Consider the following 57,671-nt stretch of genomic DNA (forward strand, 5'->3'; position numbering starts at 1 on the left):
AAGTCAGGTTAGGCTCACCTCTGTGAGTACGTGCACGACCGCGTCCCGGGAGCTCGACGAGCCCCTCGCGGGCACCGCGGCCACCGCGAAGACCTGGCTGCTGCTGGAGCAGTCGGGACCCTGGGGTGCCAAAGCGCTCACCTCGAGCCATCTGGACCCCGCGCTGGGCCGTGCCCTCGAAGCCGCCGCGGAGGGCACCGGCGTACGGATCGCACTCATCCGGCGTCCGGGAAGGCACGCCGACCGCGGTGCCGATGCCGAGCGCCGGGTGTACGCGGCCCACACCATCCCCGGAAACACCTGGCTCCACGGCGCAACGGTGTCCGATCCGGAGCGCCTGCTCGACCTCGACTTCGCCGCGCTCGGCAGAGGCGAGCACCACACCTTCGACTCGGCTCTGCGGGGCCGCCCGCACTCGGCCGGCCCGCTCGCGCTCGTCTGCACCAACGGCAAGCGCGACCGCTGCTGCGCGCTCCTCGGCCGGCCCCTGGCAGCGGAACTCGCCGCCTCCGGCGTGGACGGCGCCTGGGAGGTCACCCACCTCGGCGGCCACCGTTTCTCGCCCACGCTGCTCGTTCTGCCCTTCGGATACGCGTACGGGCGCGCGGGGGCCCACCACGTCAAGGAGGTCCTCCGGGCCGTACGGGCAGGGCGCGTCGTGACCGAGCGGTGCCGGGGCAGTTCCGCCTGGGAGCGCCCGGCACAGGCGGCCGAGCTGGCGGTGCGCGAGGCGGCCGGGGAACACGCGGCCGACGCGCTGACCGTCATCCGGACGGACGGGACGGCGCCGAGGTGGGAGGTGACGGTCGCGCACAGCGACGGCCGCGTCTGGCGTGTCGTCGTCGCCCTGGGCGCGTCCGAGCCGCCCCGCCAGGAGAGCTGCGGCTCGGCGCTCGGCTCCCCGGCCCGCATGGACGTCGTGGCCGTACGTGAACTGCACCGGGCCGGTCTGCCGGTCCTGCACTGACCCGGACCGACGGCCCCGGCCCTCGGCCGGACCCGGGCCGCACCCTCGGATCACCGTTCGACCCGGCACCCGCGCGTGTCCTCCCACGAGATCCCCGCCACACCCCCTACGGCCTGCCCCGCCGCCCCCGTACCGTCTAGGCATGAGTTCCACTCCCCCTGCGCGACGCCTTCGCCTCGGTCTGCCGCGGCGCATGTTCTCGCAGGTGCTGCTGATGCAGGTGGTGATCGCCGCCGGAGTCGCCGTGCTCGCGACCGGGCTCTTCCTCGCGCCGCTGAGTGACCAGCTGGACGACCAGGCGATGCGCCGGGCGCTCGCGATCGCGCAGACCACGGCGGCCCAGCCGCAGATCGCGGACGATCTGCGGTCCACCCGTCCGTCGGCCGACGGACCCGTCCAGCGGGCGGCGGAGCGCATCCGGCAGGCCAGTGGCGCCGAGTACGTCGTCGTGATGAACATGCGGGGCGTGCGCTGGTCGCACACCGACCCCGCACAGATCGGGGACGTCGTCTCGACCGATCCCCGCCAGGCCCTGGCGGGCAAGAACGTCATGCAGATCGACACCGGCACCCTGGGCCGCTCCGCCCGCGGCAAGGTGCCGTTGCGCGACACCGCCGGCGACATCGTGGGTGCCGTCTCGGTCGGCATCGAGTACGACAGCGTGCGCGCCCGGCTGATCCACGCGATCCCCGAACTCCTCGCGTACGCGGGCGGGGCCATGGCCGTCGGCGCGCTGGCCGCGTATCTGATCTCCCGCAGAGTGCAGCGGCAGACCCGGGACCTCGCCTTCTCGGACATCTCGGCACTCCTCGCGGAACGTGAGGCCATGCTGCACGGCATCCGGGAGGGCGTGGTCGCCCTCGATCGCGGCGGCCGGGTACGGCTGCTGAACGACGAGGCGCAGCGCCTGCTGGGGCTCGACGCGGACGCCGTCGGGCGGCCGCTCGACGACACGCTCGGGCCGGGCCGTACCACCGACGTGCTGGCCGGCAGGGTCACCGGCACGGATCTCCTCACCGTCCGCGGTCAGCGCGTGCTGGTCGCCAACCGGATGCCCACCGACGACGGCGGCGCCGTCGCCACCCTGCGCGACCGCACCGAGCTCGAGCAGCTGGGCCGCGAGCTCGACTCGACGCGCGGACTCATCGACGCCCTGCGCGCCCAGGACCACGAACACGCCAACCGCATGCACACGCTCCTGGGACTGCTCGAACTGGAGATGTACGAGGACGCGGTGGAGTTCGTCGGCGAGGTGGTCGGCGACCACCGGGCCACCGCGGAGCAGGTCACCGAGAAGATCCACGATCCGTTGCTCGCCGCCCTGCTGGTGGGCAAGGCCACCGTCGCCGCCGAACGCGGAGTGGCCCTGTGGATATCGGACCGGACGTTCCTGCCGGACCTGCTGATCGATCCCAGAGGACTGGTCACCGTGGTCGGGAACCTCGTGGACAACGCGCTGGACGCCGTGGCGGGCACGCCCCACGCACGCGTGGAGGTCGAACTGCGCGTCGAGGGACGCACGGCCGTGCTGCGGGTGCGGGACACCGGCCCCGGCGTTCCGGCCGAGCGACGGCAGTTGATCTTCACGGACGGATGGTCCACGAAGAAGCCCCCGGCGCACGGCAAGCGCGGAATCGGCCTCTCCCTCGTGCGCCGGCTGGCCGAGAGGCAGGGTGGCAGCGCGCAGGTGGCGGAGGCGGTCGGCGGGGGCGCGGAGTTCACCGTCGTCCTACCGGAGGCCCTCACCGAACCCGGTCCCGCTCCGGGGTCGGGGCAGCTCCCGACGCCGGGCACGACCGCCGGACCGGGGCCCGGAATGCCTGCCGGAGCGGTGCCGGGGGCGGAGCCCGCACATGCCCGGGGTGCCGTCGGGCCGGGCGCGCCGGGGTCCTCTCCGGAGGCCGCCCCCGCCGAGGAGAGGTCGCGATGATCGAAGTACTGGTCGTGGACGACGACGTCCGCGTCGCACGCGTGCACGCCGCGTACGTACAGAAGGTGGCCGGCTTCCACGTGGCCGGAGAGGCGCACACCGCCGCCGAGGCGCTGCACCGGATGGAGCTGTTCCCGCGTCCGGATCTGGTCCTGATGGACCACTACCTGCCGGACGGCACCGGTCTCGCCGTCGTGCAGGAGATGCGGCGGCGCGGTCATCAGACCGACGTCATCATGGTGACCGCGGCGCGGGACGTCGCGACCGTGCAAGCGGCGATGCGGCAGGGCGCACTGCAGTATCTGGTCAAGCCGTTCACGTTCGCGGGGCTGCGCGCCAAGCTGGAGGCGTACGCGGAGCTGCGCCGCACTCTCGACGGCGGCGGCCTGGCCGAACAGGCCGAGGTGGACCGGATGTTCGGCGCCCTGTCCACGGGCGCCGAACCCGAGCTGCCCAAAGGGCACTCCCCCACCACCGCCGAACTCGTGCGCCGCGTCCTGGTGAACGCCGAGGGCCCCTTGTCCGCCCTGGAGATCGCGGAGCGGACCGGACTGAGCCGGCAGACCGCCCAGCGCTACCTGAAGCTCCTGGAACGCACGGGACGCACCAGACTGACCCTCAAGTACGGCGACGCGGGCCGCCCGGAACACCGGTACGCGTGGGTGACCCCGTAAGCAGCTGGACGAACTGCGCCCCAGCCACGGGACCCCCGCGCCTCCTTACGTGGATGGCCGCGCCCTCAGACCGCTCCGGCCCCGGTCAGCGACCGCACCTCGGTCTCGGCGTGCTTGGCTGCGTCCGGCGGCTCCGCCGAGGTGACCGTGCCCATCCAGCCCGCCAGGAAGCCCAGCGGAATCGAGACCAGTCCCGGGTTCTGCAACGGGAAGTACTGGAAGTCGACGCCCGGGAACAACGACTCGGGGCTTCCCGACACCACCGGCGACAGCGCGACGAGAAGCAGCGCCGGCACCAGACCGCCGTACACCGCCCAGACCGCGCCGCGTGTCGTGAAGTTCCGCCAGAACAGGGAGTACATCAGTACCGGCAGGTTCGCCGACGCGGCGACCGCGAACGCGAGGCCCACCAGGAACGCCACATTGAGGTCGCGGGCCAGCAGTCCGAGCGCGATCGCGACCACCCCGATACCGACCGCCGCGACGCGTGCCACGGCGACCTCGCTGCGCGGTTTCGCACGTCGTCGTCTGAGCGACGCGTACAGATCGTGGGCCACGGACGCCGAGGAGGCGAGGGTGATCCCCGCGACCACCGCGAGAATCGTGGCGAAGGCGATCGCGGCGACGATCGCGAACAGAACCGTCCCTCCCGTGGAGGACGCACCGCCGCCCAGATCGAGCGCCAGCAGCGGCATCGCCGTGTTCCCGCCGGCGTTCGACCCGCGTACCGCCTCGGGGCCGACGATCGCGGCTGCTCCGAAGCCCAGCACGATCGTCATCAGGTAGAAACCGCCGATGAGACCGACCGCCCAGACCACCGAGCGACGCGCCGCCCTCGCGGTCGGCACCGTGTAGAAACGGGACAGGATGTGCGGCAGCCCAGCCGTACCGAGCACCAGGGCGAGCCCCAGACTGATGAAGTCGAAGCGCGCGGTCCAGGTCTCCCCGTACTTCAGTCCCGGTACGAGAAACGCGTCACCGTGCCCGCTGCGCGCGGCCGCGGTACGCAGCAGCTGATCGAAGTCCCCGTGGAAGCGCACGAGCACGAGCACCGTCAGCGCGACCGCCCCGCCCAGCAGCATGACTGCCTTGACGATCTGGATCCACGTGGTCGCCCGCATCCCTCCCATCGACACATAGATCACCATGAGCGCGCCGACGCCGATCACCGTCCAGTTCCGCGCCGCTTCGCTGGTGCCTCCGAGGAGCAGGGCGACCAGGCTGCCCGCTCCGACCATCTGCGCCACCAGATACAGAACGGACACGGTCACCGACGAAGTTCCCGCCGCGATGCGCACCGGACGCTCACTCATGCGCGCCGCGACCACGTCGGCGAGAGTGAACCGGCCGCAGTTGCGCACCAGTTCGGCGACCAGGAAGAGCACCACGAGCCAGGCCACGAGAAAGCCCACGACATACAGCAGCCCGTCGTACCCGAAGAGCGCGATGAGTCCCGTCACGCCGAGGAAGGACGCGGCCGACATATAGTCACCTGAGATGGCAAAACCATTCTCCATGGGGGAGAACAGCCGCCCGCCCGCGTAGAACTCCTCGGCGGAACCATGCCGGTTACGGCTGACCCACGTCGTGATCCCGAGCGTCACCGCCACGAACACGCTGAACAGCAGCAGCGCCAGGGTCTGGTGGTGTCCGGTCACCGCTGCCCACCCCCGGCACTTCTCGTCAGCTCCTGGGTGTCCCAGCGCAGGTCGAGCGCGGCCCGGTCCCTGCGCAGCCGTGCGTGACGCGCATACGCCCAGGTGAGCAGGAAGGTGGTGAGGAACTGCCCGAGCCCCGCGAGCATCGCCACGTTCACCGCGCCCGCCACGGGTCGCGCCATCAGCCCGGGCGCGGTCGTCGCGGTGACCACGTAACCCACGTACCAGGTGAGGAAGACCGCGACACCCGGGATCACGAACCGCCGGTACCGGCTGCGTACTTCCTGGAAGGCCGCGCTCCGCTGCACCTGGAGGTAGACCTCGGCCGCACCGCCCGCCCTCCCCTCGTCCTCCCGGCGCGCGGACGGCTCGACGGGAGCGGGCGCGCCCGTACCGTCCATCTCGCCCCAGCCGGATGCCAGAGCGTCGTACCAGGGGTCGTCGTACCCGGCACTTCCGCCCTTCGCCGCCTGGACGGGGACACGCTCACGCCGCTCTTGGTCCTCGGTCGGGCCTTCAGGACCCTCTCCGCGCAGGCGGTGACGATCGTTCCTTGACTGCATGCCCAAGGATGGACAGAACGGGAAGATCCCGGCCTCTTGAATCCGTGGTCTTCACTCCATCAGGTGACTCAGGTCAGTGATGGCCGCACCAGCCCCTTCCCGTAGGCATAACGGACCGCCTGTGCACGGTCCTTGAGTCCCGTCTTGGCGAACATATTGTTGATGTGGGTCTTCACGGTGGCGGTGGACACATGCAGCTTGCGGGCGATCTCATGGTTGGAGAGGCCTTCGGCGATCAGGACCAGCACCTCCGCCTCGCGAGTGGTGAGCCCGCCGGGCGCCTCCGACGGCCCTGCCGGTGGTTCCGGCTCGGTCTGCGACAGCCGCTCCAGCAGGCGCCGTTGGATGCTGGGCGACAGCCCGGCATCCCCGGAGCACACGCTCTGCACCGCTCGCACGATCTCGTCGCCGCCCGCGTCCTTGGTGAGGTAGCCCCGGGCGCCGGCTCTGATCGCTGGGAACAGCGAGTCGTCGTCCGCGAACGTGGTGAGTACGACGACCTGGGTGCCGGGATACTCGGCCCTGATGCGCCGGGTCGCCTCGACTCCGTCACAGCGCGGCATCCGCAGGTCCATCAGGACCACATCCGGAGCCAGTTCGGCGACGAGCGCCACTGCCTCGTCACCGTCGGCCGCCGCTCCGACGACCTCGACTCCGGGCAGCAGCCCCAGCAGCATCACAATGCCCTCGCGCACCACGGTCTGGTCGTCCGCCACGACGACCCGCGCCGGCTTGTGCCCCGGGTCCTCCGTCATACGGGCACCTTCAGCGTCACCACGAATCCCTCCTCCTGCGGCCCGGCCTCCAGCGAACCGCCCAGCAACTCGGCACGCTCCCGCATGCCCAGCAGACCGTACCCGGCGCCGGAGCCGGTCATCTCTCCCGGCGGGCCGCCCGAATCCCGTACGTCCAGCCGCACTTCGTGGTCCCCGTATTCCAGGCACATGTGGACCTCGGCCCCCGGCGCGTGCTTCCGGACGTTCGTCAAGGCCTCTTGTGCGACCCTGCGCACCGCCTGTGACGCCTCCGCGGGCAGCAGCCGTCGCTCACCCGTCACCGTGACGTCCGCCGCGTCGGCCGTGGCGACGAGTTCGCTCAGGAAGTCCTCCAGCGGGGACATCTCACCGCGCAGCGCGGAAAGAGCCTGTCGTGTCTCGGCGAGGCCTTCCCTGGCCATCCCCCGGGCGGCCACCACTCGTTCGAGTATCCGGTCCTGGCCGGCGCCCCGTTCGATCAGGAGCCGGGCCGCCTCCAGGTGCACGAGCTGTGCGGAGAGGCTGTGCGCCAGCACGTCATGGATCTCCCGCGCGATCCTGGCCCGTTCCGCGAGGGCGGCCGACTCCGCCTCGGCCGCGCGCGCCGCCCGCTCCTGGGTGAGCAGCCGCTGGGCGCTGCCGCGCGCCTCGGCGTCGAGCCGCAGGACATAGCCGGCCAGGGCGAGGCCGCCGACCGTCGCCAGGGTCGTCGGCCGGCCGTCGCCGTTGATCAGCGCGTACCCGGTGAGCGCCACGGAGGTGGTGGGCAGTGCGGCCGCGAGAGGCAGCCGCTCGATGGCACTGACGGCACACGCACAGCACAGGACGAGGGCGGGAATCCGGAAACCCGTCCCCTGGGCCGCCGTCGCGACCACGAGCAACAGCGCGAACAGGCACAGCGAGGGAAGGAGGCGGTGTTCGAGTGTGCTGTGCAAGAAGCCCCAGGCGGCGAGGGCGCACAACACGACGCCCAGCGCTGCCGCGGCGATGCCCCAGCCCTGAAGCCGATCGTCCGAGAACGTCGTCCACAGAAGGGCGCCGAGGGCCAGCAGGCGGACGGCCCAGGCCAGCGCTCGCCGGGGCCTCGGCACGCCCTCCGGGGACAGAGCCTCGCGGGAGGGCCAGCGCGTCCACGCGTTCTCCGTCATACGGACTCCTTCCACGCGGCGCGCGGTACGCCGTCACCGTAGGGCGCACTCCTCGTGGCCACCACGGGCAGCGCGTCAGATCGCCGGAGCAGGGTCCCGGAGCGGACGAGCAGGGTGGCCGCGAGGGCGAGCAGCAGGGCGGAGGTGTCCTGCTGGACACCGAGCCAGACCCCGGCCCCGTACAGGCCGGCTCGCAGGCCGATGCCGATGGCCAAGACGGCGACCGTTGCCCTGGTGCCCTTGGTCCACACTGCGCCGTCCGGCGTTGCCCATATCCGTGAGGTCCAGGCCCAGCCCGCGCCCATGATCAGCCCGATCAGCACCTGCGCCCCCAGCAGCAACACCGTGGCGGCCCGATGGCGGGGGTCGATGATCCCCGGCTGGCGCAGAGCAAGGAGGGCCAGGGCGGCCGGGGCGATCCACCAGCGCCTGTCCGCGTCGATTCTGCTCGCACGGAACTGGCGCACGAACACCACGACGACAACGGCGACGATTACCAAGACGTTGGCAAACCCCGGCATCCGGGCCTCCGCGGGCGAAGAGAGCGAGTGCCGTCAGCGGGAGCTGTCGACGTCTTCGACGCTACGGAGATCGCGTCGGCGGCAGATCGGCCCCCGGGTGGATCAAGGGTGGATCTCCTACGGCTCGGACCTCCACCCACGGGTGGACACGCTGAGTAGTCCCACCTGGTCACTCGTATTGCCGGGCGTCGGATCCCGGGGCAGGCACCCGACCCGCCCCACGGGAGCAGAGACCCCGCCGGACAGCCCGGACAGCCCTCCTACGCGTCGATCCGCGACCGGTCCAACGTAGCCGCCGAGCTGGAGATGAACTCCTTGCGCGGCGCCACGTCGTTCCCCATCAGCAGGTCGAACACCTGCTCGGAGGCCTCGAGGTCGGAGATGTTGATCCGGCGCAGCGTGCGGTGGCGCGGGTCCATCGTCGTCTCGGCCAGCTGGTCGGCATCCATCTCACCGAGACCCTTGTACCGCTGGATCGAGTCCTTGTAGCGCACGTTCTTGCGCTGCAGCTCCAGCAGTGTCTCGCGCAGCTCACGGTCCGAGTACGTGTAGACGTACTTGTCCTGCCCCTTCTTGGGCTGGCTGAGTTCGATGCGGTGCAACGGGGGCACCGCGGCGAACACCCGCCCGGCCTCCACCATCGGCCGCATGTAGCGCTGGAACAGCGTCAGCAGCAGGCAGCGGATGTGCGCGCCGTCCACGTCGGCGTCGACGAGCAGGATGATCTTCCCGTAACGCGCCGCGTCGATGTCGAAGGTCCGCCCGGACCCCGCCCCTATGACCTGGATGATCGAACCGCACTCGGCGTTCTTGAGCATGTCCGTGACGGACGACTTCTGCACGTTGAGGATCTTGCCGCGAATGGGGAGCAGCGCCTGGAACTCGGAGTTCCGTGCCAGCTTCGCGGTGCCGAGCGCGGAGTCGCCCTCCACGATGAACAGCTCGCTGCGCTCCACGTCGTCACTGCGGCAGTCCGCGAGCTTGGCGGGCAGCGTGGAGGACTCCAGCGCCGTCTTGCGACGCTGCGCATCCTTGTGCTGGCGGGCCGCGATGCGCGTACGGGCGGCGGAGACGGCCTTCTCCAGGACGACCCGCGCCTGCGCGGCCGTGTCCCGCTTCGTGGACGTCAGGAACGCCTTGAGCTCCCTGGAGACCACGTTCGTCACGATGCGGCGGGCTGCCGAGGTGCCGAGCACCTCCTTGGTCTGCCCCTCGAACTGAGGTTCGGCGAGACGCACCGTGACGACGGCGGTGAGGCCCTCCAGGGCGTCGTCCTTGACGATGTCGTCCTCGGCGACGCGCAGCAGCTTCTTCGTCCGCAGTACTTCGTTGACCGTCTTGGCGACGGCCTGCTCGAAGCCGGCGACGTGGGTGCCGCCCTTGGGGGTGGCGATGATGTTCACGAACGACTTGAGCGTCGTGTCGTAGCCGGTACCCCAGCGCAGGGCGACGTCGACACCGAGATCACGGGTGACCTCGGTGGGCGTCATCTGACCGTGGTCGTCGAGGACCGGAACAGTCTCCTTGAAGCTGCCCTGCCCGGAGAAGCGCAGCACGTCGCAGACGGGCTTGTCGGCGGCCAGGTACTCACAGAACTCGCTGATGCCGCCGTCGAAGCGGAACGACTCTTCACCCTTGCTGCCACCCTCACCGAGCCCGAACTCGTCCCGGACGACGATGGTGAGGCCCGGCACGAGGAAGGCGGTCTGGCGAGCGCGCTGGTGCAGATTCTCCAGGGAGAGCTTGGCCTCCTTGAGGAAGATCTGGAGGTCGGCCCAATAACGCACGCGTGTGCCGTTGCGCGCCTTGGGGATCTTCTTCGTCTTGCGCAGGCCGCTGCCGGCATCGAACTTGGCGTCCGCTCCCATGCCGGCGAATGCGCCCGGCACACCGCGGCGGAAGCTGATGGCGTGCGTGTAGCCGTTGCGGTCGACCTCGACGTCCAGCCGGGCGGACAGCGCGTTCACCACCGAGGCACCCACACCGTGCAGACCGCCCGAGGCGGCGTACGAGCCCCCGCCGAACTTGCCGCCGGCGTGCAGCTTGGTCATGACGACCTCGACGCCCGAGAGGCCGGTCTTGGGCTCGACGTCCACGGGAATGCCACGGCCGTTGTCCCGCACCTCGACGGACGCGTCGTCGTGCAGGATCACCTCGATGTGGTCGCAGTAGCCTCCGAGGGCCTCGTCCACCGAGTTGTCGATGATCTCCCAGAGGCAGTGCATCAGGCCACGGCTGTCGGTCGAGCCGATGTACATGCCAGGGCGCTTGCGTACGGCCTCGAGTCCTTCGAGGACGAGCAGGTGCCGCGCGGTGTAGTTGGAACCGTCCCGGTCTGCTCCGGTCAGCAACGCTGTGGACGGCACGGACGTCTCGGCGGTCACGCGGTTCGCTCCTCGCTGAATTTCACATGGCACCCTTTTGGTAAGGGCCCGGCTTGGTTCGCCGCTCAGAGGGTACCGAGGCCTGGTAGAGCCGTTGTAGCGCCACCCTCGTCCGAACTTAGACTAGTCGAGAGTCGCATAGGTGTTCGATCCCTCGATGGAGTGAAGTACATATCACGTTCCCTTCCAGGCATGAACCATTTAGGCTCCGGGCACGTCCTCATGAACAACCGGCAAGCCAGCCGGAGGACCGACACTGACAGACAACGCGAACCCGTACGACGCGAACCACGTAATACGGCACATTCGCCGCCAACCGGCAGCAGACAGCCACCTCGGAAAGAAATTTTCAAGGAGAAGCCACGAGCGGGAACGTTTTCGGCCTGGTTGGATGTTGACCCTGGTACGACAGCTCGTCGAGCTAGAGAAGAGGCGACGTGACTACTGTTCTGACCCCCGCGAGCCCGCTGACGGCCGCTGACCGCTGCGACCGTTGCGGCGCCCAGGCATATCTGCGCGTCGTCCTCCTGAGCGGCGGAGAACTGCTCTTCTGCGCCCACCACGGTCGCAAGTTCGAGCCGGAACTCAAGAAGATCGCCGCTGAGATACAGGACGAGACGGAGCGGCTGACGACCGTTCCGGCGAGCGTCAACGAAGAGGAACGCTGACACTTCGCGTCGACGACGAGCGAGTGCCGGCATCAGGCCGGTCCACGGGCGGCCACCCCTCTAACAGGGGGTGGCCGCCCGTACTCGTACCGCATCGGGTGTTCGGCGCTCAGCGACCTGTGTCGAGCCTGCGGATCGCGTCCGACACCCGGGTGTAGACCCCGGGGCTCCCCGCGCGCCCGCAGCCGCTGCCCCACGACACCAGGCCGATCAGCCGCCCGTGGGCGACCAGCGGCCCCCCACTGTCCCCCTGGCAGGCGTCCCGGCCGCCCGTGAGCTCCCCGGCGCACAGCATGGAAGCGGCCCGGTACGTGCCGTCCGAGCTGCCCGGGTACGCCTCCGCGCAGTCCGCGTCGGGCAGCACCCTCACGCGTGCGGCCCGCAGGCTGCCCGCGTAGTCCCCGGCGCCCGTGGTGTCTCCCCAGCCATAGACCTCGGCGACCGTCCCGGGGGCGTACGAGGGGTCGCCCTTCGGCGCCGGACTGATGACGTAACTCTCGGCAAGCGGAGCGGCGAGCGTGATGACCCCGAAGTCGCCGGCCTTCGTCCGGGTGTCGTACGCGGGGTTCACCCAGGTGTCGCGCACCTGGATCTCCCGTCCGGAGCCGGAGGTCAGCTGCGCCCGGCCCGCGATGACCCTCAGGTCCCCCACCTGCTGCGCGGGCGCCCCGAGTACGTCCTCGCTCAGGCAGTGAGCGGCGGTCAGGACCGTCGACCTGCCGATCACCACACCCGCACAGAACTGCCCCGCCCGCGTACCCCCGAACCGGTCACGGCTGGCCAGCGCCACCGTCCACGGGCTCTGGGAAATCTCGACCGGATAGCCGCCGACGACGACGCTGTCGGCCGCCACCGGGGTTGGGGACGCCAGCGGTATCACGGCCGTCGTGGCCGCGAGGGCCAGGGTTCGGGCGAAGGGACGACGCATGCGCGCTCCTCACTCAGGGGTGGTCGTGGAAGACCCAGAGTGATCCAGCGGCGGTCGGCGCGCACGCCGCACATGCGTCGAGGGCCCGGCTCCCCCGCGGGAGCCGGGCCCTCGATGACGTACGGCCGGGGCCTAGTCGAGGTAGTCGCGCAGTACCTGAGAACGCGACGGGTGACGCAGCTTCGACATGGTCTTGGACTCGATCTGACGGATCCGCTCACGCGTCACGCCGTAGACCTTGCCGATCTCGTCGAGGGTCTTCGGCTGACCGTCGGTGAGACCGAAACGCATGGACACGACACCCGCCTCGCGCTCGGAGAGCGTGTCCAGGACGGAGTGCAGCTGCTCCTGCAGAAGCGTGAAGCTGACCGCGTCCGCCGGGACCACGGCCTCGGAGTCCTCGATGAGGTCACCGAACTCGCTGTCGCCGTCCTCACCCAGGGGGGTGTGCAGCGAGATGGGCTCACGACCGTACTTCTGGACCTCGATGACCTTCTCGGGGGTCATGTCGAGTTCCTTGGCCAGCTCCTCCGGGGTGGGCTCGCGGCCCAGGTCCTGGAGCATCTGGCGCTGCACGCGCGCGAGCTTGTTGATGACCTCGACCATGTGCACCGGGATACGGATGGTGCGGGCCTGGTCGGCCATCGCGCGGGTGATCGCCTGACGGATCCACCAGGTGGCGTACGTGGAGAACTTGTAGCCCTTGGTGTAGTCGAACTTCTCCACCGCGCGGATCAGACCGAGGTTGCCCTCCTGGATGAGGTCCAGGAAGAGCATGCCGCGGCCGGTGTAGCGCTTGGCCAGGGAGACCACCAGACGGAGGTTGGCCTCCAGGAGGTGGTTCTTGGCGCGGCGGCCGTCCTCGGCGATGATCTCCAGCTCGCGCTTGAGCTTGGGGGCGAGCTTGTCGGCGTTCGCCAGCTTGTCCTCGGCGAAGAGACCGGCCTCGATGCGCTTGGCGAGCTCCACCTCCTGCTCGGCGTTGAGCAGTGGGACCTTGCCGATCTGCTTGAGGTAGTCCTTGACGGGGTCGGCGGTGGCACCGGCGACGGCGACCTGCTGGGCCGGCGCGTCGTCCTCGTCGTCGTCGGAGAGGACGAAGCCCTTGCTCTCGCCGCCCTCCTCCTCCTCTTCACCGGGCTTGACGGCACCGGCGGTCTCCTCGACCGCCTCGTCGTCGACCAGCTCCGCGTCGTCCTTCTTGGAGGTGGTCTTCTTGGCCGCCGTCTTCTTGGCGACGCTCTTCTTCGCGACAGTCTTCTTGGCGGTCGCCTTCTTGGCGGCGACCTGCTTCACGGACGGGTCCTCAGCCGGATCGTCCGCTGCGGGCGTGGCCGGGGCAGCGGTGGCGGTGGTCTTCTTGGTCGTCACCGTCTTCGCCGCGACGGTCTTGGTCGCGGTGCGCTTCGCCGGACTCTTCGCTGCGACGCTCTTTCGGGTGCGCTTGGGCTCCGCGGCACTGACCATCAGCGTCACACCCTCTTCCTCGAGGATCTGGTTGAGGCTGCGCAGTACGTTCTTCCACTGAGTGGCCGGAATCTGGTCAGCTTCGAAGGCCCGACGCACGTCATCGCCGGCGATCTGCCCCTCAGCCTTTCCCCGCTCGATGAGCGCCATGACAGAGACGGACTCGGCGATCTCCGGCGGGAGCGTACGGGATGTGCTGGCCGACACGAACAACCTCTCGGAACGTTGGAAAACGGCTTCCGGCCCCGTCCGGTGCGGACAGGAGCCGACGACCGCCGACTGGGGATGGGTCGACGGCGCGGGCGGGGGCCGGGAAGTTGAACAGCGCCGTGAACGGCGTCCGTATTCCTTCCTCGGCAGTCACCTCTTAGGTCATCGCGTGGTTCCGAGGAGCGTTACGCCCAATCTGCGTGGCCCGAGTCACACCCCGTAAGCACGCAGAAGCGGTCGAATAGTGTCAGAGGTACTCATTCTGCAGGCTGTATGGCCCCTCGCACCACCGGACCCCGCCGATCCCGGAAGATCCAACGAGGTCCGGCGGAAAACGACGGGCCGTTCGCGCGTTGCGACTCGCGGGCAACCGTCCGCGGCCGCGCCGCCCTCGAAGCGCGTCAGTGCTCGCGCGGTGCGGGCACCACACGCTCCACCTCGGGGTGGACCGTGAGCAGCTGACGCATCGCGGCCTCGGCCGCCGCTCCGTCGCTCGCCGCGAGGGCGTCGACGATCCGGGCATGGCACGACAGCGACGCCTCGGTCGGCCGGTCGCAGCCGGTGACGGGGTTGCCGGCGACCTGGAGCGCCGCGGAGACGATCCCGGAGAGGTGCTCCAGCATGCGGTTGCCGGCGACCTGAATGAGGAGGGAGTGGAACTCCCCGTCGGCCCGGGAGAAGGTCAGCGCGTCGCCCTGCGCCATGGCGTGACCCATGATCTCGATCATGTCGCCGAGTCGCTGCTGCACCTCCTCGCGTCCGTGGCCGGCCGCCAGGCGTGCCGCGAGCGGTTCGATCGTCCAGCGCAGCTCGCTGAGCTCACGGCGCTGGTCGTCGCGCTGCGGCCCGTAAGCCCGCCACTCGATGATGTCCGGGTCGAGCAGATTCCAGTCGCTGACGGGACGCACGCGCGTGCCGACGTTGGGCCGCGCGCTCACCAGGCCCTTCGCCTCCAGGACGCGGAGCGACTCGCGGACGACGGTACGGGAGACCTCGAACCGCTGGCCGATTTCCTCGGGCACGAGCGGGCGGTCCGCGCCCAGATCGCCGGAGACGATCATCTGGCCCAGCTGCTGAACGAGTTGGCCGTGCAGTCCGCGGCCGCGGCTGCCGCCGGCACGCCGTCCCACGCGGCCCAGCTCCGGGTCCGAGTGCTCCCAGGCGGGAATGCCCACGCGGCCGGCCCCGGGGGCTTCGGCGTAGGGATAGCGGTCGAGATCGCCCGGGCCGGCCAGGCCGGAGTCTGCGGAGCGGGCGGCGGTCATCATGGTGTGCGCAAGGGTACTCACGGATCCTTTGTCGGCGCCCCGTTCAACTCCCTTGAGGTCTTTGGTGAAAAGCACACGAAAGGGTGATCGCTCACCCCGTCGCAATTGACGCCTTATCGGAAAGAAATGGGCGTTCCCCGGGGAGTTGTGTGCAGCGACGGACGAGAAGGGTGCGGATGGCCGTCATCGGACCCTGCCACGCACGGTCGTGAGCAGATATGCGCAGAGCAGGGCGGCCAGCGACAACGTCAGCGCGCCGCCCACAGGTTGTGCCACGGCCTTCGCTCCGGCGGCCAGAAGGCGCTCCCCGCCGAACGGCCACTGCGACAGCAGGTGCTCCCGCAGCCGCACGGAGAATCCCGCCGTCGTCCGCACATGCGGTCCCTCGACGGCCTTCTGTACGAGCGGTACGACGAGGACCGGCACGGTGAGCACGGCGGCGAGCCCCGCCGTCGTGGACCGGAAGATTCCCGCGGCCAGCACCCCCGCCCAGGCGCACGCCACCACGAAGGCAATCCAACTCACGCCGAGAGAGAACCATTCGGGGGGAACTCCGGTGAGTTCGCGGCCGTAGACGAGATGGAGCACCTCCTGATCGCAGGCCACGGTGAGGACGGCCAGCATCAGTGCCGTGACCCCGGCGACCAGGAGCTTGGCGAAGAGCAGGCCGAGCCTGCGGGGCACGGTGCCTCGGTCCGCCGCGAGGGCGGGATGACGGAACTCCTCACCGAAGGCGACCGCGCCGAGCAGCCCCGCGCCGAGCGCCGCGGGCGGCAGCGGGAGCTCCCTCGGCCATGCGGCGAGGAGACGCGCCTGCGGGGTGTGCCCGATCCTCGCCGCGAGGACGGACACGAGCACGGAGGTGACGAGTACGGCGGCCGCCGTGAGATAGCCGGTGGCGACTCCGGTGGCGCGACGCAGTTCGTAGCGCAGCGGGCGCAGTGGGCTGGGAGCCTGGCGGACGCTGATGGGCGTCGGCAGGAGGGACGGGGCCTCGTCCGGGCTCAGCGTCTCGGCCGGCGACATCTCCTCGGCCTCATCGGGGGCCGAGGGGGCGCGGGTTCCCATGTCCCCTACCTCGTCTGCGAGTTGGTGGACGAGGATGCCGTGGCGGAAGGCGGTCTCGCCGACGTCGGCGCATGCGCTGCCGTACACGGAGAGCCGGTTGCCGTCTTCGTGGACGACCTCGACGGAGCGCCGGGCGGCCCTCGCCTCCTTGGCGAGCAGGGTGCCGAGCCGGGCCGCGTGGGGGCTGCGGACAGCGACCCTGGGGCGCAGCCGGGTGCGGGCGAAGTCGGTGGCCTCCTGGTCGGCGAGCAGTCTTCCCTCCGCCAGCGTGACGACCCGGTCCGCGGCCGCCGCCGCCTCTTTGGGGTCGTCGGTGGTGAACAGCACGGTGCCGCCCTGTGCGGCGTGCGCGCGCAGTATCCCGTGCAGCCAGCGCCCTTCGCGCGGCGCGAGCCCGGTCGCGGGCTCGTCGAGCACGAGCGTGTGCGGATCGGCAAGGAGTGCGCATGCGAGGCCGAGGCGCCGGTCCATGCCGCGCGAGAGGGTGCCGAGGCGTTCGTCGCGCAGGCTGACGAGGCCCACGGCTTCGAGGACCTCGTCGGCGCGGCGCACGGGCACGCCCGCGGCGGCGCACAGCATGCGGAGTTGCCCACGGACGGTGCGAGCCGGGTGGCCGGGCACCTCGCCGAGGAGAACTCCCACTTCGCGACACGGATGGGCGATGCGGTGCAGCGGCCTGCCCCTGAAGTAGGTGATGCCGCGGCCCTGTTGGAGTTCGAGCATGAGCCTCAGCGCCGTCGTCTTGCCTGCGCCCGGCGCTCCGAGCAGTGCGGTGACATGGCCCGCGTGTGCCTCGAAGGAGACGTCGTCGAGGGCGGGCGGCAGCTCCTTGCGAGGGTTGCTGGTCAGTCCGATGGCCTGGATCACCTGAGGCAAGATAGCGCGATACTTGCTCTTTTTCGGGCATATTGGGGCAGGCTTCGGGTCGACATTCGCGCTGTTCCCGACTCTGGGGGTCGCAGTTGCCTCCGGCCGGTCCCTGCGCGGCCCTGGTCACCGCACGGTGTCAGACCTCGGGGCGCAGCATCGGCGGGTTGAGGAGTGTGGCACCCCCGGCGCGGAAGAGCTGTGCGGGGCGGCCCCCCTGCCGGGTGGTCGTACCGCCCGTGGGGACGAGGAAGCCCGGTGTGCCCGTGACCTTGCGATGGAAGTTGCGCGGGTCGAGCGCCACGCCCCACACCGCCTCGTACACCCGGCGCAGCTCTCCGACGGTGAACTCGGTCGGGCAGAAGGCAGTGGCCAGCGACGAGTACTCGATCTTGGAACGGGCGCGCTCCACACCGTCCGACAGGATCTGCGCGTGGTCGAACGCGAGCGGCGCGGCCTGCTCGCCGTCCCGGGCGTAGCCGCCCTGCTGCAACAGCTCTTCGACGGGTGCCCAGCGTGCACTGTTGGCGTCGCCCCCCGCCCTGGGGGCCGGCAGATCCGGAGCAAGGGCGAGATGGGCGACGCTGACCACCCGCATCCGCGGGTCGCGCTTGGGATCGCCGTAGGTCGCGAGTTGCTCCAGATGCGCGCCGTTGTCCTGCGCCGGGGCCGATGGGTCGTGAGCGCACAGTCCCGTCTCCTCGGCCAGCTCACGCGCCGCCGCCTGCGCCAGATCCTCGTCGGGCCGTACGAAGCCGCCAGGCAGCGCCCAGCGGCCCTGGAACGGCTGCTCGCCCCTCCTTACCGCCAGTGCGCACAGGGCATGGCGGCGCACGGTCAGCACGACCAGGTCCACGGTCACGGCGAAGGGCGGGAAGGCCGACGGGTCGTAGGGCATGCGGCGATCATAGTCGTCTGCCTGACGATAAACACTCCCTTCCTCGGTCGCATCCGTGGCTGATCCGCTTCCGCCCGGCACGTCGTCCGGGTCCCGGCCAGGCGCTCTCCCGCGGCCGCCTCACCCCGGCTCACGTCCTCAACTACGGCCGGTCGGCTTCCCAGGAGCGCCGCACGGTGGGCGTGCGCCTGCGTCTCGCAGCGCAGCGGTCCGCCGGGGTGCGGGTCGGGCAACAGATGCCGTTGCCGACGGTCGCCCGCAGCCACTGGAGGCAGCGCGCGGCGGCGGGCAGCAGTTCGTCGGTCCCCCGGTCCGGGAGACCCCAGCGGGCGGGCCTCCGCCAGGCTGCGCGGGGAACAGGAGGGTCGCCTCCGTGGCGGTGCAGCCCCGGCGGCACCTGGGGGCGGGCGTCCCGGCGGGGTCCCGGGATCATCCCGACTGCGCTCCGCGGCCGCCGAGTTGGGTGCGTGCGAAGGTCCTCAGGGTGCCGACGGCGCCGTGCGCCGAGTGCCGGCATCATCCGTGCCGAGACTAGCGCCCCGACAGGAGCCATGCCGCAGCGCCAGGGGGCTCCTGCGGCGAGGAACGCGTCGGATGGATGTGCGGGACCGCACATCAGCAGGGCCTCGAGATCCTCGACGCACGTGTCCAGAAGGGGCTGGGTCATGGGGTCGTCGACGGTGACGCCCGCCCTGGCCCTGCCCGGCCCTGACCCTGGCCCTGGCCAGAGGACTTTGCGGACCACGCGCCACCGTTCTGCCGAACCCGAACCCGAACCCGCAGCCGTCCAGCCGCACGCGCCGCTGCGGGGTCCAGGTGCCGCCGGGCGGCTGCTCCGGTTCCGGGCGCAGCAGGCGCGCGGAAGCGAGCACGTCGGGGGCGACGGGTTCGCGGTGGCTACCGCCGAGTGGCCGCCGAGGCTGGACCAGCGCAGACCGGAGGGCGTGAACGCCGGCGGCCGGGTGGGCGTGCGGTGGCCCGTGTGGGGGTCCGACGCGCTGGGACGGGGTGCCGTCGGACGGTCCGCTGGGGCGCGTCGACCGCGCTCCCCACCGTCCCCACGTGCGTTCAGCCCTCATGTGTCCTCCCCGAGCCCCCGACGGCCGGCCCGGCGGCCGACCTGCGGCAGGAACTTCGGGCCGTCACCCGCCCGAATCCCAGCATCATCTGCCGCAACGGCCTCGGCGCCCGCGGAGCGGTTGCCGACCGGGGAGCGAGCGCCGGACCGGGTGCCGTCGGGGCGACGGTGGCGAGCGGAGGCTGCCCCGGGGGCACGGTTGCTCGGATGCGTGCCCCCGCCCGCCGCCGAACGCACCCGGCGACGACGGCGGCGAACGGTCGCCGACGCCTGCATCGCCTCGGCGGGCCGCCCGGCACACAGCGGCTCCGCGAGGTCGGAGCAGTCCGGATTCTCCGCGGGTCCGGTGGATGTTGCGCCGTCGCCGCGCTCCGCGCGCAGACAGCGGCGGATCGACTCCGGGTCCAGGCCTTCGTTGCACGCCTGGTGCAGGAGGCGGGCGAAGAGGTAGTCGGAGTCGGCTCCGAGTGCCATGGCCAGCGCCTCTCGAGCTTCCAGTTCGTCACCGGACGACCATGCGACCCATCCGGCGAGGGTGAGGGGCGCGGCCGCGTGCTCGCCGTACGGGCCGACACAGCGGCGGGCCAGTGCGCGCCAGAGGCGCAGCGCGGGGCCCGCTTCAGCGCCTTCCATCCACTGCGCCGCACGGTCGCGGGTCGTGCGGTCCTGGATGCCCAGGATGAGAGTGGCCGCCTCGTCGTGTCCGAGAAGTCCGTCGTCCCGGAGGTCCGCCTCGAGCGTGCCGGACATCGCACGGGCGTCGGCAAGGCGCCCCATCACCTTCCGAGCCAGATCCAGGGTTTCCTCCGCGACCTCCGCGCGGCTCACGTCGTCCAGGATTCTGGGGACCAGGGCCATGCTCGCGGCGTCGAGAGCGGCTTCCTGCTCCAGGCACGCCCCGGTCTCCCACGGGGTGAGCCTGGCCCTGAACTCGCGCAGGCTGCCGCGCACTTGCAGTCCGGCGTAGGTCGCCGCGGCAGCGAGGACGGACGTACCCGGAAGCCCCATCGGCCGGCCCTCGGGCGGGCAGCATGCCTCGCTGGGGCAGCAGTACGACCAGAAACGGCCGTCCGAGATGCACAGGGCCTCGACGACCGGTACGTCGAAGCTGCCGCAGGCCGTGCGCAGCAGCTGGGCGAGTGGCCTCAGGCGTTCCATGACGTCCCGCCCCGTCTCGCCGCTGCGCGGCTCCTGGCAGAGGTAGGCGACCATGGTCTCCGGCCGGCCGCACCTGCGCTCGCTTCCCGTCACCAGTCCCCGGGCCAGCTGTCCTGCCACCGAGGGCCAGTCGTCCGTCTGGGCGGGGATGCCGAGCCGCGCCCGTCCGCCGAACCGACCGCTTCGCTCCCGGTCGTGGAGGGCGACGAGCACGATGCTGTCCTCGGGGCGGTAGCCGAGGAGATACGGCAGCGCGTCGGCAAGCTCCGCCGGTGTTCGCAGCGTGACCTGCTGCTGGCCGGAGAGGCCCGGGACCTCGGCGTGCCCGACGAACGCGAGCGGTTCCGAGGGATTCGCACCTCCAGCGACTGCGGCAGCGTCACCCGCGCCGCCTCCGGGCTCGCAGAGTTCCGGATCCCGTGCTTCATCGAGTACGCGAAACCGTGCTCCATCGCATCCCGGTTCTTCGACGGAGTCCCCCGGAGTCGGGTACTCCGTCGGGACACCCACGCTCGCGCCGTCCTCCGGCGTCCTCTCGCCCACGTCGTCCGCCGCGGCGCTCTCGTCGACGGACGCGGTCGGCTCGCTTGCGCCCACGCATGCCGGGGACGCACTCTCGACCTCCGCGGTGCATGATCCGAGGTCCGCAAGTCCGAGAGTCCTCTCGTCCCCGGCGTGAGCGCGCCCCTCCGGGCGCTCCGCCGACCCCGCATCCCGGTGATCGGTCCGTCCCGGGCCTGCGTGATCGATCCGACCCGGGTCCCCGCGGCGGTCCGCCCGCGCGTTGATGTCGTCTTCGCCGGAGGTGCCGGTCGTTTCGCTGTGATTCGTCATGCCGTGACCATCCCGCGAAACCGAAATCTCCGCTGCGGCCTGTGGATAACCACGAACATGGGCACGACAGGAGTTGTCCACAGTCTGGTCCGCTCGTTCGCGCTTTGTCCGACCCATCGGGTTGCATGGAGCCATGAGCAACGAAGACCAGCGCCCTCGGACCGACGAAGACCTGCGCACCGCGGCCGATGCCGTACTCGCCCGGCTGGTCGGTGCGCCGGCGGGCGAGGCCCGGCTCCGCGAGGACCAGTGGCGCGCCATCGAGGCCCTGGTCGCCGACAAGCGCAGAGCCCTGGTCGTGCAGCGCACCGGCTGGGGCAAGTCCGCGGTGTACTTCGTCGCGACCGCGTTGCTGCGGGAACGGGGCGCCGGGCCCACGGTCATCGTGTCCCCCCTGCTCGCGCTGATGCGCAACCAAGTGGAGGCGGCCGCCCGCGCCGGCATCCGCGCCCGCACCATCAACTCGTCCAACACGGAGGAGTGGGACACCATCCAGGCCGAGGTGGCGGCGAGCGAGGTCGACGTGCTGCTGGTGAGCCCGGAGCGGCTCAACAATCCCGACTTCCGCGACCAGGTGCTCCCGAAACTGTCCGCCGCGACCGGCCTCCTCGTGGTGGACGAGGCGCACTGCATCTCCGACTGGGGCCACGACTTCCGGCCGGACTACCGCAGGCTGCGCACGATGCTCGCCGACCTCCCGCCCGGCGTACCCGTGCTGGCCACCACGGCGACAGCCAACGCGCGCGTGACGGCCGACGTGGCCGAGCAGCTCGGTACGGGCGGCAGTACGGACGCGCTCGTGCTGCGAGGGCCATTGGACCGGGAGAGCCTGAGTCTCGGGGTGCTGCAGCTGCCGGACGCGGCGAACCGCATGGCCTGGCTGGCCGAGCACCTCGCTGACCTGCCCGGGTCGGGAATCATCTACACGCTCACGGTGGCGGCGGCGGAGGAGGTCACCGCGTTCCTGCGGCAGTGCGGGCACACGGTGACGTCGTACACGGGCAAGACGGAGAACGCGGACCGCCAGCAGGCCGAGGAGGATCTGCTCGCCAACCGTGTGAAGGCCCTCGTCGCGACTTCCGCCCTGGGCATGGGCTTCGACAAGCCGGACCTGGGTTTCGTGGTGCACCTCGGCTCACCCTCGTCCCCGATCGCGTACTACCAGCAGGTGGGGCGCGCCGGCCGAGGTGTGGAGCACGCCGAGGTGCTGCTCCTGCCGGGCAAGGAGGACCAGGCGATCTGGCAGTACTTCGCGTCGATCGCGTTCCCTCCGGAGGAGCAGGTCCGCCGCACTCTCGACGCGCTCGCCGGGGCCGGCAGGCCGTTGTCGCTGCCCGCACTGGAGCCTCTGGTGGAGCTGCGCCGCTCCCGCCTGGAGACGATGCTCAAGGTCCTCGACGTTGACGGGGCGGTGCGGCGGGTGCAGGGCGGCTGGATCTCCACGGGAGTTCCCTGGACGTACGACGGCGAGCGCTACGCCTGGGTCGCCAAACAGCGGGCCACCGAGCAGCAGGCGATGCGGGACTACGTCACGACGACGGGCTGCCGGATGGAGTTCCTGCGCCGGCAGCTGGACGACGAGGGCGCCACGCCGTGCGGGCGGTGCGACAACTGCGCGGGGCCCCGCTTCACCGACTCGGTCTCCGCCACCTCGCTGGAGGCCGCGCGTGGCGAGCTGGGTCGCGCGGGCGTCGAGGTCGAGCCCCGGAAGATGTGGCCCACCGGTCTGCCGGCGGTCGGCGTCGATCTGAAGGGCCGGATCCCCGCCGGGGAGCAGTTCTCGCCGGGGCGGGCGCTGGGCAGACTTTCGGACATCGGCTGGGGGAACCGGCTGCGGCCGATGCTCGCGCCCCAGGCTCCCGACGGGCCGGTGCCGGACGACGTCGCACAGGCCGTGGTCGGTGTCCTGGCCGACTGGGCGAAGGGACCCGGCGGATGGGCCTCGGGCCAGGCCGACGCGCAGCCACGCCCCGCCGGTGTCGTCACCATGGCCTCACGCACGCGTCCTCAGCTGATCCAGTCGCTCGGCGCGCGGATCGCCGAGATCGGCCGACTGCCGTTGCTCGGGTCCGTCGAGTACACGGGTGAGCTCTCGCAGGCCTCCCGGAGCAACAGCGCACAGCGGCTGAAGGCGCTCGACGGGGCGCTGACCGTGCCGCCCGAGCTCGCCGCGGCGCTCAGGGAGGCGGACGGACCGGTGCTGCTCGTGGACGACGCGACGGAGACGGGCTGGACGTTGGCGGTGGCCGCGCGACTCCTGCGACGAGCCGGAGCACAGGGGGTGTTGCCGCTGGTCCTCGCCGTGCAAGCGTGACCCGTGCGCCGCCGAGGAGGGCAGCGGGCAGGGATATAGGCGGCCTATCGCCGCAAAACCGCCTGTGGCCCCAATTGCTCGTTGCCGCAACCAAGTTCGCCAGGAAGAATTGAACTCCGTTCCCCGCACGGCTCGCCCGTGGTCCGGTAGGGCTCTGTTGCGGTGCGCGCTCCCCCAAGTCCGACCCTCGCCCGAAGTATGGGCGCGTAGCCGAAGGGAGGACCGTGACCTTCGGATTCGCTCCGTCCTCGGCGGCATCCATGTCGACGTCTGCCGACCTGTCCGCCGCTTCCGCCAATCCACTGACCCGAGTGCTCGAGCCGGCCGAATGGGCCGCCGCGGGGATCCCCCTGCTGCGTGACCCGCGCGAGGTCGTCAGCGGGCTGCACTCCCGGCACCGCCCCGGCGCGGCGACGGTGATCGTGGCCGTCCTCGACCCGGACGAACGACTGCGGGCAAGCGCCTCGTTCACACGCCGGCCCGCGCCGGCCGACGGGTGGCTCTTCCGCAACGTGCTGCTGGAGCAGCTGCGCCGGGTCATCCCGCACGACCTTCGCCGCCGCACCCCGATTCGTACGGCTGTCCTGATCTACTGCCGTGACGGCGACGCGCGCTGGACGGAGGAGGACGGGGCGTGGATGTGGGGGTTGCGGGACGCCTGCACGTTGCACGGCCTGCGGTGCGGGGCGTACATCACGCTGACGCGTGACGGCTGGCAGGTCCTCGGCGAGGGACGCGGCGGGCGCCGTCCCAGCGCGGACTCGGAGCCGGAGCCTTTCGCCACGGCCGACGCGCCGCCCCCGCCGCCGCGCACCGGGGGTGCCGCTTCGGAGCTGCTGCGACGAGCCGCCGCTCGCTGAGGAGTCCCTTCCAGCCACTGGGGTGCTGCCTCCACCCAGTTGCCTCCATCCGGTGAGGAGCCGCATCCGCCTGCGGGAGCACTGAACGCGCCCTGCGCGCGGCGGGCCGCCGGCGGACGGCAGACAGCAGACAGCAGACAGCAGACAGCAGACAGCAGACAGCAGGGTCTACGCGCAAGGTTTGCCGCGGGCACGGCGAAGGCACCCGGTGTGCGTCGGCGGGAGGGACCGGCCGAGCCGCACGCCGAGGACACCGGCATGCCCGGCCGGTTTCGGGACACCGGAAGACACCCACCGTGCGGATGCCGCCACCGCGGTATCCGAGGCATGTTCCCATCGGCGCCCTGGCCCGCACCCCTGCTTTCGTCCGGCCGCCCGCCCCCGGACGGAAGCAGGAAGGGCGGCCAGGGGCGGGCGCCGAACGGTTCCGGACGAGCGTCCGGAACAGGCTCAGACCCCGGCGCCCAGCACCGCGTTGATCTGCTGCGGGTCGCCGCAGACGATCAGCACGGCACCGGCCCGGCCGAGGGCCAGCGGCAGGGCGGAGGCTACGGCAGCGGCGGAACCGCCGTTGACGGCGACCACGACCACCGGTCGGGACGTGGCCCGGCCGGCGACGGAGGCGTCGGCGTAGAAGACGTCGTCGCCCGCGTCGTGCAGACCCCAGTAGGCGGTCTCGCCGAAGGAGAGTTCGTGCGCGGCCCACGGGTGCGGATCGCCGGTGGTGATCACCAGCACCTCACCCGGGGCGCGGCCCGACTCGAGCAGCAGGTCGACGGCTTCTTCCGCCGCGTCCAGCGCACCCTCGGCCGACGCCGGGACCAGCTGGATCTGCGGGTGGGAACCGGCCCGTGCGGCCGCCGGGGCCGAAGGCGCGGGCTTGGCCACGGCCGGTTCGCGCGACGTGCGTTGGACCGGCACGGGCCGGACAGGACCCGGACGGCCGGGACGCGGCGGAGCCGCGGGACGGGGGCCGGGTACGGGGCGGGGGGTCGGCGCGACGCGGCCACTGGCCGAGGTGGCGCGGGGACCCTGGGCACTCTCGTGAATCTGAGGCTCCTCGGGAGGGAGAGGCATGAGCTGATATTTATCAAACGCCGCTGCGACACGCGTCGGCGGGTGGCACATACGTGCGAGCGGGACCGTCAGAAATCGAAGCCGAGCTGGCCCTCGATCTCCGGAACGTTTCCGTCCGCCCAGGTGCGGGCCTTCTTGAGGTGCCGCCACCGGGGCAGCGCATCAAGATACGCCCACGTCAGCCGGTGGTACGGGGTGGGGCCCCGCTCCGCCAGCGCGGCCTTGTGCACCGGGGACGGATACCCGGCGTTGGCCGCAAAACCGAAGTCTGCATGGTCGGTGCCCAGTTCGGCCATCATTTTGTCGCGCTGCACCTTGGCGATCACCGAGGCCGCGGCGACGGCCACGCAGGACTGGTCACCCTTGATCAAGGTGCGAACCTGCCAGGGAGAGCCGAGGTAGTCGTGCTTCCCGTCGAGGATGACCGCGTCGGGGCGGACCGGCAGGGTCTCCAGGGCGCGGGTCGCCGCGAGCCGCAGCGCGGCCGTCATGCCCATGTCGTCGATCTCCTCCGGGGAGGCGTGACCGAGGGCGTACGACGTCACCCAGGTGCGCAGTTCCTCCGCGAGGGCGGTACGGCGCTTGAGCGTGAGGAGCTTGGAGTCGGTGAGGCCCTCGGGCGGCCGGCGCAGTCCGGTGATCGCCGCGCAGACGGTGACGGGCCCGGCCCAAGCACCGCGCCCCACCTCGTCGACACCGGCAATGACCTTCGCTCCGGTCGTGGCGCGGAGGGAGCGCTCGACGGTGTGGGTGGGAGGTACGTACGGCATGGCGCCCTTAGCGTACGCCGCTCGGAACCGGCGGCGACACCCAGGCCTTCCCCCGGCCCGTCTCCGGTGCGCAGAGGCGACGGGAGTCGCCTTGGTCACATGGCGTCCGGACGCAGCAGCGGCATCATGAGCTGATCGATCATCTCTTCCAGATCAGTCTGGCTCCATTCGCTGGCGCACACCTTCGATCGGTACATCATCATCGCCGGGATGGCGTCGAACACGTAGGCGTTCGCGGCGTCGGCTCGCACGTCGCCCCGCCCGATGCCACGGCGGATGACCTCTTGAAGCAGCCGCATGGTCGGCTCGACGACTCCGTCGAGGATCACGCCGTGGAAACGTTCGGCCTGAGGGGCGTCGCATTCGTGAAGGACCGAACGCAGCGCGAGGCCCGGGCGCGAGAACATCGCCTCACGCACCCGCCGACACAGCTCCAGCAGGTCCTCGCGGACACTGCCGAGGTCGGGCGCCTCCGCGAGGCGCGGCAGCCCGGCCGCCAGGGCGTCCGCGACGAGATCCTCCTTGGACGGCCACCGGCGGTAGACCGCCGCCTTCCCCGTCTGGGCTCCCGCGGCGACACCCTCCATGGTGAGGCCGCTCCAGCCGACCGTGCCGAGCTGTTCCAGGGCGGCTTCGAGGATCGCCCGTTCGAGCACGGCGCCGCGCCGACGTGGGGAGGCCGCCCGAGCGGGGGCGGCCGTGCCGTGTGAAGTGGCCATCAGTGTCTCTCCGTTGAGCATGAGGAATCAGGGATTCCGGTGGGGACGAGCGAGCACCTGGCGAAAAACGGCAGAGTCTTCAGTGAACGCTTGCGTTCACTGTTGGGGAGTCACTACCGTTGCTCGCGACAGTGAACGCGAGCGTTCACTAACGTACTTGTGGGGGACCCATGGTGACGACCTCTCAGTTGATACCCGAAAGAAAACCCGGAGCGGCCCGCCGGCAGGGACATCCCGGCATCGCACTCGCAGTCATCGCGGCCTGCCAACTCATGGTGGTACTCGACGCGACGATTGTGAACATCGCGCTCCCGCACATTCAAGACGCACTCGAATTCAGCACGACCGACCTGACCTGGGTGGTCAGCGCCTACACCCTCACCTTCGGCGGGCTGCTGCTCCTCGGCGGCCGGGCCGGCGACATCCTCGGCCGGCGCCGGGTCTTCATGACCGGAATCCTGCTGTTCACGGCCGCCTCACTGCTGGGCGGCCTGGCCCAGGAGCCGTGGCAGCTGATGGCGGCGCGCGCGCTCCAGGGAGTGGGTGGCGCGATCGCGTCGCCCACCTCACTGGCGCTGATCACCACCACCTTCCCGGAAGGCCCGGAGCGCAACCGGGCGTTCGGGGTGTTCGCCGCGGTCTCCGCGGGCGGCGGCGCCGTCGGTCTCCTCGCGGGCGGCATGCTCACGGAGTGGCTCGACTGGCGCTGGGTGCTCTTCGTGAACGTGCCCATCGGCCTGCTGATCGCCGCGCTCGCACCGATGTACATCAACGAATCCGAACGCCACCCGGGCCGCTTCGACGTCGCGGGAGCACTCACCTCGACGCTCGGCATGGCGTCTCTGGTCTACGGCTTCATCCGCGCTGCGGAGGAGGGCTGGCGGGACAGCCTCACCGTCGGGTCCTTCGGCGCCGCGGTGGTCCTGCTGCTGGCCTTCGGGTTCGTCGAGATGCGGGCCAAGGAGCCGATCACTCCGCTGCGGATGTTCGTCGACCGGAACCGCTCGGGCACGTACGTGATCATGCTCAGCCTGGCCGCTGCCATGTTCGGCATGTTCTTCTACATCGTGCTCTTCGTGCAGAACGTGCTGGGGTACAGCCCGATCTCGGCAGGCGTCGCCTTCCTCCCCGTGACCGTCGCGATCGTCACAGGCGCGGGACTGTCGCAGCGGTTCCTGCCCGTGCTCGGCCCCAAGCCGTTCATGGTCGTGGGCTCGGCGCTCGTCGCCCTCGGGCTGGGCTGGCTGACCTTCATCAGCCCGGACAGCTCGTACGCCGGGGGGATCCTCGGCCCCATGCTGCTCTTCGGCTTCGGTATGGGGCTGAACTTCGTGACCCTGACGCTCACCGCGGTCTCCGGTGTCTCCTCGCACGAGGCGGGCGCGGCGTCGGGCCTGCTCAACGCCACGCAGCAGGTCGGCGGTTCGCTCGGCCTCTCCATCCTCACCACGGTCTTCGGTTCGGCCGGCCGGGACGAGGCGGAGAAGCAGCTGCCGAACTTCCTCGCCGAGGCCTCGGCCGAGCAGAAGGCCGAGTTCGCCAAGACCCACCAGCTGCCCTCCCCGTGGGGCCACGAGGTGCTCGCCGAGGGCATCGCGGCCGCCTTCGTCCCGGCCGCCGCGATGGCCGTGCTCGCGCTGATCGTCGCGTCGCTCGTGATCAAGGTCCGCAAGAGTGACCTGGACGCACTGGCCGGGACGGCGGGGCCGGCCGGAGGCTGAACAACATGCCGAGGAGGCCGGGCCGCGCCCGGAGACCGACGGCCAGGACGTCGGCCCGACCTTCTGCGGCAGCGGTGCTCCGCGAACCACCGGGAACCCGCGGGACCTCAGCGGTACGCGCTCTCGTCCCCGAGACCGCTGCACACGGTCCAGTCCGCGCTTTTCGACAGCGGTCGCCCGGCGAGAATGTCCCGGGCGCGCGCCTCACCCCAGCTGGTCGCGTACCAGGACTCGTCGCTGTCGGCCAGGTCGTCGGCGACGAGCCGCAGCGCGCAACTGCGCAGCGGCTCCTCCAGCTTGTCCAGTGCCGGTACGGCGTCGGCGGACAGGCTGCGCGCGTAGTCGAGGTCGATCCTGCCCGTGTCCTCGTACCGCTGGACGTTGCGCTCGGCGATCATCGCGTCCGGTGACAGCAGTCCGAACGCGAGCACTCCGGCGGCGGCGCTGGCGGCGACGACGCGGGGCAGCCGGCGCGCTCCCCACACCCCGGCCGCCATGATGAGCGCGATGACGAGCCCGAGCCAGAGCTCCATCGCCACCACCGAGACCCGCAGGCGCGTCAGCCCGTACGCCTCCACATACATGTCCATACGCCGCACCGCCGACGCCACGACAACGAGCGCCAGCGCACACAGAGTTCCCAGGACACCGCGCACCAGCGTGCGGTCACGGGCGCCGCCCCGGGGCGCCCAGCGCAGGGCGAGGACGATGACGAGCAGCGTCAGCAGGGTGACCGTCAGCAGCTGCCAGAACCCCTGTCGCGCGTACTCGGCGTAGGTCTGTCCCGTCTGCTCCAGTACGGCGTCGTATCCGCCGAAGAGCACCGCCAGCTGGACGGCGTTGAAGGCGGCGAAGAGCACGACGAGCACGGTCAGCGGGAGCGCCCACTCGACGCGGCCGCGGGCGCGGCCCTCGGGTATCCGGGCGCGGTCCCAGTGGACGGGCGCCGCCGCCGTATGAGCGGCCGCGAGGCCGAGGACCAGTCCGAACACCAGGAGCAGGAGATGCCAGGGGCCGCCGGAGACGGACGCGTCCGGCAACAGGCCGCCGAGCAGGTCCGCGAAGGCCGCGTCGGCCCCCGCGAACAGCGCGCCGAAGACCAGCAACAGGACCGCGGTCACCGCCAGGGCGCGCAGGGCGGGACCGACGCGCCCCCGGGCGCCGCCCGCGCGTTCACGCAGTCCCCGCCAGCCCCAGACGGGACCGGTGACGACCGAGTTGAACACCCCCAGCGGGCTGAGCAGCACGGCGAGCCAGCTCCGGCCGCCGTTCAGGGCGAGCGAGCCCGTCCCGACCGCGGCGGCGACGGCCAGGAAGGACGGCCAGTCGGCGTCGCGCAGTGCCGGTACCGCCAGCAGGGCCAGTCCGCCGATGCCCCATCCGAGTGTCCACGCGCGCGTGCGTCGTCCCGCGGCCTGGGCGGCGAAGTAGCCGGCAAGGGCGGCCGGGAGCGCGACGAGCAGAAGGTTGAGCGCCAGGCCGTCGCCCAGGAGCAGCATGCTCAGCAGTCCGGTGGCGAGCACCGCCCACAGGGTGGCCGTACGGATGGGTGCCGGGGTTTCGACCCGGAGCCCGGCGAGCCAGGACACGGGAGGGGGCGACGGGGCGGCCCAGTCGCCGCTCTCCGTCTCTTCGTCGGCGCGCTCATCGTCGGCGCGCCCGTCATCCTCCGCGCCGTCGTCGGCGCTATCGCCGTCCTCCGCCCCGCCGTCGAGACGATCAACGTCCTCGTCGTCGGAGCGATCAACGTCCTCGTCCCTGTCCGTGTCCGTGTGCTCGCCGTCCTCATCGGCACCGGCTTGCCCGGCGTGCGCGTGACCGTCGGCGGCCGTGCCGGGTGCGTCACCGTCCGCGTGTGCGTCACCGTCCGCGTGACCGTCGGCGGGCGTGCCGGGTGCGTCGTCGTGCTCCTCGCGGTCGGTGCCCTCGCCGACCGCGGCATCGTCCGGGACTGCGTCGCCCGGGACGGCGCCGCCCCGCGCCCCGGTCTTCGGCACGGTGTCGCTGGACGCCCCCTCCGCTCCGGTCCGGACAGCGGCATCACCCCGCGCGCCGGACCCCGGAACGGCCTCGCCGTTTCCTGCCCGCTGGACTCCCCCGGACCTCTCCGGCTCCGGTGCCGTTTCTCCTGGCTCGGACGTGGACGGTGTGTCGGACACGGGACCCCCTCCCAGCCGGTCCACGCACAGCCCGGCGCGCGCCGAAGCGGCGGCAGGGCTGGGGACCGATGTCTCGTCGGCGCGCGCCCGGCATGATCAACAAGCAGCGTGGCGGCCCACGTTATCCAGGGGTGGCGGGCCCGAGCCGGGGGTTGCCGTGCTGTAGCAAGCCTGTGACAGACGAGGCGTGTGTGACGGAAGGAGGGCGGTGGGACACGTGAGGCCCGCCGAGTGGGAGCCGCTGCAAGGCGCCGGACCGCGGCAGCTCAGGCGCCGGGTCCGGTCCGCCGGCTCACGCCGCTCACGCCGGGACCGCCACCCACTCCGGCAGCGGCTCCGTCCGCTCCAGCCACGTGTGCGGCGGGGCACCGGTCTTCCCCGAGGCGACGACACCGCCCACGATGGCGCAGGTGGTGTCCATGTCGCCGCCCACCTGGGCGGTCGACCAGAACGCCTCCTCGTAACCACCGAGGGCCCGGGCCGCCGACCAGAGCGCGAACGGCACCGTGTCGTGCGCCGTCGTACGCCGTCCGCAGCCCAGCACGGCGGCGACCGTCGCGGTGTCGCCGTAGTCGAGCATGTCCCGGGCGCGCCGCAGGCCCGCACCGACCGCGCTGCGCGGTACGAGCGCGATGACGCCGTCCAGCAGCGCCTCGGCTGCGGGCGGGCCCGCCGGGTCGGCCGCCAGGGCGGCGGCCGCGGCGACGGCCATGGCGCCGACGACGGCCTCGCGGTGCTGATGCGTGGGGTAGGCCGAGATCTCGGCCTGGTGCGTCGCCTGCTCCGGGTCGTCCGCGTACCAGGCGCCGAGGGGAGCGATCCGCATCGCTGCGCCGTTCCCCCAGGAGCCCTGTCCCTTGAAGAGCGCGGAGGACAGCTCGCGCCAGTCGCCGCCGTCACGGATCTGCCGCAGCAGGCGGTCGACAGCGGGCCCGTAACCCCGCTCGACGTCGTGGTGCTCGGCGAAGGAGAGAGCCAGCTCGTCCTGGTCGATGCGCTGGCGCGCGGCCAGCACGGCCACCACGGAGGAGGCCATCGCGGTGTCGTCGGTCCACCGCCACGGGCCGGTCGGCAGCTCGCGGCCCTTGAGCAGCGGGAGGTTCGCGGGCAGGAAGAACTGCGAGCCCAGCGCGTCTCCCACCGCGAGTCCGCGCAGGCTGGACAGGGCGCGGGCCACGCGCCCGTCGGGAGAGGAGTCAGCGGTCATCGCCCTGCCACTCTATCCGGTGACTCCGTACGATTCCGGATCACGCCAGCGTTCGAAAGGCCGGTCAAGTGTGTACCTGCCGTCGTCCCCGAGAACGAGCATCCGCATCTCCGCGTTCCCGGGATTCGACAGCGACTCGAATTCCGCGACCGTCCAGTGGAACCAGCGCATGCAGAACAGCCGCATGGCGAGGCCGTGCGTGACCAGGAGCACGTTCGGCGGGTGGTCCGGGGCCTCGAAGCTCCGGTAGAGGCTCTCCAGGAAGTTGCCGACCCGGTCGTACACGTCGGCGCCGGACTCCCCCTGGGCGAAGCGGTAGAAGAAGTGGCCGTACGCGTCCCGGTACGCCTTCTGCAGACGTACGTCGTCCCGGTCCTGCCAGTTGCCCCAGTCCTGCTCGCGCAGCCGGGGCTCCTCGCGCACCCGCACCAGCTCAGGGTCGAGATGGAAGGCCCGGAACGTCTCGTGCGTACGGCGGTACGGGGAGACGTAAACGCTTACGCGGTCACGTCCGAAGAGCTCGCGAAGCTGCTTGCCCCGCTCCTCCGCCTGCCGCCACCCGGCGTCGGTGAGCGCCAGAGCATGGTCGGGCTCGCGTTCGTACACGGTGTCGTCGGCGTTGCCCGCCGACTCGCCGTGCCGGACAAGAACGATGCGCCGCGGTCGTGCCATGCCGAAACCCTAGATCGGCCGACGCCCGATCGAGCACTCGTACGGGCTCCATACGGCGTAGATCACACAATTCGCCTCGCCAGAGGGGTCCGGGACGCTCTTCCACCCCGGGCGCGCCCTCCCGCCTCAGACGATCCAGGACGGTTCCAGCTGGACTATGTCACCGGTGAGGGCGGCCACGTCCGCCTCGGTCTGGGCTCGCAGGGCGAGACGCTCGACCCGCTCGTCCCGGTACTTTCCGTGCTCGGCCGCCGACTGCCACATGGAGAGGATCAGGAACTCGTGTCCCGGGGCCTCACCGAACAGCCCACGGATCATGCCCGGCGAGCCCGCCATGGCGGGGTTCCACACCTTCTCCTGCATGAGGGCGAAGTGCTCGGCACGCTCCTCGTGGACCCGGCAGTGCGCCACCCGCACCAGGTCGGCGTCCGTGAACCTCGGCTCGAAGCCGGTCTTCACGTCGAAACGGTGGTCGAACAACTTCGTCTGGAGGTCCTTGTAGGTGCCCGACTGCGCGGCCGCGAGCCGGTCGTGGGAGCGGGCCATGAAGGAGTCGTAGAAGGCGCGGCTCTCCCAGAAGGCGAAGAGGTGCGCCACACCCGGCCGTCCCCGGCTCCAGCCCCCGCCCTGCCCCCGGAAACCAGGCTCGCCCAGAAGCCCCGCCCACTTTCGCTGCCCCCGCTCGAAACCGCGGCGGTCCACCACGGTGCAGCGAATCCACTTGACCAGCACCGCGCCATCGTAAGGCCAAGGGACGTGGCGCCGGTCACGCTCCGGCGGAGTGCACCCGGGCGAGCGCCCCCGCGCTCGTGACACGATGTGCAACCAGCCCTTGGATCAGCACAGTTGGGGCAGGCGGACAGTCGGACACGGGGAGGGAAGATCATGGTGAACGGTCTCAGCAAGGGCATCAACAAGGTCGAATTGTCGGTGAAGTGGGACCCGAGTCCCGCCGGCGAGCCGAACACCGATCTCGACATCGTCGCCGGGACCTACCTGGCGCACGACCCGCACGGAAGTGCCGACTACGTCGTGCACTTCGACAGCCGCTCCCCGGACGGCACCATCTACCTCGACCGGGACAGCAAGGACGGCAAGGGCTTCGGCTGGGACGAAGTGATGACCCTGGAGCTGAACCGGCTCGACGACCGCTACACGCGCGTGGTCGTGGGCGTCGTCATCCAGCAGCGTTCCGGCCGCAGGACGTTCGGCGAGGTCATGAACCCCGGCCTGCGCATGCGCGAGGGGTACACCGTCCTGGCCGAGGACGACTTCAGCGGTGTGCCGCAGGCGACGGCGGCGACCGTGGGGGAGTTCGTGCGCGACAGCTCCGGGGAGTGGACCTTCCACCCCGGAATCGACGGCTACGACACGGACCCCGGGGAGTTCACGAGGCTCATGGGCAACCGCCGCGACGCCTGATCCCGCCGCTGCGGGGAGAAGCGGGTCGCCGCGAAGGCCCGGGAGTTCCCGGCACCGTGACCGGTTGGGCCGGCCGCGCCCGGCGGCCGGCCCCGGGACGCGAGCGGGGAGCCGGCGACTCGCCGGCTCCCCGCTCACACCGTGTACTTCAGGCCTGACGGCCGCGACGGCCGCTTCCGGTCAGCTGCAACCGCTGGTCGAGCCGCAGCCCTCGCAGATGTAGCAGGACCCGGCCCGCTGCATCTTCGTACCGCAGGAGAAGCACAGGGGGGCGTCCGCCTGGATGCCCAGCTGCATCTCCACCAGTTCGGCACTGGTGTGCGCCTGCTGCGGGACGGGCTTCACCGCCTCGGCCTCGGCCTTCGGAGTGGCGACGGCCTTCAGTTCCTGCGCGCGGGGCGCGGACTGGGCCAGGCCCTCGACGTCCATCTCCTCGTCGGTCGGCTCGTACGAACCGGTCTCCAGGTGACGCTGACGCTCCTCGGCCGAGTGGATGCCGAGCGCGGAGCGCGTCTCGAAGGGGAGGAAGTCGAGCGCGAGACGACGGAAGATGTAGTCGACGATCGACTGCGCCATCCGCACGTCCGGGTCGTCGGTCATACCGGCCGGCTCGAAGCGCATGTTCGTGAACTTCGAGACGTACGTCTCCAGCGGCACCCCGTACTGCAGACCCACCGAGACGGCGATGGAGAAGGCGTCCATCATGCCCGCGAGGGTCGAGCCCTGCTTGGACATCTTCAGGAAGACCTCGCCGAGACCGTCGTCCGGGTAGGAGTTCGCGGTCATGTAGCCCTCGGCGCCGCCCACCGTGAAGGAGGTGGTGATGCCGGGCCGGCCCTTGGGGAGGCGCTTGCGGACCGGACGGTACTCGACGACCTTCTCGATCGCGGTACGGATGGTCTCCTCGGCCGTCGCGGTGACCTCGACCTTCTCCTTCTCCTTGGTCTTCGCGGAGAGGGGCTGGCCGACCTTGCAGTTGTCGCGGTAGATGGCGAGCGCCTTGACGCCCATCTTCCACGCCTCGAAGTAGACCTCCTCGACGTCCTCGACGGTCGCCGTCTCCGGCAGGTTGACCGTCTTGGAGAGCGCGCCGGAGATCCACGGCTGGATCGCGGCCATCATGCGGACGTGGCCCATCGCGGAGATGGAGCGCTCGCCCATGGCGCAGTCGAAGACCTCGTAGTGCTCCTGCTTGAGGCTCGGCGCGTCGATCACATTGCCGTTCTCGGCGATGTGGGCGACGATCGCCTCGATCTGCTCCTCCTGGTAACCCAGGCGGCGCAGGGCCTGCGGGACGGTGCCGTTGACGATCTGCATCGAACCGCCGCCGACCAGCTTCTTGAACTTGACCAGGGCGAGGTCGGGCTCGAGGCCGGTGGTGTCGCAGGACATCGCGAGACCGATGGTGCCGGTGGGGGCGATGACGGAGGCCTGCGCGTTGCGGAAGCCGTTCTTCTCGCCGAGGTGGAGGACGTCCTGCCAGGCCTCCGTGGCGGCGGCCCAGATCGGCGTGTCCAGGTCGTCCACGCGGACGGCCACGGCGTTGGCGTCGGAGTGCTGCTTCATGACGCGCTGGTGCGGCTGGGCGTTGCGGGCGTAGCCGTCGTACGGGCCGACGACCGCGGCGAGTTCGGCGGACCGCCGGTACGACGTACCCGTCATCAGCGAGGTGATGGCGCCGGCGAGGGCGCGGCCGCCGTCGGAGTCGTACGCGTGGCCGGTCGCCATGAGGAGGGCGCCGAGGTTGGCGTAGCCGATGCCCAGCTGGCGGAAGGCGCGGGTGTTCTCACCGATCTTCTGGGTCGGGAAGTCCGCGAAGCAGATGGAGATGTCCATCGCGGTGATGACCAGCTCGACGACCTTCGCGAAGCGCTCGACGTCGAAGGACTGGTGGCCCTTGCTGTCGTCCTTCAGGAACTTCATCAGGTTCAGCGAGGCGAGGTTGCAGGACGTGTTGTCCAGGTGCATGTACTCGCTGCACGGGTTCGAGCCGTTGATACGGCCGGACTCCGGGCACGTGTGCCAGTGGTTGATCGTGTCGTCGTACTGGATGCCAGGGTCGGCGCAGGCCCAGGCGGCCTCGGCCATCTTGCGGAAGAGCGACTTGGCGTCGACCTCCTCGATGACCTCGCCGGTCATGCGCGACGTCAGACCGAACTTGTCGCCCGCCTCGACGGCCTTCATGAACGCGTCGTTCACCCGGACCGAGTTGTTGGCGTTCTGGTACTGGACGGACGTGATGTCGTCGCCGCCCAGGTCCATGTCGAAGCCCGCGTCACGCAGGGCGCGGATCTTCTCCTCCTCCTTCACCTTGGTCTCGATGAAGTCCTCGATGTCGGGGTGGTCGACGTCCAGGATGACCATCTTGGCGGCGCGGCGCGTGGCGCCACCCGACTTGATCGTTCCCGCGGAGGCGTCGGCGCCGCGCATGAAGGAGACGGGACCCGAGGCGTTGCCGCCGGAGGAGAGCAGCTCCTTGGAGGAGCGGATCCGGGAGAGGTTCAGGCCGGCACCGGAGCCGCCCTTGAAGATCATGCCCTCTTCCTTGTACCAGTCGAGGATCGACTCCATGGAGTCGTCGACGGACAGGATGAAGCAGGCGGAGACCTGCTGGGGCTGCGGCGTACCGACGTTGAACCAGACCGGCGAGTTGAAGCTGAAGATCTGGTGCAGGAGGGCGTACGCCAGCTCGTGCTCGAAGATCTCGGCGTCGGCGGGGGAGGCGAAGTACCGGTGGTCCTCGCCGGCCTTCCGGTACGTCTTCACGATCCGGTCGATGAGCTGCCTGAGGCTCACCTCACGCTGCGGGGTGCCCACAGCGCCGCGGAAGTACTTGCTGGTGACGATGTTGACCGCGTTCACCGACCAGAAGTCGGGGAACTCGACGCCACGCTGCTCGAAGTTGACCGAGCCGTCGCGCCAGTTGGTCATGACGACGTCACGGCTGGCCCACTCGACCTCGTCGTACGGGTGCACGCCGGGGGTGGTGTGGATGCGCTCGACACGCAGTCCCTTGCTCGCCTTGGTGCCCTTGGCGCGGGAACTCCGTGCCGGACCGCTCGCCGTCTCTGTCATGCCGCCTCCCTGTTTCAGGCTAAAACGCCCTGAAGTGCCACGTTCTTCCCATGGCACGTTGTGTGTCTGGTACTGCGCGAGCCGCGTCGGCGGTCCGCGCAGCAGGTCTTCGTCTGCCGCCGGTCGACCGGGGCCGGACGTCTCGTCCGGGTCCGGCCCGCCGGTCAGTCGGCGGCGTTCGCGGGCACGGGGACCTGGACGGTCCCTCCGGACCCGCGGTCGGTCACCTGGCGCTCCGCGTCCGCGACGTCACCGTCCGCGGCGGGGCGCTGCTTGCCTTCCCTGAGTTCCACGATGGCGGCCTCGAAGTCCTCGAGCGAGTCGAACGCCCGGTACACGGACGCGAACCGCAGATAGGCGACGAGGTCGAGCTCCCGCAGCGGGCCGAGTATGGCCAGCCCCACGTCATGGGTGGTCAGTTCGGCGCTTCCGGTGGCGCGCACCGCCTCCTCGACCCGCTGGCCGAGCTGGGCGAGTGCGTCCTCGGTGACAGGCCGCCCCTGGCACGCCTTGCGCACGCCGTTGATGACCTTGGTGCGGCTGAAGGGCTCGGTGACGCCGGACCGCTTGACCACCATCAGCGAACACGTCTCCACCGTCGTGAAACGGCGGGAGCAGTCGGGGCACTGGCGGCGCCTGCGGATCGACGTGCCGTCGTCGGTCGTACGACTGTCGACGACACGGCTGTCGGGGTGCCTGCAGAAGGGGCAGTGCATGGCTCCAACCCTCCCTCACGGCACGACTCATGGACCTCAGAGACCTCTCGGGCCCCTCGAAGCAGCCCCCAGCATAGGCGATGCCCTGGGGTCGGAAGACCCGGGGGACCACAACTTCTGGGATGCCGCCGCAATCGAACCACTACATGTGGTGGCAGGCGTGTAAATCCACACGAGGCGCGCGTGTCGCACACGTATCGGCGGGGTGCCGCGCGGGCCATACCGGGACGCGGGCCTGACGCGACACCGTGAGCGACGCACGGAAGGGGCCGGTCCCCGGCCCGGGGTGCACCTGATGGCAGACTGGGCGGCGCCCCGGCGGCTGCCGGCGCGCTGAACGCCCGGCGGTGAAGGGTACAGCAATCCGCCGTTTTGTCCGCGGGACGCAGCGTCAGCCATACACCTGGACACGTGATCGCGTCAGCGAATTCCCGCTTTTTCACTCGAACGTGTGTTTGGCGCAACCTTTCGAAAGCCACTACCGTTGTCCAGCAGGGAGACCATCGAGAGGGGCCGACGTGACCACCACCGCAGACAGTGCCACCATCACTGCCCAGGACCGCTCCCAGAGCCGACTCGAGCCGGTGCATGCGATGAACGAAGCCATGAATCATGAGGGACCCAAGCGGTCCCTGCCCGGCCGACCTCCAGGCATCCGGGCGGACAGTTCCGGGCTCACGGACCGACAGCGCCGGGTGATCGAGGTCATCAGGGATTCCGTGCAGCGGCGGGGTTACCCGCCGTCGATGCGGGAGATCGGTCAGGCGGTCGGTCTGTCCAGCACGTCGTCCGTCGCCCATCAGCTGATGGCGCTGGAGCGCAAGGGTTTCCTGCGCCGGGACCCGCACCGCCCTCGCGCGTACGAGGTCCGCGGCTCCGACCAGTCCTCCGTGCAGCCCACGGACACCGCGGGCAAGCCCGCCGCGTCGTACGTCCCGCTCGTCGGACGCATCGCCGCCGGTGGCCCGATCCTCGCCGAGGAATCGGTCGAGGACGTGTTCCCTCTCCCCCGGCAGCTGGTGGGCGACGGTGAGCTGTTCGTCCTGAAGGTCGTCGGTGACTCGATGATCGAGGCGGCCATCTGTGACGGGGACTGGGTGACGGTCCGTCGTCAGCCGGTCGCGGAGAACGGCGACATCGTGGCCGCCATGCTCGACGGCGAGGCCACGGTCAAGCGGTTCAAGCGCGAGGACGGCCACGTGTGGCTGCTGCCGCACAACTCCGCGTACCAGCCGATCCCCGGTGACGAAGCGACCATCCTGGGCAAGGTGGTCGCCGTACTGCGGCGGGTGTGACACCCCCGCGGTGGGCGCCCTCACTCCGCGCCCGCCCCCGACCGGACCCCGGGACCACCTGCGCCGGTTCCGGGGTCCTGCTCTGCCCGGGCACCGGGCCGGCTGCGCGCTACGGGCCCGTCCTTCCCCCGAGGGTCGGGCCCGCGGCCATGTCTAGGCGTCCTCCGTCGTGCGCGCCGCGTCCTGTGCCTCGCCGGAGGCTCCCGCCGCCGCGCGTGAGGCGTCCTCCGTCCTGCGTGCCGCCTCGTCGATCGCGGCCAGCGACCTGCGGACCTGATTGCGGTCCGTCGTGTACCAGAAATCGGGCAGCGAGGCCTTGAGATAGCTGCCGTAACGCGCCGTCGCGAGCCGCTGGTCCAGTACGGCGACCACCCCCCGGTCCCCGGACGCCCGTACGAGACGACCGGCGCCCTGGGCCATCAGGAGAGCCGCGTGGGTGGCGGCCACGGCCATGAAGCCGTTGCCTCCCGCCTCCTCGACCGCTTTTTGACGGGCGCTCATCAGCGGGTCGTCGGGACGCGGGAACGGGATCTTGTCCATGACGACCAGCTGACAGCTCGGCCCCGGCACGTCGACGCCCTGCCAGAGGGACAGCGTGCCGAACAGGCACGTCCGGGGGTCCGCGGCGAAGTTCTTGATCAGCTCTCCGAGCGTCTCCTCACCCTGCAGCAGGATGGGGAACTCGGGAATGCGCGTGCGCAGTTCCTCCGCAGCCAGCTGGGCGGCCCGCATGGAGGAGAACAGGCCGAGCGTCCGGCCGCCGGCCGACTGGATCAACTCGGTCAGCTCGTCCAGCATGTCGCCGCGGTCGCCGTCGCGCGCGGGGCGGGACAGGTGTTTGGCGACGTAGAGGATGCCCTGCCTGGGGTAGTCGAAGGGGGATCCGACGTCGATGCCCTTCCACTGCGGCAGGTCCTCGTCCTCGGCGCCCTCCGGGCCGAGGCCCAGCGAGGCCCCGACGCCATTGAAGTCGCCGCCCAGCTTCAGCGTCGCGGAGGTGAGGACGACCGACCGGTCCGCGAAGAGCTTCTCCCGGAGCAGGCCCGACACCGACATGGGCGCGACCCGCAGCGAGGCACCGAAACGGTCGTGCCGCTCGTACCAGACGACGTCCCACTCGGAGCCGTTCGTGATGCGCTCCGCCACGTCGTGCACGGCCTCCACCGAGGCGAGGGCCTGCTTGCGCACCGCGTCCTCGTCCTGGACGGACTTGTCGCGGGTGGCGCCGATCCCCGAGATCACCGTACGAGCGGCGTCGCGGAGCGCCATCAGGGCATAGCCGAGATCCTCGGGGATCTCCTCCAGCCGGCCGGGCAGGGCCAGCTCCATGAGCCGCTCGAAGCCCTCGGCGGCGGTCTGGAGCTGGTCGGCGGCCTTCTCGTTCACCAGCTTCGCGGCACGGCGCACGGCGCGGTTGACCTGGCCCGGGGTGAGCTCGCCGGTCGCGACACCGGTGACCCGGGAGACCAGCTCGTGCGCCTCGTCCACGATCAGGACCTCGTGCTGCGGGAGCACCGGAGCGCCCTCGATGGCGTCGATCGCGAGCAGCGCGTGGTTGGTGACGACGACGTCCGCGAGCTTGGCGCGCTCCCGCGCCATCTCGGCGAAGCACTCCGCGCCGTACGCGCACTTCGTGGCGCCCAGGCACTCACGGGACGAGACGGAGATCTGCGCCCAGGCACGGTCGGAGACGCCGGGCGTCAGATTGTCACGGTCCCCGGTCTCCGTCTCGTCGGACCAGTCGCGCAGCCGCACCAGGTCCTGTCCGAGTTTGCTGGTGGGTGCTGCCGCCTCGAACTGGTCGAAGAGGCCCTCCTCCTCGTCCTGCGGCATGCCCTCGTGCAGACGGTGGAGGCACAGGTAGTTCGACCGGCCCTTGAGCATCGCGAAGGACGGACGGCGGCGCAGCAGCGGATGCAGCGAGTCGACGGTCCGCGGGAGGTCCCGCTCGGCGAGCTGCCGCTGGAGCGCCAGGGTGGCCGTCGCCACGACGACGCGCTCCCCGTGCGCGAGCGCGGGCACCAGGTAGCCGAGCGATTTACCGGTGCCGGTGCCGGCCTGGACCAGCAGGTGGGATCCGTCGTCGATCGCTTCCGCGACGGCTTCGGCCATGGTCACCTGGCCGGGACGCTCCGTACCGCCGACGGCGGTGACGGCAGCGTGCAGGAGTTCGGGGAGTGAGGGCTTCGTCATAGCGCGACCACCCTACGGGGCGGGACTGACAACCGGGCGATCACGCCGAGGGCGAGGGGCGTGATCAGGACGGATGCGGGGGCGCACGGTGGCGTCACAGCACATCGCGCAGGCCCCGGTCCCTGACCAGGAGGGCGGCGCGCTTGCCGGGCAGGTCCACCTCGGCGGAGAACCGGAAGCCGGCGCTCAGGAACGCCGAGACGGACGGAGTGTTCCGCAGATCGGGTTCGGCGACGACGCGCCCGCACGACGGGCGCTTCTCGCACACGAGGTCGGCGACGGCGCGGAGCAGGGCGGAACCGAGACCTCGCCCGCGTCCGGCGACACCGCCGATGAGGAGGTGGATGCCGGTGTCGTGCGGGCGGGCCGGGTAGTGGCGTGCGAGCGCGTCGAGGTCGGCCCGGTAGATCTCCCAGTAGCTCATCGGGGTGCCGTCCAGCACGCCGAGGCAGGGCACGCTGCGTCCGTCCCCGGCGAGCTGTCCCCGCAGATGCCGCTCGGTCACCGTTTCGGGCCCGGCGAGTTCCCAGAACGCGGCGACGGCGGGATCGTTCATCCACCGGGCGACGAGCGGGAGATCGCGCCGGAGCCGGACGGGGACGAGCTGGAAGACACCTACGGGCGTGGCTGTGGGCCCCCAGGTACCGACGTGGTCGAGCAGGTCGTCACCCGCCGGGGCGGCATCCGCCGGGTCCCCCTCCTCACTGCCGGCTTCCTCGGCGAGGAGGGCGATGAGTTCGTCGGGCAGGCGCAGGTCCAGGGTGTCCTGGCCTTCCGAGTCCGGGCCGGCAGCCCGGTCGGCGTCGGTGTCGGGGGCGGTCGCGGCGTCGGCGCTCGCATCGGTGGAAGGCACGGCGACGCTCCTCTCAGGAGACGGGGTGGGTCACTTCCCGCAGGGACGAAATGGGTTGGTGAGGGTGACGTAGACGGACTGGGTGTCGACCGGGCCGACGAGTTCGTCGAGGCCGTGCAGCCGGGTCAGCAGGTTGGCCTTGCAGCGCAGGACGGAGGAGTCCAGCAGGTACGCGGGCAGGGACGAACGCAACCGGTCGGGACCGGTGGCCACGTCCGCGAGGAAGCGGCGGAACGCGGCGAGCAACAGCTCCTCGCCGGCGAGGCGTTGGGAGCCGAAGGCGCCGACGAGACCGAGCACGTTGTTGATGGCGAGGTAGTAGGCGAAGCGCTCGTCGGTGACCTCGTCGGAGACGAACGTGTCGCTGTGCTCGCCGATGCCCGGCAGCCGGGCGTCGAGTTCCGCCCGCCGTGAGGTGCGGAAGTAGTAGCCCTGGTTGTCGCGGTAGCGGCCGCCCGCGGGCCAGCCCTCGGGGTCCAGCAGGAGCAGGGTGTTCTGCTGGTGTGCCTCCAGGGCGATCCCGGCCTCGCTGTCCAGCCACAGCACCGGGCGCACGACCTGTTCCAGGTAGCGCAGGAACCACTCGGCGGACACGGCACCCCGGGAGCGCCCGGTACGGCCGGCGAGGCGGGTGACGACCTCGGCGAGCCGGGAGCTCATGACGGGGTGCGGAGGACCGTCGGCCCGGGCGTGGGGCCGGAGCGAGACGAACCCGGCCACGCAGGAGACGTCGTCCGTCGGTCCGAAGGGGTTGTGGCGGATCACTACGTCGAGGCCCTGCACGGGCCTGCCGTCGAGGCCGTCGACGGCGAGCCATGCCGGATCGCGGACGATGCCGAACCCCGGGTGGGCGGCCTGCCACTGCTTGGACAGACCGGCACGCAGCAGGCGGTGGGCCTCGACGCCGCGGTGGAGTTCCTTGCGGAGGTTCTCACGCCGGGAGTTGGTGATGCGCAGGCCCAGCGAGGTCTTGAGCATCGCGGGGGCGCCGGAGCGGTAGAGGGTGCGGACGGATGAGGTGGGATGCCACGGAGCACCGTACGGGCCGAGGTCGCGGAGCAGCCCGGCGGTGAACAGGGACTCGGTGTCCGGGCGGTGCCGGATCTCGTGAAACTGCCAGGGATGCAGCGGCAGGGCCGTGTATCCGTCGGGCAGCGCCAGTCCGGCACCGGCGAGTCGCGCGGTCAACTGCCCGGCGGCGACGGGGCGACCGCGTTCCGTCCACGCCGAGTCGGCCGCTAGCACGGAGGGCGCGACCGCCAGCCAGTGCAGGGGGAAGGCACCGCGCAACTCGGGCGAGTATCGCCGGGCGTCCGCGTCGGAGAGTCCCTCGCGGCTCTTGGGCGTCGGATGCAGGGGGTGTCCGAGGAGCAACGCCTGCTCGGCGGCGAGGAAGCGGTCGGGTCCGTCACCGGGGCGCTCGCGGCGCTCGCCGATGAAGGCGGCGGTCCGGCGGACCGAATCTGCGACCCGTCCGACCAGGTCGTTCACGTCGCTGATTCCGCCCGGCCGCGCGGTACCCGGCGAGGCGGCTCCGGGCGCGCTTCCCGCGGGGCCGGAGGCGTCGACGGCGTGGGTGGCTGTCGGCCCGGCCGTGGTTCCGCGCGGCCCGGCTCCCGCGTCAGCCGTCTCCCGGGCCAGCAGGGCCGCCACGGTGACGGCGTCGGCGGGAGGTGCCCCTTGCGGGGTGCCCTCGACGTGGGGAAGCCCGAAGCGGTGCCAGCCGGCGGGGGACCAGTGGTGCACCGGAGCGAGGAGGGCGGCGCCGGTTGCCGGGAGGGGGATGCGGAGGATGCCGTCGTCGGGAGCCCGGAGGTCGTTCTCGCGCACCCAGCAGCGCAGCAGGTTCTCGACGGCCGCCGCCTGGGCCGCGGTATGCGGGTCCGGATGGTCGAGCAGGTCCGTGGCCCCGTGCGTCGGCGGCCGCCGGGCCGCCGATGTCCCGTCCTTCTGCCTCGGGACCGAGGCGGCGTCCGGCACGGGCGGGACCTTACCGCCACGGGGCTCGCGCTCCACGGCGTCCGGCACGGGCGCGGCCTGACCGCCACGGGGCTCGCGCTCGGGCCCGAGCGGAAGGTCGTCGGATGCGGGGGTGGGGTTCACAGGCGTTCCTTGCGGGGTCCGGGGTGGCGCGGGGCTTGTTCGTCGGGGCTTGTTCGTTAGGGGTTGTCCGTCGGGGTGTACGTCGGGGCCGGGGTGTGGGCGTGCGCGGGGATGTGCGGGGCTGGGTGATCTGGCTGCGAGGGCGTCGTCGGGGCGGGCCGAGTCGGGCGTGGCGGACGCCCGGTCTCCGGTCGTCGACCGGCGGCGGGCGGTCCACGCTCGGTCGACGGAGGCGCGCGGCGGTCCCGCGTCATCGGTCACCACCGGGGGACGGGATGCCAACCGCATTCGCCGCCGACTGTCCGACCGACCGCCGTCGGCCACCGACCGCCGCTGACGGAAAACCCGAGTCCCGCCCCCGCCCCGGTACGTCCCCGGCACAGCCCCGCGCGACCTCACCGCCGCCTCCGCACCCGCTCCGGAGCCCTACCCGGCTCCCGCGGCAGGCCCCCGCACGGCAGACGCCCGACCGCCCGGCCCCCGCTCGTCCGGTCTCGCGTCCGGAACCCCCCGCGCCACCGCCGCCACCGCGTCCGCCAGCCGCTCCAGTACGGCGTTCGCCTGTTCGTCGGTGATCGTCAGAGGTGGGAGCAGGCGGACGACGCTGTCCCGGGGGCCGCCGAGTTCGACGATCAGACCGCGCCGCAGGCACTCCCGCTGGACCGCGGAGGCCAGGTCGGGTGCGGCGGGCGGCGGGTCCGTGCCGGCGCCGTCCGGGTGCACCAGCTCCAGGCCGATCATCAGTCCCCGGCCGCGTACGTCCCCGATGCAGGCGAACTCCGCGGACAGTGAGCGGAGTTGTACGAGCATGCGCGCCCCCAGCGCGGCGGCACGCTCGGCGAGGCGGTTCTCGCGCACGTGGCGGAGGGTCGCCGTGCCCGCGGCCATGGCGAGCTGGTTCCCGCGCAACATGCCCGCGTGGGCGCGGGATTCCCACACGTCGAGTTCGTCGCGGTAGACGACGACGGCCAGCGGGAGGCTGCCGCCGATGGCCTTGGACAGGACCATCACGTCGGGCGTGACGCCACTGTGCTCGACGGCCCAGAAGGCGCCGGTGCGGCCGATCCCCGTCCGGACCTCGTCGGCGATCAGCGGGATGGACCGGGCGCGGGTGATCTCCCGCATGCGCCGCATCCAGTCGTCCGGCGCGGGGATCACCCCGCCCTCGGCCTGGACCGGTTCGAGGATCATGCCGGCCGGGTGCGGCACACCCGACTTGACGTCGTCCAGGACCGACTCGGTCCAGCGGGCCGCGAGCTCGGCCCCGCGGTCACCGCCGACCCCGAAGGGACAGCGGTAGTCCTGCGGATACGGCAGCCGCGCCGCCCGCACTTCGGACGCGCCCCGGGACGCTTCGAGTGCCCCCGCGGTCATCCCGTGGCAGGCGCCGGTGAAGGCCAGCATCGCGGTGCGCCCGGTCGCGGCACGCACCAGCCTGAACGCGGCCTCGACGGCGTCCGTGCCGGCCGGGCCGCAGAACTGCACCCGGGCCCCCTCGGCGAACGCGGGCGGCAGCGTGCGGAGCAGCTCGGTCGTGAAGGCGTCCTTGACGGGGGTGGCGAGGTCGAGGGCGTGCAGCGGCGCCCCCGAGTCGAGGACGCTCCTGATCGCATCGAGGACCACCGGGTGGTTGTGCCCGAGAGCCAGGGCACCGGCACCGGAGAGACAGTCGAGATACCGGCGTCCGTCGGCACCCTCGATCGTCAGCCCCCGCGCGCGGACGGGCACGATCGGCAGGGCGCGCGCGTAGGTGCGCGCCGCGGACTCGCGCGCCGACTGACGGCGCGGAATTCCCGCGTGCGCCGCGTACGCCTCCCCCGACCCGCTCTCCTCCCGTACGCTCGTGGGCTCACGCCCCATCACCGCAGACTCCGTCACGGCCACGACTACAGGTCCTCCCGCTGCTCAGAGGCGAGTTGGCGGGGGTTTCCGAACGCAGGCGGCAGGTCCCCCGTACCTACCAACGACGAGGCAGGCACGGGGAAGCGGGTGAGGTGAAGATCCTTGCCGTGACGGAACCGTTGCCGTCCGGTCGGAACTCCCCCACAGCGACCGCATAGTGTGTGGTGCCGTTCAGAAGTGCGGGCGGGTCACCGGCCCGGCCGCCCGATCGGCACCGCCCGGCCCCTGCCGAAGGGGTCCGGACCGGCGGCTCCGTACGCAACTGCACAGGTACGGCCGCCGCCGAGGCAGCGCAGACATTTCTCACGTCCAGGGGGAGTTCACACCATGCGATCCATACGCCCGCCCTTCACCGCTCGCCGAGGGGGGAGCACGCGCCGCGGAACCTCCCCCGTCCTCGTCGCCGTCGGCCTCACGGCGACGCTGGCGCTCACCGCCACCGCGTGCGGCTCGGGCGACGAGCAGACGAACGCCGAGGCGTCCGCCTCCGCGACCGGCAGCAGCGACGGCAAGATCAAGATCCCGCAGGACGTCAAGGACAAGCTCAAGGAGCACGGCTTCGACATCGACAAGTGGAAGGACGGCGCTTGGAAGAACTGGGACAGGGACGACTGGCTGCGCGAGGCGGATGAATTCGTCAACCCCATCATCAAGGATCTGTGGGACCCGGACCGGATGCGTGACGCGGACGACCCGGACCAGGACAAGGGCGTCGACGAGAACGACATCTCCGGCGACCAGGGCGTCACCGACGCGACCCCGGCTCCCGTGCCCGCCCGGTCGGTGCAGGCCGCCTACCACGAGCGTGTGCCCGAGGCCGGCAAGGTGTTCTTCGACTCCCCCGAGGGCACGATGGTGTGCTCGGCGACCGTGGTGAAGGACCCGGCCCACCCGGGCAAGTCGAACATGGTGTGGACGGCGGGTCACTGCGTGCACGCGGGCAAGAAGGGCGGCTGGTACCGCAACATCGCCTTCGTACCGGCCTACAACAACGCCGGCAAGGACGCGTCCCAGTTGCAGAACGCCGCCAAGACGGAGATCGCTCCCTACGGCGTGTGGTGGAGCGACTGGGCGCAGACCTCGGACCAGTGGATCGAGCAGGGTGGTGCCACGGGCGGCGAGGGCGCGCCGTACGACTTCGCCGTGCTGCATGTGACCCCGGAGAAGGGCAGCGACGGCAAGTCCCTGGAGGAGACGGTCGGTTCGGCCCTGCCGGTGGACTTCAACGCGCCGGCCGTACCGGAGGTGGCGAGCATCACCGCGACCGGCTACCCGGCGGCGGCGCCCTACGACGGGCAGAAGCTGTTCCAGTGCACGGACGAGCCGGGGCGGCTGTCGATCGTGAAGTCCGACCCGACGATGTACCGCATCGGCTGCACCATGACCGGCGGTTCGTCCGGCGGCGGCTGGGTGGCGAAGGGGGCGGACGGCAAGCTCGCGCTGGTCTCCAACACCTCGATCGGTCCGGTGAGTTCGGGCTGGTTGGCGGGCCCGCACCTGGGGGCCGAGGCCAAGGGTGTGTACGACTCGGTCAGCGGGAAGTTCGCCGGGCAGTGACCCGCCCGGTCTGACGGGGTGCGGGCGGACGGGGCGCGGGCGGATGACAGGGCGCGGACGGACGGTGGCGCGGCGCGGACCGACGGTGGCGGGGTGGCACAGGGGACGGCGCACGGACGGCGCGCGAGGAAACCTTCACCACCCCACCGCCGTTCACCCGCAACCACCCGGGCATAGTGGGGTGCCGCGTCCGAGCGGGTCCGCCGAGAGCCGGCTCCGCATCTGACCAGCACATGACATGACGCTTCAACGGGGGTTCCCACCACATGCGTTCCATACGTACGTCCGTCGCACCCCGGCGTGGCAGACCCGGCGTTCTCATGGCCGCGGGGATCGTCGCGGCCCTGTCGCTCACCGCAACCGCCTGCGGCTCGGGCGACGACAGGGCGAGCGACAAGCCCACGGCCGGCACGTCCCAGGGGGCGGGCGAGGACGAGGCCCGGATTCCCGGCGACCTCGCCGACCGGCTCAAGGAGCACGGCATCGACGTCGACCGGTGGAAGGACGGTGGCTGGAAGAACTGGGACAAGGACAAGTGGCTCAGCGACGCCAAGGACTTCGTCAACCCGGTGATCAAGGGGCTGTGGAAGCCGGAGCGGATGAAGTCCGCCGAGGACCCGGACAAGACGATCGCGGTGAAGGACGCGTCCGCCGACCAGGGCGTAAGCGACCCCGCCCCGGAGCCGGTCCGGGCCGAGCCGGAGAAGACGCCGTACCACCGGAACGCGGCCCCGGTCGGCAAGGTCTTCTTCGACTCGCCCAAGGGGTCGATGGTCTGCTCCGGCACGGTCGTCAAGGACGTCAACCACCCCGGCCGGTCCAACCTGGTGTGGACCGCCGGCCACTGTGTGCACGCGGGCGGCAGCGGCGGCTGGTACCGCAACATCGCCTTCGTCCCGTCCTACAACGACCTGGACAAGTCCGAGGCGCAGCTGAGCGGTGCCACCTCCGCGGAGATGGCACCGTACGGCCAGTGGTGGGCCGACTGGGCCTCGACCTCCCGCGAGTGGATCTCCGGCGGTGACGAGACGGGCGGTGCCGGCGCCCCGTACGACTACGCCGTGCTGCACGTGAAGCCGGAGCGGGGCGCCAAGTCCCTGGAGGAGACGGTCGGCAACGCGCTGGACGTGGACTTCTCCGCGCCCTCCGCGCGGAGTGCCGGCGCCATGGGTGCCTGGGGCTACCCCGCCGCGCCGCCGTACAACGGTCTGAGCATGTTCAAGTGCGTCGACCGGCCGGGGCGGCTCTCGCTCAGCCCGGGGCTGCCGACGATGTACCGCATCGGCTGCACGATGACGGGCGGCTCGTCCGGCGGCGGCTGGTTCCGTGTCGTCGGCGGCAGGACCAAGCTGGTGTCGAACACGTCGATCGGTCCGTCCGACCACACCTGGCTCGCCGGACCGCAGCTCGGTGCGGGCGCCGAGACGCTCTACCGGAGCATGAGCAAGAAGTACGGCGGCCTGTAGGCACGGCAGCGCTCGCCACGGCACACGGCGAAGACCCGCCCCCTGCGAGGGGAGCGGGCCTTCGGCCGTCGTACGGTCCGGCTCACCGCCGGTCCTGCGCCCTTGCGCCTGCGGTGCGGCGCGGGCGCAGGACTGCGCCCGCGGTGCGGCGGCCGGGATCAGGCGAGCGGCGCCGGGACGTACGGCGCGAGATCCGCCGCCAGTTCCTCGTGCACCCGCGCCTTGAGCAGCGTGCCCTCCGGGGTGTGCTCCTCGGAGATGACGTCGCCCTCGTCGTGCGCCCGGGCGATCAGCTGGCCCTGCGTGTACGGCACGAGCGCCTCGATCTCGACCGAGGGACGCGGCAGCTCGTGGTCGATGAGCGCGCGCAGCTCGGCGATGCCCCGGCCGGTGCGGGCGGAGATCGCGATGGACCGCTTCTCGATCCGCATCAGCCGCTGAAGGACCAGCGGGTCGGCGGCGTCCGCCTTGTTGATCACCACGATCTCGGGCACCTTCGTGGCACCCACGTCGCGGATGACCTCACGCACGGCGGCCAGCTGCTCCTCCGGAGCCGGATGCGAACCGTCCACCACGTGAAGGATCAGGTCGGAGTCGCCGACCTCCTCCATCGTGGAGCGGAACGCCTCGACCAGGTGGTGCGGCAGGTGCCGGACGAAACCGACCGTGTCGGCCAGCGTGTACAGCCGGCCGCTCGGGGTCTCGGCCCGGCGCACGGTCGGGTCGAGGGTCGCGAACAGCGCGTTCTCGACGAGCACGCCCGCGCCCGTGAGGCGGTTGAGCAGCGAGGACTTGCCCGCGTTGGTGTAGCCCGCGATGGCGACCGAGGGCACCTTGTGGCGCCGGCGCTCCTGGCGCTTGATCTCGCGGCCGGTCTTCATGTCCGCGATCTCACGGCGCATCTTCGCCATCTTCTCGCGGATCCGCCGCCGGTCCGTCTCGATCTTGGTCTCACCGGGACCACGGGTGGCGAGACCGCCGCCCTTGCCGCCGCCCATCTGACGGGACAGCGACTGACCCCAGCCGCGCAGTCGCGGCAGCATGTACTGCATCTGCGCGAGCGCGACCTGCGCCTTGCCCTCTCGGGACTTGGCGTGCTGGGCGAAGATGTCCAGGATCAGGGCGGTCCGGTCGATCACCTTGACCTTGACGACGTCCTCGAGGTGGATCAGCTGGCCGGGGCTCAGCTCACCGTCGCAGATCACGGTGTCGGCGCCGGTCTCCAGGACGATGTCCCGCAGCTCGTTGGCCTTCCCGGATCCGATGTACGTGGCCGCGTCGGGCTTGTCGCGGCGCTGCACGACGCCGTCGAGCACGAGCGCTCCCGCGGTCTCCGCGAGGGCGGCCAGCTCGGCCAGCGAATTCTCCGCGTCGGTCATGCTGCCCGTGGTCCACACCCCGACGAGTACGACGCGCTCCAGGCGGAGCTGCCGGTACTCGACCTCGGTGACGTCCTCGAGCTCGGTGGACAGACCCGCGACGCGGCGCAGGGCGGCCCGCTCGGAGCGGTCGAACTGCTCGCCGTCCCGCTCTCCGTCGATCTCGTGGCTCCAGGCGACGTCCTCTTCCATCAGGGCATCGGCCCGAAGACCTTCGGGGTAGTTCTGCGCCGCGACGCTCTGCGCGTCCTGGGAAGGGGAAGAAGAGGAGGTCATTGGATCCTTACGTCGATGGGAATGCGGTGCGGCGACGGACGTCGCCCGTCATGGTGGACAACGCCCGGGGGCTCCGGGAGATTCCCGGCGCCCCCGCAGGGGCCCCGGGAGGCCGTGCCGCCGACCAGGAAGATGGTCGCACGGCACGCCCCGTCTCGTCACGCGAGTTACCCCTTGCCTCCGCGCGCCTTGGGGGCGTCGCTCTTCCAGTCCGGGTGCCCCGGCATGGGCGGAGTCCTCTCGTCGTGGAGCCACGCCTGGAAGAACCCGGTCAGATCCCGCCCGGACAGGAGTGACGCGAGGTCCACGAAGTCGGCCGTCGTCGCCGTGCCGTCCTGGTGGAGGGCCACCCAGGTCCGCTCCAGGCGTTCGAAGGCCGGGCGCCCGATCTCCTGCCTGAGCGCGTACAGCACCAGCGCGGCGCCGTCGTAGACGTTGGGCCGGAAGATGCTGATCTTCTGCCCCGGATCGGGCGCCTTGGGCGCGGCGGGCGGCCCGCCCGCGGCCCGCCAGGAGTCGGAGGCGCGGTAGGCCGCCTTCATCCGAGTCTCCATGGGCCGGCCGGCCTTCTCCTGCGAGTACAGGGCCTCGTACCAGGTGGCGTGCCCCTCGTTGAGCCACAGGTCGGACCAGGTGCGCGGGCTGACGCTGTCGCCGAACCACTGGTGGGACAGCTCGTGGACCATGACCGACTCGACGAGCCACTTCGGGTACGCGGGTTCGGTGAAGATGTCCTTCTCGAACAGGGAGAGGGTCTGGGTCTCCAGCTCGAAACCGGTCTGCGCCTCGGCCATCAGCAGCCCGTACGTCTCGAAGGGGTACCGGCCGACCTTCTGCTCCATCCAGGCGATCTGGCCCGGTGTCTTCGCGAGCCACGGCTCCAGGCGGTCCCGGTCCTTGGTGGGCACGACATCGCGGACGGGAAGCCCGTGCGGGCCGCCGCGGTGCACCACCGTGGATCGCCCGATGGACACCTGGGCCAGTTCGGTGGCCATGGGGTGCTCGGTGCGGTACGTCCAGGTGGTGGCGCCGGCCCGCCGGTCGGTTCCCGCGGGCAGCCCGTTGGCGACCACCGTGTACCCCTCGGGCGCGGTCACGCGGATGGTGAACATCGCCTTGTCGAAGGGGTGGTCGTTGCACGGGAAGACCAGGTGGGCGGCGTCGGCCTGGTTGGCCATGGCGAGGCCGTCCCTGGTCCGCACCCAGCCGCCGTCCCGGCCCGCGGCGGACACCGGATCGCTGGTGTGCCGCACGGTGATCCGCAGGGCGGTGCCGGCCGGTACCGGTGCCTGCGGGCTGACCACCAGATCCTCGCCCGCGCTCGTGAACGTCGCCGGTAGGCCGTTCACCTCGACCTCCCGCACGGTGCCGTGCGCGAAGTCGAGGTTGATCCGCTCCAGCGGGCTCGTGGTCCGGGCGGCGACGGTGGTGACGGCGGAGAGCGGCTTGTCGTTCGCGCCGGCGTAGGTGAAGTCGAGGTCGTACGACGTGACGTCGTAGCCGGGGTTGCCCAGGTGCGGGAAGAGGCGGTCGCCGACGCCGAGCGGGACGGCCGGTGAGGGGGCGCTCGCGGCGACGAGGCAGACGGACACGGCGGAGGCGAGCAGCGCCGTCGTGACGCGTCGCCTTCCGGGGCGGGGGGTGAGCAGCATGAACCACCGCTACCAGCGCGCACCCCTTCCGCGGTGACGGCGCGCACCGGGCCCACCCGAACGGGTACCCGCCGGGTGCCCTCGGGCGGTCACCGCGCGGCGGCCGCCTGGTGCTGCGCGCGGTTGACGTCGAAGACGCCGGGCACGTCGCGCATGGCCCGCATCAGGGCGGGGAGGTGTGCGGCGTCCGGGAGTTGGAGGGTGTACGTGTGCCGTACCCGCTGCTGGCTCGGCGGTTCGACGGTGGCCGAGACGATCGCGACGCCCTCCAGGGCGATGGCTTCGGTGAGGTCGGCCAGCAGATGGGGCCGCCCGAAGGATTCGGCGACGAGCGTGACGCGGCACTCGGTGGTGTCGCCCCAGCGCACGCCGACCTCCGCGCGCCCCACGCCCTTCATGCGCTCCACGGCGGGGCATTCGAGCCGGTGGACGGTCACCACTCCCCCGCGTACGGCGAAGCCGGTCACCTCGTCGGGCGGTACGGGCGTGCAGCAGCCGGCGAGGCGTACGGACGCGCCGGGCTGGTCGACGACGGCGTTGGCGGTGCCCGGCCGCGCGGGGGGCCCTTCGGCGGCGGGCCTCGGGGCCGCGGAGGGCGCCTCGGGGGCCTGCGTGGCGCGCGGTGCGGGGTGAGTGGCGATCCAGCGCTGGATGGCGATGCGGGCGGCGGGCGTGTGCGCGTGCTCCAGCCACTCCCGGGAGGGCTCGGAGGCGGCGTCCTGGCCCATGAGCAGCTGCACGGTGTCACCGTCCCGCAGGACGGTGCTCAGCGTCGCCAGACGGCCGTTGACGCGCGCGCCGATGCAGGCGTGCGCGTCCTCGCCGTACTGGGCGTAGGCGGCGTCCACGCAACTGGCGCCGTCGGGCAGGCCCAGCGAGCCGCCGTCGGCCCGGAAGACGGTGATCTCGCGGTCCTGGGCGAGGTCCTCGCGCAGGGTGGACCAGAAGGTGTCGGTGTCGGTGGCGGCCTCCTGCCAGTCGAGGAGGCGGGAGAGCCAGCCGGGTCGGGTGGGGTCGGCGCGTTCGCCGTCGAAGGAGCGCTCCCCGGCGGCGTCCGTCTGCTCGTCGGCGGGAGTGGCGTAGGGGTTGCCCAGGGCGATGACTCCGGCCTCGGCCACCTTGTGCATCTGGTGGGTGCGGATGAGGACTTCCGCGATCTCGCCGTCCCCGCGGGCGACCGCCGTGTGCAGCGACTGGTACAGGTTGAACTTCGGTACGGCGATGAAGTCCTTGAACTCCGAGACCACCGGGGTGAGGCAGGTGTGCAGCTCGCCGAGGACGCCGTAGCAGTCAGCGTCCTCGTTGACGAGCACCAGGAGCCGCCCGAAGTCGGAGCCGCGCATCCGCCCGCGCTTGCGCGACACCCGGTGCACGGAGACGAAGTGCCGTGGCCGGATGACGACTTCGGCCGGGATCCCCGCCTCGCGCAGGACGGTGCGCACCTCCTCGGCGATCTCCCCGAGCGGGTCGTCGCCGTGGGCCGTGTTGTCGTCGATCAGTTCTCTGGTGTGCTCGTACTCCTCGGGGTGCAGGATCGAGAAGACCAGGTCCTCCAGCTCGGTCTTGAGCGCCTGTACGCCGAGCCGTTCGGCGAGCGGGATGAGCACGTCCCGGGTCACCTTGGCGATGCGTTCCTGTTTCTCGGGGCGCATGACGCCCAGGGTGCGCATGTTGTGCAGCCGGTCGGCGAGTTTGATCGACATCACCCGGACGTCGTTGCCGGTGGCGACGAGCATCTTGCGGAACGTCTCGGGCTCGGCTGCGGCCCCGTAGTCGACCTTCTCCAGTTTGGTGACGCCGTCGACGAGGTAGCAGACCTCCTCGCCGAACTCGGCGCGCACCTGATTGAGCGTCACGTCCGTGTCCTCGACGGTGTCGTGGAGCAGGGAGGCGGTCAACGTCGTGGTCTCCGCGCCCAGTTCGGCGAGGATGAGGGTGACCGCGAGCGGGTGCGTGATGTAGGGCTCGCCGCTCTTGCGCATCTGGCCGCGGTGCGAGGACTCGGCGAGCACGTACGCCCGGCGCAGCGGTTCCAGGTCGGCGTCGGGGTGGTGGGCGCGGTGGGCCTCGGCCACGTGGCCGATCGCGTCGGGCAGCCGGTCCCGGGAAGCGGGTCCGAGCAGCGCGGCCCGGCCCAGGCGGCGCAGGTCGATCCGCGGACGGCCCTTCCTGCGGTGTGCCGGGGCCACCTCCCGCCCGAGCGGGAGCGCGGGCTCGGGGGACGGCTGCACTGGGCCTGGCGTCGCGGGATCCGTCGCCTCCGCACTCATGGGCACCTCCGGCTGCGTAGACCGGTGGACGGGGTGCCCCAGGGCGTACACGGCTCAGGGGCCGATGTCGTTCCCCCGTCCGGGCCGGTGCTTGATGCTACCGAGCCCACCACGCCCGGCTGACCGCCTCCCGCCCAGCGTGAAACGGATCACCCATTCGAGCGAAGGTTTGCGGGTTTACGGTTCGGATCTTCGCGAAGCGGGACGGCACGGCCGGTCAGGCGCGCCCGGCGCCGAACCACTCCGCGTCGATCTCTCCCTCGGCGACGATCACCGCGGGGCCCGTCATCTCGATCTCGCCGTCCGGGCGCTCGGTGATCACGAGCGTGCCGCCTGGCACGTCCACGGTGTACGTCACCGGGGTGCCGGTCCCGGCCGGGTCGGCGCCGTCCCGGCGGGCGGCGGCGACGGCCACGGCGCAGGCGCCCGTGCCGCAGGACCGGGTCTCGCCCGCGCCGCGCTCGTGCACGCGGACGGCGACGTGCCGGGGGCCGCGGTCGGCGACGAACTCCACGTTCACCCCGTCCGGGTAGGCGGACGCCGGGCTGAAGGACGGCGGGGTGAACAGGTCGCCGGCGTGTGCGAGATCGTCCACGAAGGCGACCGCGTGCGGGTTGCCCATGTTCACGTGGCGCGCGGGCCAGCTGCGCTCGCCGACGCTCACGGTGACGTCGCCCGCGGGGAACACGGCCCTGCCCATGCCGACGGTGATGTCACCCGCGGCGGAGCCTCCGGGGGCACCGGCCTTGGCGATGTGGACGCTCTTCACGCCCCCGCGCGTGGCGACCGCGAGGTCCCCCTCGGTCACCAGTCCGGCCCGCTGGAGGTAGCGGGCGAACACGCGCACGCCGTTCCCGCACATCTCGGCGACGGATCCGTCGCCGTTGCGGTAGTCCATGAACCACTCCGCCTCGGCCGCCATCTCCCGGGCCTCGGGGTGCGCGGCGGACCGGACGACGTGCAGCAGACCGTCTCCGCCGATGCCCGCGCGGCGGTCGCACAGGGCGGCGACAGCGGCCGGGGGCAGGTCGAGGGCGTTCTCCGGGTCCGGGAGGATCACGAAGTCGTTCTCGGTCCCGTGACCTTTGAGGAAGGCGATCCGCGTGCTCATCCCTCGATCGTACGGGGTGCGAACGACAGCGGCCGGCGTCGGTCCACGGGGCGGAACCGTCCCGGTCAGCGCAATCGGGCCACGCGCCACACGGCGAGCACCGCCACCGCGGCGACGACGACCACGTACGCGATGACCACGCGCCAGTCGGGCCGCCGTCCGGAGCCGCGCTGCGGCAGGCCGGGCCAGGTGTGGCCGACGCGGCGGGCGGCCATCATGCCCCAGCCGGCGGAGCAGGCGCAGATCAGCAGGCCGAGCATGGCGACCACGGCGCCGCCGTCACCGAACTCGAAGGCGAGCGGGAACGCGAACATCAGCGAGCCGACGGCCGCCAGCGCCACGATGGGCGCGAGCTGCCAGATCCGCAGCCGGCGCTGCGGGCGCAGCTCGACCACCTCGACCTCGGCCTGGGCGGACAGCTCGTCCGGGGTCGGGCCGTCGGCGGTCACCCCGTCGGGGGTGTCCTCGGGCCCGTCGGCGCTCAGACGCTCCGCGTCCGGGTCGGTGCTCAGGCTCACTCCGTCCGGAGCGATGCCCGGACGGGGTCCGTCCGGATCGGCGTCGTGCTCAGCGTCACGTGCGGTGTCACGAGGGCCGGCCTCCATCGCCACGCGCCCTCCCAACTCGGACTTCACTGGTCGATCGAAGCTCGATGATGGCACGGCGCCGGAGGCCGGGATGACGGCCTGAGCGTCCCGATGCCATGACGTGATCAGGCTGTGACCGGTCGTTCGAGCAACGCCAGTGCGAGCCCGGGGAGTTCTGTGAGATCCGCCGCAGCCCCACTGAGCCAGTGCACCCGGGGGTCGCGTCTGAACCAGGAATCCTGGCGGCGCGCGAAGCGTTTGGTGGCGCGCACGGTCTCCGCACGTGCCGCGTCCTCGGTGCACTCCCCCGCGAGCATGGCGAGTACCTGCTGGTAGCCGAGCGCCCGGGACGCCGTACGCCCCTCGCGCAACCCCTGCGCCTGAAGTGCGCGCACCTCGTCGACGAGCCCCGCGTCCCACATCCGGTCCACCCGGCGGGCGATGCGCTCGTCGAGTTCGGGACGGGCGACGTCGACGCCGATCTGGACGGTGTCGTAGACGGAGTCGTGGCCGGGCAGGTTGGCGGTGAAGGGCTTGCCGGTGATCTCGATGACCTCGAGGGCGCGGACGATCCGGCGGCCGTTGCTGGGCAGGATCGCCTGGGCGGCGCCGGGATCGGCGACGGCCAGCCGGGCGTGCAGCGCGCCGGAGCCGCGGAGCGTCAGTTCCTCCTCCAGCCGGGCGCGCACGTCGGGGTCGGTGCCGGGGAACTCCAGGTGGTCGACCGCTCCGCGGACGTAGAGCCCGGAGCCGCCCACGAGGATCGGCCAGCGGCCCTCGGCGAGCAGCGCGTCGATGCGGGCGCGGGCGAGCCGCTGGTACTCGGCGACGCTCGCGGTGACCGTCACGTCCCAGATGTCCAGGAGGTGGTGCGGGACGCCACCGCGCTCCTCGCGCGTCAGCTTGGCGGTGCCGATGTCCATCCCTCGGTAGAGCTGCATGGAGTCGGCGTTGACGACCTCACCGCCGAGGCGGTGGGCCAGGAAGACGCCGAGATCGGACTTTCCTGCCGCGGTGGGGCCGACGACGGCGATGACGCGGGGGGCGGGGGGTGCGCTGCTCACCGCCCCAGTCTCGCAAACCCCGGGACCACTCCTCGAACGAGTTACGTGACGTCACCGGTCCGGGGTCGTTGCCTGTTGCGTGGTTTCAGCCGCCGATTTCGAGAGCCGGTTGCCCGGGCGGCGGGAACAGGCACACCGGTCAGTGCGGGATTCTCCCCGCACGAGTAGCACATGGAGTTGATATGGGCGTTTTTGCACGACTTTTCC

Annotated in this window: 43 protein-coding genes (1 of these 43 cut by a window edge); 12 read left to right on the top strand and 31 right to left on the bottom strand. The window is 71.4% G+C overall.

All coding sequences use genetic code 11. From position 1 onward, the window contains the following. Positions 1–22 precede the first annotated feature (22 nt). The 3 genes from AC0ZLC_RS02300 (at position 23) to AC0ZLC_RS02310 (ending at position 3,571) form a co-directional block, all read left to right on the top strand. The gene (locus AC0ZLC_RS02300; protein WP_476750127.1) at positions 23–967 is read left to right on the top strand and encodes a sucrase ferredoxin; all 945 of its coding nucleotides are present in this window, start codon (positions 23–25) and stop codon (positions 965–967) included. A gap of 142 nt (positions 968–1,109) precedes the next feature. Next, a complete protein-coding gene (locus AC0ZLC_RS02305; protein WP_476750128.1) occupies positions 1,110–2,897 on the top strand; it encodes an ATP-binding protein in 1,788 nt (595 codons plus the stop codon). Beyond that, positions 2,894–3,571 (top strand): response regulator, encoded by a 678-nt coding sequence (locus tag AC0ZLC_RS02310; RefSeq protein ID WP_476750129.1) that lies wholly within the window; start codon positions 2,894–2,896, stop codon positions 3,569–3,571. Before AC0ZLC_RS02305 ends, AC0ZLC_RS02310 begins: the two co-directional genes overlap by 4 nt. Positions 3,572–3,636: 65 nt before the next feature. On the opposite strand, the gene AC0ZLC_RS02315 is transcribed toward AC0ZLC_RS02310, so the two are convergent. The 6 genes from AC0ZLC_RS02315 to AC0ZLC_RS02340 all read right to left on the bottom strand — a co-directional run bounded on the left by AC0ZLC_RS02315 (position 3,637) and on the right by AC0ZLC_RS02340 (position 10,600). After that, complete coding sequence (locus AC0ZLC_RS02315; RefSeq protein ID WP_476750130.1) at positions 3,637–5,229, bottom strand: solute symporter family protein; 1,593 nt, start codon at positions 5,227–5,229, stop codon at positions 3,637–3,639. Continuing rightward, positions 5,226–5,792, bottom strand: a complete 567-nt coding sequence (locus AC0ZLC_RS02320; protein ID WP_476750131.1) for a DUF485 domain-containing protein — start codon at positions 5,790–5,792, stop codon at positions 5,226–5,228. The genes AC0ZLC_RS02315 and AC0ZLC_RS02320 overlap by 4 nt, the downstream gene beginning before the upstream one ends. 68 nt (positions 5,793–5,860) lie before the next feature. Continuing rightward, on the bottom strand, positions 5,861–6,547 hold the full coding sequence (locus tag AC0ZLC_RS02325; RefSeq protein ID WP_476750132.1) for a response regulator transcription factor: 687 nt from the start codon (positions 6,545–6,547) through the stop codon (positions 5,861–5,863). Continuing rightward, complete coding sequence (locus AC0ZLC_RS02330) at positions 6,544–7,695, bottom strand: sensor histidine kinase (protein WP_476750133.1); 1,152 nt, start codon at positions 7,693–7,695, stop codon at positions 6,544–6,546. The genes AC0ZLC_RS02325 and AC0ZLC_RS02330 overlap by 4 nt, the downstream gene beginning before the upstream one ends. Then, positions 7,692–8,216, bottom strand: coding sequence for a DUF1453 domain-containing protein (locus AC0ZLC_RS02335; protein WP_476750134.1), 525 nt, complete (start codon positions 8,214–8,216; stop codon positions 7,692–7,694). Before AC0ZLC_RS02335 ends, AC0ZLC_RS02330 begins: the two co-directional genes overlap by 4 nt. 260 nt (positions 8,217–8,476) lie before the next feature. After that, positions 8,477–10,600, bottom strand: a complete 2,124-nt coding sequence (locus AC0ZLC_RS02340) for a DNA gyrase/topoisomerase IV subunit B (protein ID WP_476750135.1) — start codon at positions 10,598–10,600, stop codon at positions 8,477–8,479. A gap of 437 nt (positions 10,601–11,037) precedes the next feature. Here AC0ZLC_RS02340 and AC0ZLC_RS02345 point away from each other — a divergent pair, with 437 nt between their 5' ends. After that, positions 11,038–11,268, top strand: coding sequence for a DUF7455 domain-containing protein (locus AC0ZLC_RS02345; protein ID WP_358851474.1), 231 nt, complete (start codon positions 11,038–11,040; stop codon positions 11,266–11,268). A 109-nt stretch (positions 11,269–11,377) separates the two neighbouring features. Here the strand turns inward: AC0ZLC_RS02345 and AC0ZLC_RS02350 are convergent, their stop codons facing one another. The 6 genes from AC0ZLC_RS02350 to AC0ZLC_RS02375 all read right to left on the bottom strand — a co-directional run bounded on the left by AC0ZLC_RS02350 (position 11,378) and on the right by AC0ZLC_RS02375 (position 20,807). Then, positions 11,378–12,196 carry a S1 family serine peptidase gene (locus tag AC0ZLC_RS02350; protein ID WP_476750136.1) on the bottom strand — a complete coding sequence of 273 codons (819 nt, stop codon included), beginning with the start codon at positions 12,194–12,196 and terminating at the stop codon, positions 11,378–11,380. 132 nt (positions 12,197–12,328) lie between these two features. Then, positions 12,329–13,870, bottom strand: a complete 1,542-nt coding sequence (locus AC0ZLC_RS02355) for an RNA polymerase sigma factor (RefSeq protein ID WP_476750137.1) — start codon at positions 13,868–13,870, stop codon at positions 12,329–12,331. Between the two features lie 404 nt (positions 13,871–14,274). Continuing rightward, a complete protein-coding gene (locus AC0ZLC_RS02360) occupies positions 14,275–15,162 on the bottom strand; it encodes a FadR/GntR family transcriptional regulator (RefSeq protein WP_476750138.1) in 888 nt (295 codons plus the stop codon). 162 nt (positions 15,163–15,324) lie between these two features. Next, positions 15,325–17,076, bottom strand: coding sequence for an ABC transporter ATP-binding protein (locus AC0ZLC_RS02365; protein WP_476750139.1), 1,752 nt, complete (start codon positions 17,074–17,076; stop codon positions 15,325–15,327). Between the two features lie 139 nt (positions 17,077–17,215). Next, the gene (locus AC0ZLC_RS02370; protein WP_476750140.1) at positions 17,216–17,974 is read right to left on the bottom strand and encodes an NUDIX hydrolase; all 759 of its coding nucleotides are present in this window, start codon (positions 17,972–17,974) and stop codon (positions 17,216–17,218) included. A 1,075-nt stretch (positions 17,975–19,049) separates the two neighbouring features. Next, the gene (locus tag AC0ZLC_RS02375) at positions 19,050–20,807 is read right to left on the bottom strand and encodes a DUF4192 domain-containing protein (protein WP_476750141.1); all 1,758 of its coding nucleotides are present in this window, start codon (positions 20,805–20,807) and stop codon (positions 19,050–19,052) included. A 370-nt stretch (positions 20,808–21,177) separates the two neighbouring features. On the opposite strand from AC0ZLC_RS02375, the gene AC0ZLC_RS02380 reads away from it, so the two are divergent. Both AC0ZLC_RS02380 and AC0ZLC_RS02385 read left to right on the top strand, forming a co-directional pair. Then, entirely contained in the window at positions 21,178–23,358 is a 2,181-nt protein-coding gene (locus AC0ZLC_RS02380) for a RecQ family ATP-dependent DNA helicase (RefSeq protein WP_476750142.1), read from the top strand. A 224-nt stretch (positions 23,359–23,582) separates the two neighbouring features. Beyond that, complete coding sequence (locus AC0ZLC_RS02385; RefSeq protein WP_476750143.1) at positions 23,583–24,218, top strand: hypothetical protein; 636 nt, start codon at positions 23,583–23,585, stop codon at positions 24,216–24,218. 450 nt (positions 24,219–24,668) lie between these two features. Here the strand turns inward: AC0ZLC_RS02385 and AC0ZLC_RS02390 are convergent, their stop codons facing one another. The 3 genes from AC0ZLC_RS02390 to AC0ZLC_RS02400 all read right to left on the bottom strand — a co-directional run bounded on the left by AC0ZLC_RS02390 (position 24,669) and on the right by AC0ZLC_RS02400 (position 26,784). Continuing rightward, the gene (locus AC0ZLC_RS02390; protein ID WP_476750144.1) at positions 24,669–25,295 is read right to left on the bottom strand and encodes a hypothetical protein; all 627 of its coding nucleotides are present in this window, start codon (positions 25,293–25,295) and stop codon (positions 24,669–24,671) included. A gap of 68 nt (positions 25,296–25,363) precedes the next feature. After that, positions 25,364–26,065 (bottom strand): ribonuclease HII, encoded by a 702-nt coding sequence (locus AC0ZLC_RS02395; RefSeq protein WP_476750145.1) that lies wholly within the window; start codon positions 26,063–26,065, stop codon positions 25,364–25,366. A gap of 95 nt (positions 26,066–26,160) precedes the next feature. Next, positions 26,161–26,784, bottom strand: coding sequence for a TetR/AcrR family transcriptional regulator (locus AC0ZLC_RS02400; protein WP_476750146.1), 624 nt, complete (start codon positions 26,782–26,784; stop codon positions 26,161–26,163). Positions 26,785–26,957: 173 nt separating this feature from the next. On the opposite strand from AC0ZLC_RS02400, the gene AC0ZLC_RS02405 reads away from it, so the two are divergent. Further along, positions 26,958–28,505 (top strand): MFS transporter, encoded by a 1,548-nt coding sequence (locus AC0ZLC_RS02405; protein WP_476750225.1) that lies wholly within the window; start codon positions 26,958–26,960, stop codon positions 28,503–28,505. Positions 28,506–28,612: 107 nt separating this feature from the next. Here AC0ZLC_RS02405 and AC0ZLC_RS02410 read toward each other — a convergent pair whose 3' ends face one another. From AC0ZLC_RS02410 to AC0ZLC_RS02425, 4 genes are all read right to left on the bottom strand, one after another. Further along, entirely contained in the window at positions 28,613–30,094 is a 1,482-nt protein-coding gene (locus AC0ZLC_RS02410) for a DUF4153 domain-containing protein (protein ID WP_476750226.1), read from the bottom strand. 871 nt (positions 30,095–30,965) lie between these two features. Then, entirely contained in the window at positions 30,966–31,871 is a 906-nt protein-coding gene (locus tag AC0ZLC_RS02415; RefSeq protein ID WP_476750147.1) for an ADP-ribosylglycohydrolase family protein, read from the bottom strand. A 12-nt stretch (positions 31,872–31,883) separates the two neighbouring features. Then, positions 31,884–32,543 carry a histidine phosphatase family protein gene (locus AC0ZLC_RS02420; protein ID WP_476750148.1) on the bottom strand — a complete coding sequence of 220 codons (660 nt, stop codon included), beginning with the start codon at positions 32,541–32,543 and terminating at the stop codon, positions 31,884–31,886. Positions 32,544–32,669: 126 nt separating this feature from the next. Then, a complete protein-coding gene (locus AC0ZLC_RS02425) occupies positions 32,670–33,275 on the bottom strand; it encodes a YdbC family protein (protein WP_476750149.1) in 606 nt (201 codons plus the stop codon). 114 nt (positions 33,276–33,389) lie between these two features. Between AC0ZLC_RS02425 and AC0ZLC_RS02430 the strand changes: the two genes are divergently transcribed. Beyond that, positions 33,390–33,965, top strand: coding sequence for a TerD family protein (locus AC0ZLC_RS02430; protein WP_476750150.1), 576 nt, complete (start codon positions 33,390–33,392; stop codon positions 33,963–33,965). A 180-nt stretch (positions 33,966–34,145) separates the two neighbouring features. Here AC0ZLC_RS02430 and AC0ZLC_RS02435 read toward each other — a convergent pair whose 3' ends face one another. Further along, positions 34,146–37,040 (bottom strand): vitamin B12-dependent ribonucleotide reductase, encoded by a 2,895-nt coding sequence (locus AC0ZLC_RS02435; RefSeq protein WP_476750151.1) that lies wholly within the window; start codon positions 37,038–37,040, stop codon positions 34,146–34,148. Between the two features lie 164 nt (positions 37,041–37,204). Further along, positions 37,205–37,756, bottom strand: coding sequence for a transcriptional regulator NrdR (gene nrdR / locus AC0ZLC_RS02440; protein ID WP_476750152.1), 552 nt, complete (start codon positions 37,754–37,756; stop codon positions 37,205–37,207). Positions 37,757–38,274: 518 nt separating this feature from the next. Between nrdR and lexA the strand changes: the two genes are divergently transcribed. Then, positions 38,275–39,051 carry a transcriptional repressor LexA gene (lexA, locus tag AC0ZLC_RS02445; protein ID WP_476750153.1) on the top strand — a complete coding sequence of 259 codons (777 nt, stop codon included), beginning with the start codon at positions 38,275–38,277 and terminating at the stop codon, positions 39,049–39,051. 153 nt (positions 39,052–39,204) lie between these two features. Here lexA and AC0ZLC_RS02450 read toward each other — a convergent pair whose 3' ends face one another. The 4 genes from AC0ZLC_RS02450 to AC0ZLC_RS02465 all read right to left on the bottom strand — a co-directional run bounded on the left by AC0ZLC_RS02450 (position 39,205) and on the right by AC0ZLC_RS02465 (position 46,060). After that, complete coding sequence (locus tag AC0ZLC_RS02450; RefSeq protein ID WP_476750154.1) at positions 39,205–41,244, bottom strand: ATP-dependent DNA helicase; 2,040 nt, start codon at positions 41,242–41,244, stop codon at positions 39,205–39,207. A 94-nt stretch (positions 41,245–41,338) separates the two neighbouring features. Further along, the gene (locus AC0ZLC_RS02455; protein ID WP_476750155.1) at positions 41,339–42,097 is read right to left on the bottom strand and encodes a GNAT family N-acetyltransferase; all 759 of its coding nucleotides are present in this window, start codon (positions 42,095–42,097) and stop codon (positions 41,339–41,341) included. A gap of 30 nt (positions 42,098–42,127) precedes the next feature. Next, positions 42,128–44,200 (bottom strand): IucA/IucC family protein, encoded by a 2,073-nt coding sequence (locus AC0ZLC_RS02460; protein WP_476750156.1) that lies wholly within the window; start codon positions 44,198–44,200, stop codon positions 42,128–42,130. A 426-nt stretch (positions 44,201–44,626) separates the two neighbouring features. Continuing rightward, entirely contained in the window at positions 44,627–46,060 is a 1,434-nt protein-coding gene (locus tag AC0ZLC_RS02465) for a diaminobutyrate--2-oxoglutarate transaminase family protein (protein WP_476750227.1), read from the bottom strand. Positions 46,061–46,429: 369 nt separating this feature from the next. Between AC0ZLC_RS02465 and AC0ZLC_RS02470 the strand changes: the two genes are divergently transcribed. Both AC0ZLC_RS02470 and AC0ZLC_RS02475 read left to right on the top strand, forming a co-directional pair. Beyond that, the gene (locus AC0ZLC_RS02470; protein ID WP_476750157.1) at positions 46,430–47,659 is read left to right on the top strand and encodes a trypsin-like serine peptidase; all 1,230 of its coding nucleotides are present in this window, start codon (positions 46,430–46,432) and stop codon (positions 47,657–47,659) included. 266 nt (positions 47,660–47,925) lie between these two features. Then, positions 47,926–49,125, top strand: a complete 1,200-nt coding sequence (locus AC0ZLC_RS02475) for a trypsin-like serine peptidase (protein ID WP_476750158.1) — start codon at positions 47,926–47,928, stop codon at positions 49,123–49,125. 158 nt (positions 49,126–49,283) lie between these two features. Here the strand turns inward: AC0ZLC_RS02475 and hflX are convergent, their stop codons facing one another. From hflX to miaA, 6 genes are all read right to left on the bottom strand, one after another. Further along, positions 49,284–50,780 (bottom strand): GTPase HflX, encoded by a 1,497-nt coding sequence (gene hflX, locus AC0ZLC_RS02480; protein ID WP_476750159.1) that lies wholly within the window; start codon positions 50,778–50,780, stop codon positions 49,284–49,286. 167 nt (positions 50,781–50,947) lie between these two features. Then, entirely contained in the window at positions 50,948–52,432 is a 1,485-nt protein-coding gene (locus AC0ZLC_RS02485; RefSeq protein ID WP_476750160.1) for a M1 family metallopeptidase, read from the bottom strand. Between the two features lie 89 nt (positions 52,433–52,521). Next, positions 52,522–54,702, bottom strand: coding sequence for a RelA/SpoT family protein (locus tag AC0ZLC_RS02490; RefSeq protein ID WP_476750161.1), 2,181 nt, complete (start codon positions 54,700–54,702; stop codon positions 52,522–52,524). Between the two features lie 217 nt (positions 54,703–54,919). Then, positions 54,920–55,813, bottom strand: a complete 894-nt coding sequence (gene dapF, locus AC0ZLC_RS02495) for a diaminopimelate epimerase (protein ID WP_476750162.1) — start codon at positions 55,811–55,813, stop codon at positions 54,920–54,922. Positions 55,814–55,878: 65 nt separating this feature from the next. Further along, on the bottom strand, positions 55,879–56,418 hold the full coding sequence (locus AC0ZLC_RS02500; RefSeq protein ID WP_476750228.1) for a hypothetical protein: 540 nt from the start codon (positions 56,416–56,418) through the stop codon (positions 55,879–55,881). A gap of 107 nt (positions 56,419–56,525) precedes the next feature. Continuing rightward, on the bottom strand, positions 56,526–57,464 hold the full coding sequence (gene miaA / locus AC0ZLC_RS02505; RefSeq protein WP_476750163.1) for a tRNA (adenosine(37)-N6)-dimethylallyltransferase MiaA: 939 nt from the start codon (positions 57,462–57,464) through the stop codon (positions 56,526–56,528). Between the two features lie 182 nt (positions 57,465–57,646). On the opposite strand from miaA, the gene AC0ZLC_RS02510 reads away from it, so the two are divergent. Further along, positions 57,647–57,671: the 5' portion of a hypothetical protein gene (locus AC0ZLC_RS02510; RefSeq protein ID WP_476750164.1), read on the top strand. 230 nt of this gene lie beyond the right edge of the window; only the first 25 of its 255 coding nucleotides appear in the window; its start codon is at positions 57,647–57,649; the stop codon falls past the right edge of the window.

This window comes from Streptomyces sp. GLSS-08, assembly GCF_056387915.1.

Bases quoted from the DNA above. Each gene is read 5' to 3' on its own strand.
- AC0ZLC_RS02320 (WP_476750131.1), bottom strand. From the start codon at position 5,792: ATGCAGTCAAGGAACGATCGTCACCGCCTGCGCGGAGAGGGTCCTGAA.
- AC0ZLC_RS02420 (WP_476750148.1), bottom strand. From the start codon at position 32,543: ATGGCACGACCGCGGCGCATCGTTCTTGTCCGGCACGGCGAGTCGGCG.
- AC0ZLC_RS02325 (WP_476750132.1), bottom strand. From the start codon at position 6,547: ATGACGGAGGACCCGGGGCACAAGCCGGCGCGGGTCGTCGTGGCGGAC.
- AC0ZLC_RS02470 (WP_476750157.1), top strand. From the start codon at position 46,430: ATGCGATCCATACGCCCGCCCTTCACCGCTCGCCGAGGGGGGAGCACG.
- AC0ZLC_RS02335 (WP_476750134.1), bottom strand. From the start codon at position 8,216: ATGCCGGGGTTTGCCAACGTCTTGGTAATCGTCGCCGTTGTCGTCGTG.
- AC0ZLC_RS02450 (WP_476750154.1), bottom strand. From the start codon at position 41,244: ATGACGAAGCCCTCACTCCCCGAACTCCTGCACGCTGCCGTCACCGCC.
- AC0ZLC_RS02415 (WP_476750147.1), bottom strand. From the start codon at position 31,871: ATGACCGCTGACTCCTCTCCCGACGGGCGCGTGGCCCGCGCCCTGTCC.
- AC0ZLC_RS02395 (WP_476750145.1), bottom strand. From the start codon at position 26,065: ATGCCGTACGTACCTCCCACCCACACCGTCGAGCGCTCCCTCCGCGCC.
- dapF (WP_476750162.1), bottom strand. From the start codon at position 55,813: ATGAGCACGCGGATCGCCTTCCTCAAAGGTCACGGGACCGAGAACGAC.
- nrdR (WP_476750152.1), bottom strand. From the start codon at position 37,756: ATGCACTGCCCCTTCTGCAGGCACCCCGACAGCCGTGTCGTCGACAGT.
- AC0ZLC_RS02305 (WP_476750128.1), top strand. From the start codon at position 1,110: ATGAGTTCCACTCCCCCTGCGCGACGCCTTCGCCTCGGTCTGCCGCGG.
- AC0ZLC_RS02485 (WP_476750160.1), bottom strand. From the start codon at position 52,432: ATGCTGCTCACCCCCCGCCCCGGAAGGCGACGCGTCACGACGGCGCTG.
- AC0ZLC_RS02500 (WP_476750228.1), bottom strand. From the start codon at position 56,418: ATGGAGGCCGGCCCTCGTGACACCGCACGTGACGCTGAGCACGACGCC.
- AC0ZLC_RS02490 (WP_476750161.1), bottom strand. From the start codon at position 54,702: ATGAGTGCGGAGGCGACGGATCCCGCGACGCCAGGCCCAGTGCAGCCG.
- AC0ZLC_RS02330 (WP_476750133.1), bottom strand. From the start codon at position 7,695: ATGACGGAGAACGCGTGGACGCGCTGGCCCTCCCGCGAGGCTCTGTCC.
- AC0ZLC_RS02475 (WP_476750158.1), top strand. From the start codon at position 47,926: ATGCGTTCCATACGTACGTCCGTCGCACCCCGGCGTGGCAGACCCGGC.
- AC0ZLC_RS02350 (WP_476750136.1), bottom strand. From the start codon at position 12,196: ATGCGTCGTCCCTTCGCCCGAACCCTGGCCCTCGCGGCCACGACGGCC.
- hflX (WP_476750159.1), bottom strand. From the start codon at position 50,780: ATGACCTCCTCTTCTTCCCCTTCCCAGGACGCGCAGAGCGTCGCGGCG.
- AC0ZLC_RS02465 (WP_476750227.1), bottom strand. From the start codon at position 46,060: ATGGGGCGTGAGCCCACGAGCGTACGGGAGGAGAGCGGGTCGGGGGAG.
- AC0ZLC_RS02370 (WP_476750140.1), bottom strand. From the start codon at position 17,974: ATGCCCTACGACCCGTCGGCCTTCCCGCCCTTCGCCGTGACCGTGGAC.
- AC0ZLC_RS02310 (WP_476750129.1), top strand. From the start codon at position 2,894: ATGATCGAAGTACTGGTCGTGGACGACGACGTCCGCGTCGCACGCGTG.
- AC0ZLC_RS02380 (WP_476750142.1), top strand. From the start codon at position 21,178: ATGAGCAACGAAGACCAGCGCCCTCGGACCGACGAAGACCTGCGCACC.
- AC0ZLC_RS02435 (WP_476750151.1), bottom strand. From the start codon at position 37,040: ATGACAGAGACGGCGAGCGGTCCGGCACGGAGTTCCCGCGCCAAGGGC.
- AC0ZLC_RS02400 (WP_476750146.1), bottom strand. From the start codon at position 26,784: ATGGCCACTTCACACGGCACGGCCGCCCCCGCTCGGGCGGCCTCCCCA.
- AC0ZLC_RS02390 (WP_476750144.1), bottom strand. From the start codon at position 25,295: ATGCCTCTCCCTCCCGAGGAGCCTCAGATTCACGAGAGTGCCCAGGGT.